Consider the following 57,671-nt stretch of genomic DNA (forward strand, 5'->3'; position numbering starts at 1 on the left):
TTGCATAGCCATTTCTTTATTTGATGGATCATACCCTTCAACATCAGAAAGCTTCACAAGGTTTTCTTTAAACCAGTCATAAGTGTTTACTTTATTATAAGTAACACATGGACTAAATACGTTGATTAAAGAGAAACCTTTATGGTTAATACCTTGCTCGATTAATGAAGTTAATTCTTTTAAGTCACTTGAGAAACTTTGTGCTACGAAAGTTCCACCAGCAGTTAACGCCATTTCCATTACAGAAAGAGCTGATTCAACTGAACCTTGTGGTGTACTCTTCGTTTTGAAGCCTACATCACTACGAGGTGACGTTTGACCTTTAGTTAATCCGTAAATTTGGTTATCCATTACGATATAAGTAATGTCGATGTTACGACGAATTGCATGGATAGTATGTCCTAAACCGATAGCGAATCCATCTCCGTCACCACCAGAAGCGATAACAGTAAGATCACGGTTAGCCATTTTTACACCTTGTGCAATTGGAAGAGAACGACCATGGATACCATGTAAACCATAAGAGTTAATATATCCTGAAATACGACCAGAACATCCGATACCAGATACAACTGCAAGGTTATCCGGTTCTAAACCAACATTTGCTGCTGCACGTTGAATTGAAGCTTGTACTGAGAAATCTCCACATCCAGGGCACCAGTTTGGTTTAACGTTATTACGAAATTCTTTAAATGTTGCCATTTAGAACAACTCCTTCCTTACAAGTGTTGTAAATTTCTTTTGGTAGGAAAGGATTTCCATCATATTTTAATAAGCTTGAAATCTTTTCTGCATGACCACAGTTCATTTTAATGATGCTTGTTAATTGACCTGTAGCATTGTTCTCAACAACGATCACACGTTTAGCTTTTTTCAGTTCTGGTAAAAGCTCCGCTGTTGGGAATGGGTGAATTAAACGAACATGAGCATGGTTAACTTTAATACCATCTTGCTCTAAACGTACCATAGCTTCTTCTATAGCACCACGAGTTGAGTTGAAGCCTACTAATAATACATCAGCATCTTCATGTTTTGCATTTACTAATACAGGGTTAGGGAAACGTAGGTTATTTAACTTACGCATACGCTTATCCATTTGTTGATTACGATTAATTGGTGATTCAGAAGGCTTACCTGTTTCATCATGTTCAACACCAGTTACGTGGTGAATTCCACCTTTCATACCTGGTACTACACGTGGAGAAACGCCATCTTCTGTCACTTCATAACGCTTGAAGTATTCTTTATTCTCAGATACAGGAAGCTCCATGTTGTAATCAAACTTACCGCGACGAATTTGAACTTTGTCAAATTGAAGTGGTTCTACTGTTTGTTTACCTAAAGATAACTGTAGGTCTGTAATTAAGATTACTGGAACTTGATATTCTTCAGCTACGTTAAACGCTTCCACCATATCGTAGAATGCTTCTTCAACTGTACTTGGAGCGATTACTACTTTAGGAATCTCACCGTGAGTACCGTAGATCATAGCCATTAAATCTGATTGTTCTTGTTTTGTAGGAAGACCAGTACTTGGACCACCACGTTGTGTATCAACGATTACTAATGGAACTTCAGTAATACCTGAAAGGCCGATTGCTTCCATCATTAATGATAGACCAGGACCAGCAGATGCAGTAAGTGTACGTACACCAGCGTAGTTAGCACCAATCGCCATTGTACATGCAGCAATCTCATCTTCAGTTTGAATTACAGCTCCACCGAATTTAGGTAATTTTTTAATTAAGTATTCCATAATCTCAGATGCAGGTGTAATTGGATACGCTGCCATAAAACGTGAACCACCAGCAAGTGCACCCATTGCGATCGCATCATTTCCGATTAAGAACATACGTTTTTTACCGTCTGCGCTAGATAATTGCATTTTATTTACATTAACGCCAAGCATTTCTCTCATTTCTTCTGCTCCGCGTGCGATTGCTTCAATGTTTTTCTCTACAATTTGTTGACCTTTTTTACCGAAAATTTCATCAACTACTTCTCTAAATACATCAATTGATAAACCTAAAATTGCACTTGATGCTCCAACTGCAACCATGTTTTTCATTAATGAAGTACCTAGTTCAGTTGCTAAGTCTGTAAATGGAATTGAATAAAGTGTTACATCCGTTGAATCTGGAATTGTTGGATTAAATTTAGCATCAGCGATTACGATACCGCCTTTGCGTAATTCATAAAAGTTCACATCGATCGTTTCTTGGTCAAAGGCTACTAAAATATCTAAGTCATCTGAAATTGCACGAACTTCAGTTGTACTTACACGAATTTTATTATTTGTGTGACCACCTTTAATACGTGAAGAGAAATGGCGGTAGCCGTATAAATAATAACCTAAACGGTTTAACGCAATTGCAAATATTTCTCCTGTACTTTCGATACCTTCACCCTGTTGTCCTCCAACTTTCCATGAAAGTTGTTCTATCATTTCCTACACCCCTTTGAATGCCCTCATTCGTAGTAAATTAAAAATTAAAATATTGCATATTTGCATATCATTCATTTTTTTATAAAAAGAATGAAAGCGATTTAAAACATATCTTTTGATATGAGTTAATTCGCTTTCAATTCTAGACCTTATATTCAAAAAAATCAATGATTTTAGCACAAATTATTCCTATAATTTTTATATTTTTATTATTCTGAACAAATAACACGTTATTTAAAATGAATATAGGATGAATAATTGTTGTACATAAAGCCTTTTACTTGTTCTTCAGTATAAAATTTAAGGAGTTCATTTGTTAGATTTTGATATTGTCCAACATGATTTAAATTCGTTGGATGAATTTCGATTCCATCAAAATCCGAGCCCATCGCGATACATTTTTCACCGCCAAGAGCACACATATGATCAATATGTTTAATCAAATCAGATATTGATGCAGTACCCTCATCTACTACAAATGGCGGATAAAAATTAATGCCTACTATTGCATTACGACTAAACATGGCTTTTAATTGCTCGTTACTTAAGTTTCTTGGGTTTTTACAAATTGATTTTGCATTTGAATGTGTAGCAGTTGGATATTTCGCTTGATGAAATGCGTCCCAAAAAGCTGCTTCACTACAATGAGAAAGATCACACCACATATTATGCTCATTTAAGTAATGAACTACACTTCTTCCAAAATTCGTTAGTCCACCATTTCGTTCTTCAAGAATACCATCAGCTGCCTCATTGGCAAAATTCCATACTAAACCGACACTACGTACGCCTAGACGGTGAAGTATTTTTAAACGATTAATATCACCTAATAATGCGTCACAGCCCTCTAACGTTAAAATTGCACCCATTTCATGTGATTGTAATGTCGCCTCATCTTCTTTTGTCCGAATTACTTTAATATTATTCTCAGAAATTGCAATTTTTTCATAAAAAAGAGTGACACATTGCAATGCCGCATCAAATTTTACTAATTTATGTATACTTTCAGGAATATAAATTGCATAGCATTGTACTTTGCTATTTCCTTGTTTCAATTTTTCAACTGAAACTTGTAACGTCTCACCATTATGAAAATTGATTGAAGGCTTTTCCAATAGTTTCATCAACACGTCACAATGTGCATCAAATATTTTCATATCGTAACTTCCTTTCGATTTATTAGACTTTTTACACTATTCTATCATATTCATGATAACATGGATGAAATTTAAAAAAATGCAAAATAAAACAACCTGCTCGCATGTTGCTAACAGGTTGTTATTATTAACGAGGTTCAACGATTAATTTGATCGCTGTACGCTCTTCCCCATCGATTTGAATATCTGTAAAAGCAGGGATACAAATTAAATCCACTCCGCTTGGTGCTACAAATCCTCTTGCAATTGCAACTGCTTTCACAGCTTGGTTTAATGCACCAGCGCCGATTGCTTGAATCTCTGCCGAGCCACGCTCTCTTAATACACCTGCAAGTGCTCCTGCTACAGAATTAGGGTTTGATTTTGCTGAAACTTTTAATATTTCCATTCCTAGATCCTCCTTGTTACTAAAAAAGCTATTATTGTGTACAATAAAAACTATTCTTGATAACAAGAAGATATTCCTGCTAAATTTTTAAAGTTTTTTAAAAATTTTTACTATTCTTTTAATTAAGATAATAAAGCTTGATGATCATCATTAATTTGGATACGTTTTATTGATTTTGCTCTTCCGGAATTCTTATCTAACTCAATGATTACACCACTAAGCTGACCTCTTCCTTCATCTACTTCAAAGCGTACTGGAAGATTTGTTAAGAATTTTTTTAATACCGCATCCTTTGTAACCCCAAGCACTCCATCATATGGCCCAGTCATTCCAACATCAGTTATAAATGCAGTTCCCTCAGGTAAGACTCTTTCATCGGCTGTTTGAACATGTGTATGCGTACCTACAACTGCTGTTACTCGGCCATCTAAATACCATCCCATAGCTATTTTCTCACTTGTAGCTTCTGCGTGGAAATCGACAAAAATGATATTCGTTCTTTTCTTTGCTAGTTTGATTAATTCATCGGCCTTTTTAAACGGGCAATCAATTGCTGGTAGGAATGTTCTTCCTTGTAGATTAATCACTGCAATTTCAACATCATTAAAGTTTAAAAATACTAGACCATTTCCAGGTGTACCTTCTGGGTAATTTGCTGGTCTTACTAGATACTTTGCGTGATCAATAAATTCAAATATTTCTTTTTTATCCCATGCATGGTTACCGAGTGTAACTGCTTGCGCACCTAATTCTAAAAATTCACGATAGATTTTCTCTGTAATCCCTTTACCATGTGCTGCATTTTCACCATTTATGATCGTTACTGAAGGACTAAAATTCCTTTTTAAAGACTGTAAATGTGTTTTTACCATATCTCTACCATTTGAACCTACTACATCACCAATAAACAAAATTCTCATCTTTTTACATCCTTCCAAATTTGCATGTCCTGTTCATTGAACATACAAATATCTTACCTATATATTACCCAAAAATATGAAAAGCTCCTTTACTAGCACAATCAAAATCTTTCATCCATGATAAAGATCAGATTGCATAGTTGGAGCTCCAATTATTTCACATAAAAGAAAATAAAGTGGCAATTGCCACTTTATTTTGCATACTCAACAGCGCGAGTTTCACGAATAACCGTAACTTTGATATGTCCTGGATAATCCAGTTCATCTTCTATACGTTTTCTTATATCTCTTGCTAATCTATGAGCTTGTAAATCATCAATCGTATCTGGTTTCACCATGATTCGTACTTCACGTCCAGCTTGAATAGCGAATGACTTTTCAACACCTTCATACGATTCAGAAATCTCTTCTAGCTTTTCTAAACGACGAATATAGTTTTCTAATGTTTCACTTCTTGCACCTGGTCTAGCTGCAGATAATGCATCGGCAGCTGCTACTAATACAGCAATAATTGATGTAGGAGCAGTATCACCGTGGTGAGATGCGATACTATTAATAACTACTGGATGTTCTTTATACTTAGTCGCTAGTTCAACACCGATTTCAACGTGGCTACCTTCTACTTCATGGTCAATTGCTTTACCAATATCGTGAAGTAATCCTGCGCGTTTAGCTAGCTTTGCATCTTCGCCAAGCTCAGCTGCCATTAGACCCGCTAGATTTGCAACTTCCATTGAGTGCTTTAACACATTTTGACCATAACTAGTTCTAAATTTCAGACGACCTAATATTTTAATTAAGTCTGGGTGAATTCCATGAACGCCAACTTCAAAAGTAGTTTGTTCACCGACTTCACGTATGTACTCATCTACTTCACGTCTTGATTTTTCAACCATTTCTTCAATTCTAGCTGGATGGATTCGACCATCTTGTACTAATTTATCTAATGCAATTCTCGCAGTTTCACGACGAATTGGATCAAAACCTGATAAAATAACAGCTTCAGGCGTATCATCAATAATTAAATCAATACCTGTTAATGTTTCTAAAGTACGTATGTTTCGACCTTCTCGACCGATAATACGACCTTTCATTTCATCATTTGGAAGATTTACAACAGATACTGTTGTCTCAGCAACATGATCTGCAGCACAACGCTGGATTGCTAATGATAAGATATCCTTTGCTTTCTTATCAGCTTCTTCTTTTGCACGAGCTTCTGTTTCTTTAACTAAAATTGCTGTTTCATGGGATAGCTCATTTTCGACTTTAGAAAGAATTAACTGTCTTGCTTCTTCACGATTTAAGCTAGAAATACGTTCTAACTCTTCTTGCTGAGCAGCAATTAATGCCTCTATCTTGCTTTCCAGTTCTTCTATCTGCTGTTGTTTTAAAACAAGAGATTCCTCTTTTCTTTCAAGTACAGACTCACGTTTAGAAAGTCCATCATCTTTACGGTCAAGATTCTCTTCTTTTTGCATCAAACGATTTTCTTGCTTTTGTATTTCACTACGACGATCTCGAATTTCGTTTTCTGCATCTGTACGAATTTTGAAGATTTCGTCCTTTGCTTCTAATAAAGCTTCTTTCTTAATTGATTCTGAATCACGTTTAGCATCTTCAATAATTTGATTTGCATGATTAGTTGCGCCATTAATTTTAGCTTCTGCAATGGACTTACGAACAAAAAATCCAACAACGTAACCGACTCCGAAAGTGGCAAGCAATACGAAGATGATCCAAATTATATCTTGTGCACCCATGATTTCACCTCCTCTTGCTATTTAATTAGTTTCATTTTTGTCGGCTTGTATATTGTATTAATAAATTGCATCAACATACAGCACATTAAAATTCAATTTTTCATTTCAAAGTAATATTTTTTTAGAATATACACTTAAATATTAAATCTCTTACCAAATGATGTCAAGCCTTGTAACCTGCTTACTTGCTTGATTTATCAATATTTATTACATTTTTACTAGATTTCATACATGAAATTTAAAATTTTATACTACAAAAGAAAAATATATAGGAAAAAATTCGTCTTTATTTATTCAATACTATTTATAAATCTATCCCATTATTTATTAAATTGGTTTCATTGCTACAATCCTATAATGAGAAAAACTTACTAAAATACACCTTCTTTTAATGTCAGAAAAAAAGCGAGTGCTCATCGGAAGCACCCGCTTTTTACTAAATTAAACAACTAACTATTTAGATAAATAATACTAAGTAGTTAATTCATCATTTCAAAAGCTTACTCATCTAATAAAGAAAATTGATCTTCATCTTCATCAGGTACAGTTACAGGTTTATCTAAACCATAGTGCTCACGAATAGATGCTTTAACAGTATCACGAATATCTCTATTTTCTTTTAAGAATTGCTTAGCATTTTCACGCCCTTGTCCAAGACGCTCTTCATTATATGAATACCAAGCTCCACTCTTAAGAACGATATCTAAATCAGAACCTATATCCAGGATTTCTCCTTCTTTAGAGATCCCTTCTCCGTACATAATATCCACTTCTGCTTGTCTGAACGGAGGCGCTACTTTATTTTTAACAACTTTAATTTTCGTTTTGTTACCAACAATATCATTACCTTGTTTTAACTGTTCAGCACGACGCACTTCTAAACGTACAGATGAATAGAATTTTAACGCACGGCCACCTGGTGTTGTTTCAGGGTTACCGAACATTACCCCTACTTTTTCACGAATTTGGTTAATAAAGATTGTAATTGTTTTTGATTTATTGATTGCACCAGAAAGCTTACGTAATGCTTGTGACATTAATCGAGCTTGTAAACCTACGTGTGCATCTCCCATTTCTCCTTCAATTTCAGCTTTTGGAACTAAAGCTGCAACTGAATCGACAACAATAATATCGATTGCACCACTTCGAACTAATGCTTCTGCAATTTCAAGTGCTTGTTCCCCTGTATCTGGTTGAGATAATAATAATTCATCGATATTGACGCCTAACTTTTGAGCATAAATAGGATCTAATGCATGCTCAGCATCAATAAATGCCGCTTGTCCACCTTGAGCTTGAACTTCTGCAATCGCATGAAGCGCTACAGTTGTTTTACCTGAACTCTCAGGACCGTAAATTTCAATAATTCGACCTCTTGGATAACCACCTACACCTAATGCTACATCTAGTGCTAGCGATCCACTAGAAATAGTTGAAATTTGGCGATCAGTTTGCTCTCCAAGCTTCATAATTGAACCTTTACCAAATTGTTTTTCTATTTGTTTTAAAGCCATTTCTAAAGCAGCTTGACGATCACTCATTTGTTTTCCTCCTCAAATTACAATCCATTTATATATCTTATATTTATATCATAACTGTTTTTTGTTCGTTTGCCAACAAAAAAATAGAACATTTATTCGATATTTTTTATATTTAAAGTAGAATTTCTCAGAATAGAAACGCTTGTTTCGTATTTTAACGACTATAAAACTAAAAATCTATTAAATTAAGTACGTAAAAATTAAAAAACTCGGCAATTTAACCGAGCTTTTTTATTATAAAATATACAGTTATGATTTATAAGTCTTGACTTTCATTAATTAATTTCACGAGTAAACTTGCTCCGTTTTTCACGCTAGAAAGCCTAATTTGTTCTCTACTTCCGCTAAATTGGAATTCTTTTACAATGGTAGGAGCATTAGCTATTTTAATACCAATATAAACCTTTCCTACTGGTACTTCTTCTGCAGCATTTGGTCCCGCTTCCCCAGTAAAGCTGATAGAAACATCACTTCGAGAGATACTTTGAATGTTTTCAACTAATGACTTAGCACATTCAATACTCACTGCACCTTCTTTATCTAGTAATTCCTTTGGCACATTTAATAGATTTTGTTTCATTTCATTTGAATAACATACAATACTTCCTTTAAAGATTGACGAATTACCAGGAATATCTGTCATTCTTTTACTAAACAATCCACCTGTTAAGCTTTCAGCTGCTGAAATTGATAGATTGTGTTCTTTTAATTTTTTTGAAAGTACGATGAACAAATTATCGCCATTTGAGCCATAAATAAATTGTCCAACACGTTCTCTAATTTGATGTTCAGCTTGCTCTATTAATTTATTAGCAGCTCCTTCATCCTCTGCACTTGCAGTAACTCTAAGCATAACCTCACCTTCACTCGCTAAAGGAGCGATCGTTGGGTTCGACTGATTTTCAAGTAAATCAATAATCTTTGTCTCTAAAATAGACTCACCAATACCAAAAAACTTAAGTTCCTTTGATACAATTGTGTTAGTTTCTTTTCCTTTTAAGAAATAAGGAATTAACTCATTTTCTACCATTGGAATCATTTCTTTTGGGGGACCTGGCAAAAGAACGAATTGTTTGTTTTCAGCTTCATAAACCATCCCAGGAGCCATTCCATTATGATTCATTAAAACATGTGCGTTGTTAATAACCAAAGCTTGTTTTTTATTATTCTCTGTCATCGGACGATTTACTTTTATGAAATATTGTTCGATAAATTGCAATGAAGGTTCATGAATGACTAATGTTTCATTTAGATATTCAGCGACAACTTCCTTTGTTAAATCATCTTTAGTTGGCCCTAGCCCACCAGTTAATATGATGAGATCACTACGGGATGTAGCAACATCTAATACATGCTTTAGTCGTTCTGCATTATCTCCTACGACAGTTTGGAAATGATGGTGATAACCTAAAGTAGACAAGTGTTTAGCTAAAAATTGAGCATTGGTATTCGCAATTTGGCCTAAAAGAAGCTCGGTTCCAACCGCAATAATTTCAGCCTTTTTCATATCATTTCCTCCAATTCATACAGCTTACATTGATTTAATAAGAATTTCTCTATTTTTATAGAAGTAATCCCAACCAGAGTACACCGTATAGAAAAGTGCAACCCATAGAGATACGTCAGCAATTGAAAATGGTAAGAAGTTTAATGGGAAATCATGTAAGAAGTAAGCTGAAATTGCGACAATCTGAGCCCATGTCTTAATTTTCCCAAGCATTGCTGCCGCATGTACTTCACCAGAACCAGCCAAAATCATTCTTAGCCCAGTTACGGCAAATTCTCTGCTAATAATCACAATTGTAATCCATGCTGGTACATAATGAAAATCAGTTAATATAATTAATGCTGAAGAAACTAGTAACTTGTCTGCAAGGGGGTCTAAAAACTTCCCAAAGTTTGTTACTAGGTTATATTTACGTGCAAAATGACCATCTATAAAATCAGTAACGGATGCTAGAATAAAGATAGCCGCGCCTACGAGATGATTAACTGGTATGGAATCACCAAGTAACGTAACATTCCCCCATCCAAAGTCAATTAACACAACAATCATAAATAGTGGTATTAAACATACCCTTGATACTGTAATCTTATTTGGTAAATTCATGGTAAAAAACCTCCAAAACTTTCTAAAAAATGAAGCTAATTTATGAGAAATGAATAAAAGCCATCTTGAAGATGACTATTGATTCATTTTTAAATTTTTAATCGTAATATATTGGTGAACTGATTCCGATGGACTAACAGGGAATTCAAATACTTCATCGTTGATTCTTAATTCAACAGCCTGTGTTGCACCAATATTTAAAGTTACTTCTTCTTCATCAGTAAAATCAAAAGTTTGATTTTTAGATTTATTAATCATACCTGCAAACAGTGATGATCCAGCTTTATTTTTAATACCTAGGTACACATCACCTGTAGCGCCAATTACTTCTAGTTTAAATACTTCAGTTCCAGTTAATGAAACAGTTGTATATTTACCTTCAGCAGAATCTACAGTAATTTTTTGAGTCGCTTCTTCTGGTGGATTTTCTTCGTCCATAGTAGCATCATCTTTAGTATCTTCATTTGTTTCTTGGTCATCTTTATTTGTTTCATCTAAAACATTATTTTCAGGTTTTTCAATTTCTGAATTTGAATTAGATTGATTTGTATTTGCAGAATTGTTATCGTTATCTTTTGTTGGGAACATCACATAAATTAGAATACAAATGCCAATAATCAGTATGGCAATTAATATCTTTGGTAAATAATCCATTACACGTGATGACTTCACATTCACACCTAATGGTTCTTTAAGTTTTGAAGAACGTGTTGGTATTTCCTCATGTTTAACTTCTTCTACATGATTCGACCCTTCATCCGAGTCTTCTACAGTTGTTTTTTCAACTAAGAAATTAGAAACATCAACATTTACTGTTTCTGCATACTGACGTATAAAAGCACGTACGTAAAACTGTCCAGGTAATATTTCATAGTTACCTTCTTCAATCGCTTCTAAATAGCGTTTTTGTATCTTTGTTAATTCTTGCACATCATCGATCGATAAACCTTTAGCTTCTCTAGCTTCTCGTAATATTTTTCCTAATTCTGTCACAATTTACACCCCAACTAACTTTAAAAATCAAACATTGAGAACGAGTTGTGTCCATCTTTATTTTGGTCTACTAGTTCATATTTAATTTCTTCGTTTTCATCATTTCTTAGTTCTATTATGTAATCAAAATCTTCTAATGAGTATTCAGTCTGTTGCACAAATACGTCAGGATGCTCTACTACTTTTACAGAAGGCATTGCCATGATTTCACGAACTAATTGCCAATGTTGCTCATTTGCTCTTCTATGAGATAGTATTCCATCTATAATAAATACATTTTCAGCATTATACTCATCTTCTATTAATTGACTTCTTAAAGTTTGCTTTATTAACGTTGATGATACGAATAACCAACGTTTATTTGCACAAACGCTTGCCGCTACAATTGATTCAGTTTTACCAACACGAGGCATACCTCTAATTCCAATTAGCTTATGTCCTGGCATCTTAAATAACTCAGCCATAAAATCTACTAGCATCCCTAAGTCATCACGAACGAATCTGAATGTTTTTTTATCATCTTCATCGCGTTGAATATATGTACCATGCCTAACTGCTAAACGATCTCTAAGTGTCGGTTTTCTTAATTTAATTATAGTTATATTGTCCATTGTATTTAAAATTGATTCAAATCTAGTAATTTGATCATCATTTTCACAACCAAGTAGCATGCCACGCTTCATCGTATCAACACCATTAATTGTTAAAATATTAATCCCTAACATACCAATAAGTGAAGCAATATCTCCAAGTAGTCCAGGGCGATTCTTATGTATTTCATACTCAAAGTACCATTCAACTAACTGCATACTTATACCCCCTCATTATAACTACTTTTACTCTACCTTTTATAATAAACGATTTTACCCTAATAGAAAAGGTAAAATATGTGAATTAACAAACTTTCAAGACTTACATTCACTAGGCAGTGTGCCATCCGCCATTTACTCCTAGAATTTGGCCGGTTATATACGAAGATTGTTCGGAAATAAGAAATAGAGTAGTATTTGCTATTTCATTTGGAATGGCTAATCTATTTAATGGAATTTCGTCTGCTATACTTTGTAATTCTTCTTCACTAAATGAATTTAACATATTCGTTTTTACAGCACCGGGTGCTACAGCATTTACACGAATTCCACTTGGTCCTAACTCTTTAGCTAATGCCATTACATAAGCATTTTGAGCACCTTTCGTAGTAGAATATAAAACTTCACAAGATGCACCAATTTGGCCCCAAATAGAAGAAATAACAACAATACTACCTGTTTTTTTTGATACCATTTTCGGTATAAAATGATTAACTAGTTTAATCAAACTTTTAATATGTAATTGAGTCATTTTATCAATTTCATCATCGCTAGCATCCGTTATTAACCCAAAAACAGATTGTCCGGATGCATAAATAATTGAATCTATTTCAGAGTGATTATTTATTTTTGAGAGTAAATCAAAAACACCTAGTTCATTCGATAAATCCGCTTGGACAATTTGACAATCTACTTCATTCTCTTTTGCCAGATCTACCAATTGATTTACACTTTGATGATTACGATTGTAATGTGCGATCAAATCATACTTTTCTTCAATACATTTTTGAGATATCGCTAACCCTATATCTCCACTTGCCCCAACAACCAAAACTCTTTTTCTCATTTTATTTTCTCCAATAGTAAGACTTCTATATTCTGCCTTATAAGTTCATAAGCTAAAGCTCCTAAAAAATCATAAAAGCATCATCATTGTGTTATGCTTATGCTTGTAGGGGCTTATAGCAAATCCCTTCCGCTTTTCAAATAAAAGGCATCCTATAAAGGATGCCTTCTCTTTTAATGAGGAAGTACAAAGAATTCACTCATATAGTCTTCATTTATTAAATGACTAACACTTGATTTTAAATCCTCTACTGTAATAGATTGTAACACACTAACGATGTCAAATAAATTCATATCTAAGAATGCATATCTTGTAAATTGATTTGCGATATATTCAGGTGAATTAAGTGAACGTAAAAATCCGCCGATTTTCTTTTTCACTACACGATCTACGATTTCTTTTTCCCATTGGAGTGAATTTGCGTCTAATAGGACTTCTTTAATTTTTGCTGATAATTTTTCTGGGGAGGTTGAGTCCCCGCCAATGATTGCAAAAGCAAATCCATTCTCAGCAGAGTAATCATATGAAAACGTATCATCTATTAGCCCTTCTTCGTACATTTCTTGATACGTGTTTGATCCTTTGCCAAATAAATAATCGAGTAATAAAGAAACAGTCAACTCATGCTTCAATAATTCTGAACCTTTTTTTGGTGCTTGAAAATCCTTTACACCAACTAAAACTTTTGAAGATTGTACATTCATATGTAACACTTTCTTCTTTTCTGCAGAACTTGCTGTTTCTTCTGGGAAAAATCTTTTGATTTCATTTGCATCTTTAAATGTTTTTTTGTTTTGATTTTCTTTAATGAGTGTCATTGTTTTCTCAGGGTCAACTGGTCCTACTACGAAAAATAACATATTGCTTGGATGGTAGAACGTTTCATAGCAAGTATATAATAATTCTTTCGTAATGTTAGAAATAGATTCAACTGTTCCAGCTATGTCTGTTCTAACTGGATGCTTTCCATATAAAGACGCAATCATTCCAAAATATTGTCTCCAGTCCGGATTATCTTCGTACATTTTAATTTCTTGGCCTATGATGCCTTTTTCTTTTTCTACACTTTGATCAGAGAAATATGGATCCTGCACAAAATCTAATAAGGTAATTAAATTTTGGTCAACATTGTTTGTTGCTGAAAATAAATATGCTGTTCTTGTAAAGCTTGTAAATGCATTAGAAGATGCACCTTGCTTACTAAAAACTTGGAATACGTCACCATCTTTTTTCTCAAAAAGTTTATGCTCTAAAAAGTGTGCAATTCCATCTGGAACGACCAACTTCTCTTCTTTTCCAAGTGGAATAAATTCAGAATCAATTGAACCATACTTAGTCGTAAAGGTAGCATAGGTTTTATTGTAGCCTTGTTTTGGGAGTATATAAACTTTTAATCCATTGTCCATCTCCTCAAAATAAAGAGTTTCATTAAGTTGTTCAAAGTATTGCTTTTCCATTATGCTCCCTCCTGACCTTTTAAGAAGTATGTTGTGTGAAGTTTGATTTTATTTGCAACTTGAATAATTTCTTCTTTTGTAACTTTTTCGATGGCTGGAATCCATTCTTCAATAGCACGTTCGTTACCACCTGCGTGATCATTAAATAATGTTTCAATAATTCCGTAGGCAGTATCCATACCTTCTAAAAGACTATTTTTAATAACTAATTTTGTTTGCGCAATTTCATCCTCTGTGAAATTACCTTTTCGCATTTCCTCAAGCTGCTCGGCAATAATCGTCGTTGCTTTTTCATAATTTTCATTCGCAATACCTGACATTACCATTAGAATCGACTTATGGCTTTCAAAACGTGATGCAGCATAATATGCTAAGCTATTTTTTTCTCGAACATTGATAAATAGCTTTGAATGCGAATAACCTCCAAATAATCCGTTGAATACTTGCAGAGCAAAATATTCAGGGTCTTGTATTGATACACCTGTTGTATATCCAATATGTAATTTTGCTTGATTTAATTTCTGCTCTTCAATAATTTCTTGGGGAGATTCAATTGCACCAGCTTTAACTGTATCGAAACCTTTTTGTTCAACACTCGTATTTTTAAAATTTTCCTCTACAAGCGCTTGGCATTGTTCGAATGATACATCCCCAACGATATATAAATCAATTAAATCTTGTTGTAATGAAGTTTGATAATATTGATAAAGCTCTTCTGTCGTAATTGATTTAACCGCATCTGTTTTACCATTGGCTAGTAAAGCATACGGATCATTTTTAAACATTTCTTCTACTAAACGTTGATTTGCATATTTCAGCTTATCATCATTAATTGATTGAATGCGTTGTATTTGACTACGTTTTTGAGTTTCAAGATGCTTTGTGGAAAAGCTTCCATTTTCTAAATACGGATTTTGCCAGATTGATGATATTAGCGCAATCGCTTCATTTAATAATGTACTTTGATTAGAAAGGTATTTTTCATTAGCAATATCAATGGAAAATGACATGACATGAGAGTCACCTTTTTTTGAAACATCTACAAAAAAAGTTGCTCCGTATAATTCTTCAAGCTTTCTTCTTATTTCACCATTAGTAGGAAGTTCCTGTGTTCCACTTTGCAATACATAAGGTAATATACCTCTGTAAGAAATCGTTTCTTCTTCAAGCTTTCCTCGAACTTTTAATGTGATTGAGTTTGTTTTAAATTTTTCCGTAGTGATGACATGTAGCTTAATTCCATTTATTTCACTGTTTTTATACTGTAGCAAATTCACCTAAAAACCCTCCTCAGTCAAAAAGTGTTTATTTATACTTATTTCCAATATCTTCATTGTATCTCTAATTTTACCAAAAATAAAACCTACAGCTTAGTTTACCCAAATTTCTAAAAATAAAGTATGGAGTTACTTAGGTTTGAATCAACAAATGTGTGTTACCATAAATTTCTATCTAAAAAAAGAAGCTCCCTACAAAAAGGAAGCTCCTGAAAATATATTTTTATTAACGTTTCCCTTTTTCATATGCAACACCAACTGATTTTGGTGCTTGAGATGATTTAGAGAAAATAACTAACGCAATAAGTGTTACTACGTATGGGAATAGCTTTAATGCTAATGGTGGAATTTGCGCCAGGCTTGGAATAACTTGCGAAACGTTTGCAACTGTTGTTGCAACACCAAAGAATAATGTAGCTGCAAGAATACCTAGAGGCTTCCATTGACCAAAAATTAAAGCTGCGATTGCAAGGAAACCTAATCCAGCAACACTTCCAGTAAACTCACCAGAATACGTTACTAAAATGATAGCTCCACCTAAACCTGAAAATGCACCAGAAATGATAACGCCTAAGTAACGAATGCGATAAACATTAATACCAGCTGCATCTGCTGCTTGAGGATATTCACCACAAGCACGTAATCGTAAACCAAATCTTGTTTTATAAATAACGAAAGTACTAACAATTAAAATAAGTAATACTAACCATGTTGTTGCGTAAGCATTTTTAAAGAATAGGTCACCGATAATTGGAATATCACTTAAGAATCGAACATCTCCACGATCCATCCCGTTCACACGAATATTACCTGATCCAGTTAAATTTCTTGCTAAGAAGATTGTTAATGCACCTGCAATCATGTTGATTGCGATCCCACTAATAACTTGGTCTGCATTTAAATTAATACTTGCAAAAGCATGTAATAATGAGAATAAGGCACCTGCAAGAACTGCAACTAACAGACCTACCCAGATTACCCAAGCTTCACCTGGGTTTGTCTCTTGTAATTTTGAAATTGTTAATGCACTTGCAAAGCCACCAACAACCATAAGACCTTCTAATCCGATATTTACAACACCGCTTCGTTCAGAAAATAGTCCACCTAACGCTACGATTAATAAAGGAATCGTATAGGCAATCGCATATGGGAAAATTTGTATGATAGTATCCATTGCCTTATTTCACCTTCTCTCCAACATTGCTTTCAACTGCTTCTTTTTTATACTTACGTTTCTTACCAAAGTAATCCGTTACTTTTTTAATTAAGACACTAGTAGCAGCGAAATAAATAATGATTGCAATAATAACATCAGCAATTTCTGGTGGAATTGCAGTCATTGCACTCATAAAACCTTTACCAGAGTATAAAAGACCAAAGAAAATCGCTGAGAAGAAAACACCAATTGGCGTATTCATACCTAATAAGGCTACAGCAATACCATCAAAACCTACAGATGGTAAAATACCAATTTGAATTGTAGAAGCATTACCTGTATATTGAACAACTCCAGCAAGACCTGCTAATCCTCCTGAAATCATCATTGATAATATTACGTTACGATTTACAGAGATACCTGCATATTCTGCAGCACTGCGATTATATCCTACGGCTTTTAATTCATAACCTAAAACAGTACGATTAATGATAAATGCAATTACAATTACCATGATAGCTGCAATAAATAAACCAAGGTTTATATAAGATCCACCAAATAAATCAGATAACCAGTGCAGTTTTAATGTAGCACTATCAGGAAGATTTTTTGATTCAGTTTCAGTATTACCTTTAAAATACTGAGGAACTAAATAATAAATTGTCCAATAAGCAATCCAGTTCATCATGATTGTAGAAACAACTTCATGAACATTAAATTTAGCTTTTAAAAGACCTGGGATAAATGCCCATAAAGCTCCCGCTAAAAAACCAACAATAATCATTAAAGGAACGATCACGATTGATGGTAAATCAACAAATGTCAATCCAACTGCAGTTGCACAAAATCCACCAAATAACATTTGTCCAGCAGCACCGATATTAAATAGTCCTGTTCTAAATGCGAATGCAACAGAAAGTCCAGCTAATATTAGAGGTGTAGCTGTAGCTAATGTATTACCAATACGTTCAGAGTTTTGTAATCCACCCTGGAATAAATACGTAAATCCTTCAATTGGATCATTACCAGTTGCTGCAATTAATATTGCACCAGCGATTAATCCTAATAAAATGGCAATTAAAGAAATGATTCCGTCCTTTTTCATGCCCCTTCACCTCTCTTTATACCTGCCATCATAAGTCCTAATTCATCTTCATTCGTTTGTTTTGCATCAACAATGTCAATGATTTCCCCACCATTTACAATTGCAATACGATCTGAAAGATTTAAAACTTCATCAAGCTCTAAAGAAATCAGTAGAACAGCTTTTCCACTATCTCTTTGTTCAATTAATCTTTTGTGAATATACTCAATCGAACCAACGTCTAGTCCACGAGTAGGTTGACATGCAATTAATAATTCTGGTTGAAGCTCGATTTCACGTCCAATGATTGCTTTTTGCTGATTACCACCAGACATTGATTCTACAACAGTTTTAGCTCCTTCACCTGAACGAACGTCAAACTCTTCAATAATTTTCTTAGCATGCTTTGCAATCGCAGCTTTATCTAAAATACCAAATTTAGAATATGGCTCTTGATTATAGATTTCTAAAACAACATTCTCTTCAATCGTATATTCCAAAACAAGACCTCTTTTTTGTCTATCTTCTGGGATATGTGCAATTCCATTATGAATTCGTTCACGAATACTATTTTTTGTAATATCTTGTCCTTTTAGAAGAATCGTTCCTTCTTCAATCGGTCTTAATCCAGTAATCGCTTCTACTAGTTCAGATTGACCATTACCTTCTACACCAGCAATACCAACAATTTCACCAGCACGAACTTGAAGTGAAGCATTTTTAAGTCCAAGTACTTTTTTATTATTTTTAACACTTAAATTGTTTACATCAAGTACAACTTCACCAGGAGTTGCTGCTTGTTTATCAACTTTAAAAGATACCTGACGTCCGACCATCATAGATGCCATTTCTGACTCAGAAGTTTGTTTAACATCTACAGTACCGATATATTTACCGTGACGAATAACAGTACATTGATCTGCTACAGCTTTAATTTCTTTTAATTTATGTGTAATGATAATGATTGATTTGCCTTCGTTAATTAGATTCTTAATGATGTTCATTAATTCTTGAATTTCTTGAGGCGTAAGTACTGCTGTCGGCTCATCTAAGATTAATACTTCTGCATTACGATACAAAGTCTTCAGAATTTCTACCCTTTGCTGCATTCCAACAGAGATGTCCTCAATTTTTGCATACGGATCTACATTTAAGCCATAAGTTTTAGACAATTCTTCAATACGTTTAGCAGCTGTTTTAATATCAACAACTAAACCTTTTTTTGGCTCTAAGCCTAAAATAATATTTTCAGTAACTGTAAAGTTTGCAACTAGTTTAAAATGCTGATGAACCATTCCGATTCCAAGTTCATTTGCAACATTTGGATTAGCAATTTTAACTTCTTTCCCTCTTACCTTGATCGTACCTTTTTCAGGAGTATACATACCAAAAAGGACGGACATTAAAGTTGATTTCCCGGCTCCATTTTCTCCAAGAAGAGCGTGGACTTCACCTTTTTTTAATCGTAGTGTAATATTGTCATTCGCTATAATTCCAGGAAATTCTTTTGTTATATTTAACATTTCCACTACATATTCCATAATTTTCCTCCTTTTTATATTACGAAATCATTTATTCACTAATACGTTTATTTGAATTCGAAATATTTACCTATTTTATATTTTTTAGGGAGGGTCTCTCACTCACCCGCTACTCATGCCCTAATCAAAAGCAAGCTCTTCCATATTAAGTGCTTACATTTGATTAAGGCATGAATTACCTTGAAAGTTATAGAAGAAGCATACAAAAAGGTAGAATTCCTTTCCTTATGCTTCTTCTTTTAACTATTCAATGAAATGTATTAAAATTACTTGATTAAATCGCCTTTTTCACTTGCTACAACGATTTCACCAGACTTAATTTTGCCAAATACTTCTTCAACTTTTGTTAAAGTTTCTTTACTTAAGTTTGGATTTTCTTTTGGTAAGCCAATACCATCGTTTTTAGCATCGAAAATTAAAGTTTGTCCACCAGGGAATTTTCCATCTTTTTCAGCCTTCATCATATCAGAAGCTGCTTTAGAAATATCCTTCATAGCAGAAGTTAAGATTGTTGATTTGTCGCCATCGTAAATACCTTCAGAATATTGGTCAACGTCTACACCGATAACCCAAGCTTCTTTACCAGCTTTAGCACGAGCTTTAGACTCTGTGATTGCACCGATACCTACACCACCAGCAGCAGTGAAGATCGCTTTAACACCACGGTCATACATTTGAGCAGCAATTTGTTGTCCAGCAGCTACGTTATCAAAGCTACCTTGATAAATTACGTTTTGAGCTTTTAAAGAGATACTAGTTCCAAGGTTTTCGTTTGCATATTTAACACCTTGTTGGAATCCCCAGTTAAATTTTTGAACTGCAGGAATTTCCATACCACCAATAAATCCTACATCACCAGTTTTTAATTGAACTGCAGTTGCAATACCAGCTAAGTAACCAGCTTCATGCTCAGCGAAGAAAATTGAAACTGTGTTATCTTTTACTACAGGTTTGAAGTCACCAGCGTGTGGAGTTCCATCGATGATAACAAATTTGTCATCTTTATATTTATCTTGCGCTTTAAAAATTGCTGTTTCGAATTTGAAACCAGGTGTTACGATGAATTTGAAACCAGCATCGTGTAAGTTTCCAATTTCTTTTAAGTAGTCAGCTTCAGTGCTTCCAGCTGGCTTTAAGTATTTTGTATCTTTTTTCTCATTGAAGCCTAAATCTTCAGCTCCAGCTTTAATACCTTCCCAAGTACCTTGGTTAAATGACTTATCGTCAATTGTACCTGAGTCTGTTACCATACCTACTTTAAATGCGCCTTCTACATCTTTTCCTCCATCTTTACCACAAGCGCCTAAAATAGTACCTGCAGCTAAAGCCATTGAAAGAATAAGACCAGCTTTTTTCATCTTCATGAATTTGCCCCCTTAAATTTATTTACATTTGTACTAGCTTGGTATATAATCGTTAACTTAACGATCCACCTCCCTAATAATTTTTTTATGAAATTTTCAGTTTTTTTTAGAAATACCAGCCTGTATTATTTTCTCTTAAATTACTTTTGTATATGCAGTTAATTTCTTTTTCGTAGAACGTTAAAACTAAACTGATCCGCTCTAAAATAATTGTAAGAATGAAGTACAGCTCTATTTAAATCATCAAAATGTAGCTGTTCAATTAATAAAAGTGATACTTCTGGTTCACACTGTAGTAAAGGTGATACTTTATCGTGATAACCAATTGGTTCAATTCTTGCACTTGAGTACTCAATGTTTCGACCTGTCACTTTATTGATATATGAAAAAAATGAGTGGTCCTCAAAAGAAGGTACTTGTTTAAAATAATTTGTAGGTAGTTTATCTATACAGTAGACAACCGGTTCCTCATTTGCAGTACGGATACGTTCAACGACATGTATACGATCATCTTCAGTAATATTGAAATTATTTAAATCTTCTTTAGTAGGAACTAGTAGTTTAGAAGATAGAAAGATTGTACCCGGCTCCTTACCTGCATCAACGATCATTTCAGATACACTATTTAGCTGTTCGATGCCTGTCCTAAAAGTTGGTTTCGGTTTTACAAAAGTACCTACGCCATGTCTTCGTACTAAAATATTTTCTTCTTCTAATACCCTTAATGCTTCTCGCAAAGTTGCTCTACTTACTCCAAATATTTTAGATAACTCATACTCTGAAGGTAACTTATGATGTGGCAAATAAATTCCATTTTCTATATCTTGTTTTATTCGATCCATCACTTGGAGATAGAGTAATCTGGAGTCTGTTTTAATTTTCATGTTCCATCCCCCAAACTTTGGATTTCAGACATCAGTTGTTAGACCTCTGTCGTATAATCCTTCTTTACTATACTGTTATTTTTAAATCTTTTCAATACTTTCTGTATATTTTTTGTAAACGCTTTTATACTTTTGTCGAAATGTAAGGTTTCGACTTTATTACACATAAAAAAGACTCTTATAATCCCCCAGTTTCACACAGTGAAAAAGCTAGATTATAAGAGTCAATGATTCTAGTATACGATATCACGTTCTCCATAATAATGCTTTTTCCCCATAGTATTGCAAATACCGGTTGCAATGTAGAAACTTTCGACCCATAATGTCGAATTTATATGAGGACTTACATCTATCTGAAGAAAATAATAGCATTTCTTGTCTAAAAATGTCAACACGGTTCAAGCAAATTTTCAAAAGATTAAGATGATGCTTGTTCATCTTCTACAGGCTTGCTGACTAAAACCTCTCTAGGTTTACTACCTTCGTAAGGACCAACGATTCCGTTATCTTCCATAGCATCAATTAATCTTGCCGCTCTTGTGTAACCAATACGAAATCTTCTCTGAAGTAATGAAACTGACGCAGATTGCATATTTGTTACTAATTCAACTGCTTCATTATATAGTTCATCGTCAACTTCAGTCTTTCCGTCTTTCTCTTCTTTTACCATCATTTCCTCTTGGTATTGCGCTTTTTGTTGAGAAATTGTAAATTCTACAACACGCTCTACCTCATCATCTGATAAAAAAGCACCTTGAACACGAATTGGTTTAGAAGCTCCTATCGGTTGGTAAAGCATATCACCTCTACCTAAAAGCTTCTCTGCACCTCCTGAATCTAAGATGGTTCTTGAATCTGTTTGCGAGGAAACACTAAACGCTATTCGAGAAGGTATATTCGCTTTAATAACTCCAGTAATGACATCAACTGATGGTCTTTGCGTCGCGATAATTAAATGAATCCCAGCCGCTCGGGCCATTTGTGCTAAACGAGTAATTGAATCTTCTACATCACTAGAAGCAACCATCATTAAGTCAGCAAGCTCATCGACAATAACAACGATAAATGGTAATAGTGGTTGTTTCGCATCCATCATATTGTTATTTTGACGAATTAACTCATTATAAGCCTCAATATTTCTAGTACCTGTATGAGAAAATAACTCATAACGTCTTTCCATTTCACTTACAACTTTTCGAAGGGCTTGAGATGCTTTTTTCGGATTTGTAACAACTGGTGTTAATAAATGTGGAATTCCATTATATACATTTAGTTCAACCATCTTAGGATCGATTAACATCAATTTTACTTCTGAAGGTTTAGCATTCATCAGAATACTAACAATAATCCCGTTTATACATACACTTTTCCCACTTCCGGTTGCACCAGCAACTAGTAAATGGGGCATTTTATTGAGTTCTGCAAATACAGCTTCACCAGCTATATCTTTTCCAAGTGAAACCGCGAGAGGATTTTGAAGTTTAGGATTTTTCGTTTCAAGCACTTCTCTAAGCAACACTGTTGTAATGTTTGTATTTGGAACTTCAATCCCGACAGCTGACTTCCCAGGAATCGGCGCTTCTATTCGAATATCTTTCGCCGCTAGGGCAAGCGCTAAATCATCACTTAAATTAACAATTCTACTTACCTTTACACCAGCCTCTGGGTATACTTCATATTTTGTAACTGCTGGACCATGATGAACTTTCGTTACATTTGCTTTCACACCAAAGCTCTGGAATGTTCGTTCTAGCTTGTCTGCATTTTCTTTTAGCTTCGATTCATTTTCTCTCTTTTTAACACCTTTAGGAAATGCCAGTAAATCCATTGATGGTAATACATAGTCTACTTTCTCATCCATCCCTACTTCAGCAACTGGAATATCGATAGAATTATCATCATCTTCGGTGTTATCTGTATTGAAACTTGCAATGACTTGTTCATTTACACTTACATTTGGTTGATATGTAGGGGAATATTCAATTTGAATTTCCTTTGGTTCTTCAATTACTTCCTCCTCATACATTCCGGCAATTTCTATATTTCTATTGACCAATTCTTCTTCTTTTTCTTCTTTTTCAGCTTTTCTTTTTTGTTTCGCAGCCGCTCTTCTACCTGTCGTTTTTGGTTCACGCTCACGCTTCCAAAAATTACGAAAATCTCTGAATACATCCGATATTACATTTCTAAGTTTTGGCATCATGTATTGATATAGGTACCCACCAAGCGGTTTCCCAGTAATAAATAAAATACCAGCTACAATTGCAATGACACCAAATAAAATAGCGCCAGTACGATCAAATAGAAAATATAAAATAGCAAATAATATTGCTCCAATCATCCCGCCACCAAGATCGACTGTACTAATTTGGCCTTTTGCTTCAATCATAAATAAATCAAATGTACTTTTCAGAACAGATTGATCTTTAAATTGGTTACCTTTTGCTAGTAAATCAAATAGAGTAACATGACTAAACATCAATATACTAAAGAAGATTAATAAACCACCCATCGTTATACTCGATATAAAGGGTGGCCTTTTTCGGTAGATGATACTATAAGCAGATAAGCCGATAATAAATAGAAAACTTAGCATATACCATTCGCCAAAGAAAAATCGTAAAAATAGCACAAATGATTTTCCTACTATGCCTAGTTTTAAAATTGTAATGATTGATAGTGCTATAAATAGTAAACCACTAATTTCATACCATATTGATCCCGAGCCACTTAAAGATTTTCGAGCTTTTGATTTTTGTTGTTTCTGTTTTGCCATGTATTTCACCCCCATCTAAGAAAGCAGATTCGCCAAAGAAAGCAGCCTTTTGGCTGCTTTCTTAAATTGAATTTATTATAACATATCAGAACATATGTTTACCATGTATTGTTAACATTTACCTTAAGTTGGTAGGATGAATATTCGTTGACCTGGCTCATATTGCATATAATGCTCGGGATCTGTACTAACAATTCTTCTAATTTCGAAAGAACTGCCACCAACACTATCTACTAGCATTGGTACTCCATTGTATTCCATATATTGCTGCTGAGTATATTCTTGTTGATCAATAGGATAAATAGATTCAAGTGGCATAATTGTATAAAGAATCAAAATGCATTCTCCTCTTTATTCGATTTTTCTTTTCTCTCATCTATTAATTCATGAAGTTTTTGTATAGCTTGACCAATTCCACCAACATCGTCAATTAGACCATATTTTACAGCGTCTATACCTACTACATTAGAACCTATATCTCGTGTAAGATTTCCTTTTGTAAACATTAATTCTTTGAAACGCTCTTCAGTAATCTTTGAGTGCTTTGTAACAAATCCAGTAACTCTTTCTTGCATTTTATCAAGATACTCAAATGTTTGAGGCACTCCGATCACAAGTCCAGTTAATCGTATAGGATGGATCGTCATCGTAGCTGTTTCAGCGATAAATGAATAGTCCGTACTAACAGCAATCGGAACCCCGATACTATGGCCTCCACCTAGAACAATTGAAACTGAAGGTTTCGTTAAAGAAGCTACCATTTCTGAAATAGCAAGTCCAGCTTCAACATCACCTCCAACTGTATTTAAAACAATTAATAACCCTTCAATTTTTGGATTTTGCTCAATTGCAACCAATTGTGGGATTAAATGCTCATATTTAGTTGTTTTATTTTGTGGTGGAAGTGCAACATGACCTTCAATTTGACCAATAATTGTTAAACAATGTATTTTTGAATCATTTGAAGTTGGTACATTTGTTTGACCAAGCTGTTGAATTTTCTCAACAATGCTCATTTCTTTTTGATCATTTGGTTTTGAGGGTGATTCTTCGTTTGGGATTGGTGTTTCATTATTTGAATTTGACACAGGCGGTTCCCCCTATCATTTTTCATACATGTTAGTATGTGAAAATAATATGGAAAACATACCTTAATTTGCAAAGAAGAGAAGCTTTTCTTAGCTTCTCCTTGTCATTTAAACTTCCATTAAAATTGGAAGTATCATAGGTCTACGCTTAGTTTCTTCATATAAATAAGCACTTAGTCCATCTCTTATTGAATTTTTTAACAATGTCCATTCTATTTGATCATTTTGTAACATTCTTTCGGTAATGTCCTTGACCATTTCAGTTGATCTAGTAATAAGCTTTTCTGATTCTCTCACATAAACAAAGCCTCGTGTAATAATTTCTGGTCCTGAAAGAATTAAACGTTTCTGCTTATTAAAAGTGACAACAACTACTAGAATTCCATCTTGTGAAAGAAGTTTACGGTCTCTTAAAACGATATTTCCAACATCACCAACACCGATTCCATCGATTAGTACATTGCCAACTTCAACTCTTTCAGTACGATTAGCCTGTCCGTTTTTAAATGAAACAACATCGCCTTTTTCAACTATAAAAATATTTTCTTTCGGAATTCCAACTTCTTCAGCAATGTGCCCATGTGCTTTTTGCATACGGTATTCACCATGAACTGGTAGGAAATATTGTGGTTTCATTAATTCTAGCATTAGTTTTAATTCTTCCTCATAACCATGACCTGACACATGAACTTTTTTATATCCGTATATTACATTCGCTCCAGCTCTAAACAGTAGATTAACTGATGATGATACAAGCATTTCATTACCTGGGATTGGTGTTGCTGCCATTAATACAGTATCACCTTTTCGAATAGAAACTTGTTTATGAGTTCCTTTTGCAATTCGAGAAAGAGCTGACATCGGTTCACCTTGTGTACCTGTCGTTAAAATAACAATATCACTTTGTTTATAGTTATCTGTATCAACGACAGAAATAAATAAATCCTCAGGAATTGTTAAGTAGTCTAATTCCTTAGCTAATTCTATTGATTTAACCATACTACTACCTACAACAGCCAATTTACGCTCTGCAGCTATACAAGCATCAATTACTTGTTGAATACGATAAATATTTGAAGAAAAACAAGTGATGATGACTCGACCTTTTGCATTCATAACTTCTTTTTTAATCTCTTCAGAAACTTTTTTCTCAGAACCAGAGAATCCTAGTCTTTCTGCATTTGTACTATCAGAAAGTAAACATAATACCCCATTGTTTCCGATTAATGCAAGCTTACCAATATCTGCGCCTTGGTACGGACTTTTCGATTGATCAAATTTAAAATCTCCAGTATATACAACAGATCCTTGTGGTGTATCAATACAAATACCAAAAGAATCTGGAATACTATGAGTTGTACGGAAAAAGCGAATTGAACTTTGATCGAATACAAATGAACTTTGCTCATCATAAAGTTCAAATTGCTCCATATTTTTTATACCTTTTTCGCTTAACTTTTCTCTTATATATAAGTACGCCAGTTTATTTGTATAAAATTTTACATTTGGAAGCTTCTTCATAATATATGGAATTGCCCCAATATGATCTTCATGTCCGTGTGTGATAAAAACACCCACTAGTCTTTGAGCGTTTTTCTCTAAATAACTTACATCTGGTATGACATGATCAATACCGTACATTTCTTGTTCAGGAAATTTAAGACCAGCATCAAGTACATAAATTGCTTCCCCTACTTCAACAACATACATATTTTTTCCGATTTCACCAACCCCACCTAGGGCAAATACTTTTACTTGTTCATTTATATCTTTAGCCACTACCTGTTCCTCCTAGTACATTTTAAATTTACAGACCGTTCAAAATCTTACAAACATTATATCCTAGTAGGAACAATGAAAACAAGATACATTCTTCCTTAAAAAGGAAAATTGACATGTGAAATCAATGGCCTAGATGACTAGATATTAAAAGGTTTATCTTAATTTTTTTCTCTTTTTTCACAATAAAAAAACCATTTTCAAACAGTAATTCCTGCTCAAAAATGGTTTGTTATTTTTATTAATTTTGTAACGCTTCTTCCAATTGATTCATTAATGAAGTTAATGTTGTACGTTCCGCTTCTGTTAATGGTACAAGTGGTAATCTTACTCCACCAACATCTAAGCCTTTCATTTGTAATGCTGTTTTAATTGGACTTGGGCTTGGAGCCATAAAGAATCCATCAAATAATGGAGATAATTTACGATGTAAAAATTGTGCTTGCTCCATATTCCCAGTAAAGAAGCTTTCAGCTAATAGTTGCATTTCATTTCCTAACACATGAGAAGCTACTGAAACAGTTCCTTTTGAACCAATTGCAAATGCTGGTAGTGTTAAACCATCGTCTCCACAATAAAGTTCAAAATCCTCAGGTGTACGATCAATTATTTCAGTCATTACACCTAAATTACCTGTAGCGTCTTTAATTGCAACAATATTTGGTACTTCTGCAAGTCTTACAACTGTATCAATAGCTAAATTTGCAACAGTTCTACCAGGTACGTTGTATAACATCACAGGAAGCTCAGTACTTTCTGCTGCTGCTTTAAAATGCTGATATAGACCTTCTTGGTTTGGTTTATTGTAATATGGTACGACAACCATAATCGCATCTACACCAAGCTCAGTTACTTTCTTTGTTAATGAAACAGTTGCTCTTGTATCATTACTACCTGTTCCAGCTATTACTGGAATTCGGCCATCAACAACCGTAACAACGTGTCTAATTAATGCTAATTTTTCTTCTGATGTTAAAGTTGGAGATTCTCCAGTTGTACCACATACTACAATTGAATCTGTGCCATTTTCTATTAAGTAATTCACTAGTTTTGTTGTTTTTGCGAAATCAATATTACCTTTTGAATCAAAAGGCGTTACCATCGCAGTTGAAATTTTACCAAATCTGCTCATTTTCCCACTCCGATCAAATAATTAATCCATTTTTACCGAGCTAAGCTCAAAAGCCTCATGTAAGGCTGTAACCGCTTCTATCATATCTTCATTTTTTACAAGTACCCAGATTGTTGTGTGACTGTCAGCAGATTGAAGTATTTGAATACCTTTTTCGGCAAGAGCAGTAACAATTTTTGATGTTACACCCGGTACACCTGCTATTGCTGCACCAACGATTGATACTTTTGCACAACCAGTTGTAAAAGAAGGCTCATAGCCAATTCCGTTTAGTACATCAATTGCTTTTGTAGCAACGTCATCGCTAACAGTGTATACAACACCATTTGGAGAAATATTAATAAAATCAACGCTAATACCTTTATTAGCCATTGCTTTAAATACTTGAGAATGCAAATCAAAAGTATGTTCTTTTGATGTCACACGAATTTGAGTAACATTTGGTACATGAGCAATTCCTGTAATTAATCGATCTTGTATATCTCCGCCGATTAATTTTTGAGAAGGATTTGATGTTACAAGCGTACCTAGACTATTTGAGTATGTTGAACGAATTCTAATTGGTACTTTCCCTTGCATTGCAATTTCAACTGCTCTTGGATGAATTACCTTCGCACCTTGATATGCCATATTGCAGATTTCTGCATATGTTACAACAGATAAAGGACGTGCTTCTTTTACGATTCTTGGGTCAGCTGTCATTACACCTTCAACGTCTGTGAAAATTTCAATTGTTTCTGCCCCAACTGCAACCCCAAGTGCTGAAGCAGAAGTATCACTTCCACCTCTACCTAAAGTCGTTATATCACCTTTTGTAGTGGCACCTTGGAAACCAGCAACAACTACAACATCGTAGTTTTCAAGCTCTTTCACAAGGCGTCCGCATTTCATATCTAATATTTTTGCATTTCCAAATTCATCATTCGTACGGAATCCTGCTGAAGCACCTGTCATTGCCGTAGCATGAATGCCATTTTCATTTAATAAATTAGAAAAGACAATAGAAGATATTGTTTCTCCACATGACATTAATAAATCAAGTTCTCTTTGAGATACTTTACTTTTTTTTGCACCGACTAAATTTAATAATGTATCTGTAGCGTATGGTTCACCTTTACGACCCATAGCAGATACAACTACTACTAACTTATATCCATTTTCTAAAGCTTCTTTTATATGTTTAAGTGCGTGTGATCTACCATTCTCATCACGTACTGAAGTCCCACCAAATTTTTGGACTAAAATTTTCATCCTTGCACCTCTCTAGCTGTTTCTCACTAAATGATGCTTAACTCAATCAATTTTTCAGCGATTTGAACTGAATTCCAAGCAGCACCTTTTAATAAATTATCTGATACGATCCATAAATGGAATCCTAATGGATTGTCTAAATCTTTACGAATACGACCAACAAAAACATCATTACTTCCTATGCTATAAAATGGCATTGGATATAATTGTTGATCTGGATCATCTTGAAGTACGATTCCAGGAGCATCGCTTAAAATTGTTTTAAGTTCTTCAACTGTAACCTCTTTATCTACTTCGATATATACTGACTCTGAGTGCCCAGAAATAACAGGCAATCTTACACATGTTGCACTTATTTTCAATTCAGGTAAGTGCATGATTTTCTTTGTTTCATTAATCATTTTCATCTCTTCATAAGTATATCCATTCTCTGTAAAAACATCGATTTGTGGAATTGCATTAAATGCGATTTGATAATGCTTTTCACCACTTTTTACTGGTAAAACAGAAGGAGTTGCTTCTTCACCATTTAAAAATGCTTGTGCTTGCTCTTTTAATGCTTCAATTGCTGTTACACCAGCACCTGAAACTGCTTGGTAAGTTGAAACAACAACTTTATTTAAACCGATTGTTTGACGAATAGGTTCAAGTGCAACTACCATTTGGATTGTAGAGCAGTTCGGATTTGCGATAATACCTTTATGGTTAAATAGATCTTTATCATTCACTTCAGGTACAACTAGAGGAACATCTTCAGCCATTCTAAATGCACTTGTGTTATCTACTACAACTGCACCTCTTTTAACAGCTTCAGGAGCAAGTTCTTTTGATACAGATCCACCTGCACTAAATAACGCGATATCAACACCTTCAAAAGCTTCTGGTGTTGCTTCTTGTACAATAACTTCTTGACCTTTGTAAAATAAAGTCGTACCAGCTGAACGTTTTGAAGATAAATATTTTATTTCTTTTATCGGAAAGTCTCTTTTTTCCAAAGTAGCAATCATTTGTTGACCTACTGCACCAGTAGCTCCGACTACAGCTACAACATAATTTTGTTTATTTCCCACAATTTGCACCTTCCCTATTTCTAACTTTTATTAAATAGTTTACGCGATTTTAAGTGATATTTCAAAGCTTTTAGTTTGGACATTTCTATTCATAGGAACGAGTATGTATCACTAGACACATACTCAATTTTCTTCATTCTAACATAGAAAAAATAAATCGGAGTTATTTTTTCCAAATTTATTATTGCAAATCGCGATATTTTTCTACTAAAACAGGCTGAAGCTGCTTTCCTTCGATCGATGCCTTGACTGTTTCAAGTAAAGATTCCATTCTAGCCACTAAAGAATTCGGTTTTTTAACCGGATCATCTTGACCAAAAGGAATAAAATATATATTTTTTGTACTCATTAAACGCATTAAATTAGTGCCATTTAAACCTAATGCATCATTTGTAGAAATACCTAATACAACAGGTTTACCATTTCTTAATGTTGCTTTAGCTGCCATTAGTACTGGTGAATCAGTTTGAGCGTTTGCGAATTTACTCATTGAATTTCCAGTTAAAGGTGCAATGACCATACAGTCTAATTGAACTTTAGGTCCAAATGGTTCCGCACCAACAATTGAATCCACTGTTTTGCGACCAGTAATTTCTTCAATTTTTTCAATCCAGTCTTCTCCAACACCAAATCTTGTTGTTGTACTTTTCACAGTAAATGTAACAACTGGATATACGTCAGCTCCATCATCAACTAGTTTTTGTATTTGTGGAACGACCTCTTCATACGTACAATGTGAACCTGTAATTCCGAAACCAACCTTTTTACCTTTAAGCGTCATTACGGTTGCTCCTTTCTTTTTTCTAAATCGTCTTTTAAAAGCTGTGTTAAAACATTTCCAATAATTTGACCAGCTGTTTTAGGAGCAACGATTCCTGGTAAGCCTGGTGCTAATAATGCTTTTATTCCTCTTTTTTCTGCATATCGAAAATCGGTACCTCCAGGCTTTGATGCTAAGTCAATAATGAGAGCATGCGGTTGTAATTTTGAAATCACACTAGCTGTTACGATTAAGGAAGGGACTGTATTTATCACAACATCAACATCTTTGAGTGCTTCTTCGATATGTTTAAATTCAAATGCTTCTAATCCCATTTCTACAATTCTTGCAATATGTTCTGATCTACGAGCTCCAACTTTTACTTTTGCACCTAAACTATGAAACGTACGACCAACACTCATTCCAGTACGACCTAATCCTAGTACAGCAACTTTTGAATTATGAATCGTGTATTCAGTGTGTTGAATGACCATCATAATAGTTCCTTCAACAGTCGGAATACTGTTATAAATGGCAACATCATCTCTTTCAAACAACTTCACAAGTTTTCGATTTGATGCTGCAATAATACTGTCTAAATAACTATTGCTAATACCAGAGTAAATCGTACAATGTTCTGGAGTACTATCAAGAAGCTCTTTCGTCAAAACAACTTTCTCATTTGAAAAAATTGTATCCACTACACCTTCAATGTTTGTGCCAGGTACAGGTAATAAAATTGCATCTAAATCCTCAAAACTTGCATCCGCGATTAACTCTTTTGATGCACTTGTAAAACCACTATCTAATTGTTCAAAACCAATTAATGTTACTTTTGCGTCTAACTCTGTTAACTTCCGAATAACTTCCAGCTGTCTGGCATCCCCGCCTAAAACAGCTATATGCAAGCCAGTTAACATGCAGCATTCACCTTCTTTACTTCACTATGGTAAATGGAAATGACTATATTTAAGGCAGGACTACCGCCTAACATCTTTCTCCTAAATATCTTATGATTTTCCTTTCTCATTGGTGAAAGGAAATATAAAAAGAGGACCCTCATTATTTGAAGGTCCTCTTTGATCGATTTCTTATTTAATACTAGATGGCATGATACCGTCAGGGCTTACTAATGAAACTGCATAGTCATCTGTAAAGACAAATCGCGCGATATCATTAACATTCGAAATCGTAACACCGTCTATTAATTGAATAATTTCATCTAAAGAGCGATGTTCGCCTAGCATTAATTCATTTTTACCATTTCGGCTCATTCTGCTATTTGTACTTTCTAAGCCCAACATTAAATTCCCTTTTAATTGTTCCTTACAATTTACTAGTTCTTTTTCTGAAATACCATCAACTGTTAAAATCTTTAATGTTTCTTGAATTGTTTCGAATAACTGGTTTAATTGGCTTTTACCAGTACCTGCATAAATAGCTACCATACCACTATCTTGATATGCAGAGTGGTAAGAGAAGACCGAATACGCAAGTCCTCTTTGTTCACGAACATCCTGGAATAAGCGACTACTCATACTTCCACCAAGAATATTGTTTAATGTGATTAAAGGATATAAATCGTCATGACCAATCTCTAATCCTCTGTAACCAACACAAAGATGTGCTTGCTCTGTTTCTTTTTTACGCGAAATCTTTCCATAGTGTAAAGTCGGTACGCCAAAAGTGATTTCTTTCTTTTTACCTTCGTATTGCCCAAATAATTGCTCAACACGACTTACAAAGGAATCATCTATATTTCCAGCAATAGACACGACAACTTGATCTGGCGTATAAAAATCCTTCATATATTGGCGTAACGTATCACCATTAAAAGATTTTAACGTTTCTTCAGTTCCAAGGATTGGTGACCCTAATGGATGCTTCTCATACATAACTTTACTTAATAAATCATGCACTAAATCATCTGGCGTATCATCATACATTTTTATTTCTTCTAACACTACATTTTTTTCCTTTTCTAATTCACCTTCATCAAAAGTTGAATTGAAAAACATATCTCCTAACACATTTAATGCATAATCAGCATGTGTATCTAAAACTTTAGCATAATAGCAAGTATATTCTTTAGACGTAAAGGCATTTACTTGTCCACCAATCGAATCAAAGCTTTCTGCTATTTCTTTTGCGCTTCTTGTAGATGTTCCTTTAAAAAACATATGTTCAAGAAAATGTGATACACCATTTAATTCAGGAACTTCATTTGTTGAACCCGTTTTAATCCATATACCAATTGCAACTGAACGAACAGTTGGAATATTTTCTAAAACTACTCTTACACCATTTTTACAAGTATGTCGTACTATCATGTATTGCCTCCTATGTATGCACCGTCATTTACAATTGTAATAAATTGAAAAAATTTACTATATTTTACAATCATCTTAACAAAGCTGACATAAAAAGTCATTTTTTTTCAACATTTTTAACTGTATCGTATCTTTTTTCGTCTAATAATGTTGAAATATTGACAACTTTCCTACCTGATGCTTCTATTTTTGTTATTAACTCATCAAGTGATTCCGCAGTTGGAGCAGTTGGGTGCATTAACACGATTGTTCCGTTATCTACTTTTTTCATAACTCGATTAATTAGTACATCTTTTGGTGGTTTCTGCCAATCAATTGTATCAGCTGTCCACATAATTGTACCTAGACCTAGTTTTGAAGCTACATTTACTACCTCTTCTCGAAAACTACCACTAGGTGGAGCAAACCATTCAACTTTTTGATCTGTTGTTGCTAAAATGACCGAATTGGTTTTTTGGATTTCATTTGTGATCGCATTTGTACCCAGTCTTGCCATATCAGGGTGAGTATAGGAATGATTCCCTACTTCTTGTTTTGCAGCAGTAATTAATTGTGCCACAGTTGGATTTTCCTTAACCCATCGTCCTTCTAAGAAAAATGTTGCTTCTGCATTATGCTTTTTTAAAACCTCAAGCATCCGAGGAATATATTCATTCCCCCATGCTACGTTTATAGCAAATGCAACCAAAGGTTTTTCAGGGTTTCCTCTATAAACGGGGGATGGTGGTAAATCTCGCAAATGAACTTTCGGGGATATCTCCTTAAAAACTAATTGCTTCTCGTTAAACTCCCCTTTCTTCTTCATCTTCTGATAAGAACTTTCTACATCAACAGTTAAGCCATTGTAGCCTGGAATAGCCTTCCATACTCGATCGATATATGCATCTTTAGGTGCGATTTCATATGTAGGTGCCTTCGTTTTGATTTCTTCATATAAAGCATCAGAATGACCTGCTACAAATGAAGAATGATTGGTTAGTACTGAAACATAATGATTAGTATATTGATTATTAACCACAAAAAAGGCAATAATCATAGCGATTGACAATGCAAATACTTTCAACTTACTTTTACTCATTTCCGGACACCCTCCTACTAGAAGGAATATGATTTTTTAAAAGAAAATAGAACAAGCTTTCTATAAAATTATGTAACACGGACATTCAACTTAAGACTTATAAATACTAGTTAAATGTAAATGTTTCACTTTACACATTAGTGTAACCAAAAAAAAGCCAGGCACTCATAGGAATTTTCCTATTTATACCTGACTTTGTTTTTTTATGGTATTAGTTTGATTCAGCTTTTTCTTTTTGTTCTTTTAATACTGCTTTGCGAGATAAGTTTACTCGTCCTTGCTTATCGATTTCAGTAACCTTTACAAGGAATTCATCGCCAATTGCAATAACATCTTCAACTTTTCCTACACGTTCCTCTGCAAGCTCAGAAATGTGTACTAGACCATCTTTACCAGCAAAGATTTCAACGAATGCTCCGAACTTTTCAATTCGTTTTACTTTACCCATGTATAGTTGTCCAACTTCAACTTCACGTACAAGGTCTTCAATAATTTGTTTTGCACGTTCGTTCATTGGTTGATCAACAGATGAGATAAAGACTGTGCCATCTTGTTCGATGTCAATTTTCACACCAGTTTCTTCAATAATTTTATTAATTTGCTTACCACCAGGTCCAATTACATCTTTAATTTTATCTGGTTTAATTGTCATCATTAAAATTTTAGGTGCGAATTCTGATAAATCTTTTCTTGGTTCACTGATCGTTGCGATCATTGAATCTAGAATTTGCATACGACCAATTTTTGCTTGATCTAATGCTTCTTTTAGAATTTGTCTAGATAAACCTTCAATTTTAATATCCATTTGAAGAGCAGTTACACCTTTAGAAGTACCGGCTACTTTAAAGTCCATATCTCCTAAATGATCTTCCATTCCTTGAATGTCAGTTAAAACTGAATAATGTTCACCAGATTTAATTAGTCCCATGGCAATACCAGCTACAGGTGCTTTAATTGGTACACCAGCATCCATCATTGCTAAAGTACTAGCACAAATACTTGCTTGTGAAGTAGAACCATTTGATTCAAGTACTTCAGATACAAGTCTAATTGTATATGGGAAATCTTTTTGATCAGGAAGACTTGGCTCAAGTGCTTTTTCACCTAATGCACCATGCCCAATTTCACGGCGACCTGGACCACGGATTGGACCTGTTTCACCGACACTAAATAGTGGGAAGTTATAATGATGCATAAAGCGTTTAGATTCTTCAATTCCTAATCCATCAAGAATTTGAACATCACCAAGTGCACCTAAAGTACAGATACTTAAGGCTTGAGTTTGCCCACGAGTAAATAATCCTGAACCATGTGTACGAGGTAGAAGTCCTACTTGAGAAGATAATGGACGAATTTCATCTAACTTTCTTCCATCTGGACGTACTTTTTCAACTGTTATTAAACGACGAACTTCTTCTTTAACAAGCATAGAAAGAATTTCTTTAACTTGTCCAATTGTTTGTTCATCAGCTTCTTTTTCTTCATACTCTGCAATTACTCGATTTTTCACTTCTGTAATCGCTTCTTCACGTGCATGTTTTTCATGAACTTGAATAGCAGAATTTAATTCTACTTCACAAAGGTCACGAACTTGTTTTTCTATATCCGAATCTAATTGATGAAGTTTTACTTCAGATTTTTCTTTACCTACTTGAGCTACAATATCTTCTTGGAACGCAATTAATTTCTTAATTTCTTCGTGTCCAAACATAATAGCTTCTAGCATTACATCTTCTGGCACTTCATTCGCGCTAGCCTCAACCATGTTAATTGCATCTTTTGTTCCTGCTACAGTTAGGTTAATATCGCTTTCTTCAGCTTGTTCAACAGATGGGTTAATTACAAATTCACCATTAATACGACCAACGACTGCACCTGCAATTGGGCCATTAAAAGGAATATCTGAAACTGATAAAGCTAATGAACTACCAAACATCGCTGCCATTTCTGAAGAACAGTTTTGGTCAACACTCATTACCATGCTGATCACTTGAACCTCGTTACGGAATCCTTCTGCAAATAATGGTCGAATTGGACGGTCAATTAATCGACTTGCTAAGATTGCTTTTTCACTCGGTCTACCTTCACGTTTAATAAATCCACCTGGAATTTTACCAACCGCATATAAACGCTCTTCATAGTTTACAGTTAATGGGAAAAAGCTAAGATTTTTTGGTTCTTTTGATGCAGTGACAGTTGAAAGAACGACTGTATCACCGTATCTTACTAATACTGCTCCATTCGCTTGTTTTGCTAGTTGGCCAACTTCTACTGTAAGTGGTTTACCAGCAAGCTCTGTGGAAAAAACGTGCTTTTGTTGTTCCATATGGTATAAATACCCCTCTCTAAATGACAATTCATTGTACTTACCTTGAATTATGTAAAAATCTTCATATTACCTATTATCTCCTATGTTTAGTAAAGAAATCAACTAACGTGAAAGAGATTAAAATATTTATTAATGAAATTAACGATATGTATAAGAAAAAGCGGGAAGAATCCCGCTTTTCTTAGAAGTATCTGATTAGTACTCGAAATTAACGACGTAAACCTAATTTAGTAATTAATTCACGGTAACGAGTAATATCTTTGTTACGTAAGTAGTTAAGTAAGTTACGACGCTTACCAACCATTTTTAATAAACCACGACGAGAGTGGTGATCTTTTTTGTGAGTACGTAAGTGCCCATTTAAAGAGTTGATGTTTTCTGTTAAAACTGCAATTTGAACTTCTGGAGAACCAGTATCGTTTGCATGAGTTTTGTAAGTGCTGATAATTTCGTTTTTACGTTCTTGAGTTAATGCCATGTTTTTTCACCTCATAAAATTATTGTTGAACACCTATCACCTAGCAGTCGTCGGTGAAAATCGATTAGCCAAGCGACGGTTTTTCAAATACGTTGTTAAGTGTACTATGTTTTCATGCTAAAAGCAAGTATTCTAGTTAATCTCTTTAAAATAACTGATGACTGTTTCACGATCTTTATGGAGTTGTTCAATCAGTTCATTTATTCCATTAAACTTCTTCTCATCACGAATTCTTGAATACCAAAAAATCTCAACTTCTTTTCCATAAATATCTTCATTAAAATTAAAAATATTTACTTCAATCGTTTGTTTTTGGAATTCATGATAAAATGTCGGTTTGTAACCAATATTACACATACCCTCATATAATTCACCGTTAACAATACATTTTACTGCATAAACACCAACAGATGGCAATGCATACGGTACGGAAACGGAAATATTTGCTGTTGGGAATCCAATTGTTCTTCCCCTCTTATCTCCATCAACGACAGTTCCAATAATTTGATACTGTCTACCAAGTAACCGAGCAGCTTCATCCATTTCTCCGTCTTTAATCGCTTGACGAATTCTTGATGAACTTACTTTCTCATCATCTATATTAAATTTTGAAACTGTTGTTTGTGTAAATTCATTTCGAGAATGAAATGGTAGTGATTCCATTGTACCTTTACCATATTTGCCGAATGAAAAATCAAATCCAGCTACAACATGTTTCGCATTTAAAGCAATAATATATTGATCAACAAATTCCTGGGGTAAGAGATTTGCAAATTCTTCGGTAAATTGAACAATAAATAATTGGTCAACGCCAAGTTTTTCCATCCACTTCACTTTTAGTTCCAAAGGCGTCAAATATGAAATCGACTCATCTCGATTTCCAAGAATCGCTGATGGATGTGGATCAAATGTCATAACTGATAATAATAATCCTTTTTCATCCGCAATTTCTTTGGCAGTTTTAATGACTTGTTGATGCCCTTTATGTACACCATCAAAAAAGCCAAGTGCTAAGACCGTTTCTTTGCAATCTACTTTTGTTATCGAATGAGGATGGGTGATTTTTATTAATTTTGTCATTTTTATCACCTTCTATATTCAAGTCTCTTTCCCCATTATAGAACAATGGCCAAAATTTATATAGTTTTTTCTATTGATTATGAAATACTCTTGTTGGTTTAATCATTTTAGGATTTTTTGGATTCGGACTATACATCGCGATTACATGTTCATTTTCATTGTAAACAGCGATATATTCTTCTTCTTTTACATTCATTTCATTTCTAAATTGACTGCCATTGAATACTTTTGCTTCATCTTCTTTGTTTACGTTCAAACGTGGATAATCACTTAAAGCTTGTTCCATCGAAAGCATGACCTCGTCTAGTGTACCATCAGCTGCTTTTTCTTCAAGCTCTTCAAACGTCACACAATCATTAATAGAGAAGGCGCCAGCCTTTGTTCTAGTTAGGTATGACATATGCGCTGGATATCCTAAAATTTCTCCCATTTGCACTGCTAAAGTTCGAATATATGTGCCTTTACTACAAAATACTTCAAATTTAAAAGAAATTGTTTCACCTTCAAATAACTCTCGATCATCAAGTAAGGTTAATTCATAAATTGTAATTGTTCGAGTTGGACGCTCTACTTCAATACCCGCTCTAGCATATTCATAAAGCTTTTTGCCATTCACTTTAACAGCTGAGTACATTGGTGGTGTTTGTTGAATATCACCTGTTAGTTTTTTTAAAACATCTAATATTTCTTTGCGAGTAATGACACGATCCACTTTCTTTTCTTCAATTACTTCACCATGTGCATCTTCTGTTGCTGTAGAAAATCCTAATGTAATTTCACCTATATATTTTTTACGATCATCTGTTAGGTACGGAATTAACTTTGTTGCTTCACCGACACAAATAGGTAATACGCCAGTAACTTCTGGATCGAGCGTACCTGTATGTCCAACTTTTTTCGTCTTTAATATTTTTCTTATTTTAAAAACACAATCATGAGACGTTAGTCCAGTAGGTTTGTTAAGTGCAATGACACCATTCATGTTTATCACCTTATTAATCATTTTATGTATTGCAGAAAAATGGATAGACGAAGTATCGCCTATCCATTTCATCTAGTACTATTATTGATTTTCCTTGTTAATCTGAGTTAACAATGTTTCAATTCGATTACCATAATCGACTGATTCATCAAATTCAAAAATTAGTTCAGGCGTCTTACGTAAACGAATACGCTGACCAATTTCTGAACGAATAAATCCTTTTGCTTTTGCTAATCCAATTAATGTATTTTGACGTTGTTCATCGTCACCTAATACTGAAATATAGACTTTAGCTTGTTGAAGATCTCCTGTTACTTGAACATCAGTAACTGTTACGAAACCGATTCTTGGATCTTTTATCTTTCTACCGATAATTTCACCAAGTTCTTTCTTCATTTGTTCCCCAACACGATGTGCTCTAACTTTCATACTTTCACCTCTATCTTACAAAGCAAAACGTTTCGGACTTACATACATTAGTTTAACTAAATGTATTTAATATTATTTATTGGACTTAACCTATCCATCTTTTTACAGGAGGATTCGGTTTTTGTCTTATATTTGCGGAAGCTAGAACGAGCTTGCTCCACTTTTCGTTTTTATCGTTTAATTTCTTCCATTACATAAGCTTCGATGATGTCGCCTTCTTTAATGTCATTGTATTTTTCGATTGTGATACCACATTCGTAGTTCGTTGCAACTTCTTTAACGTCATCTTTGAAACGTTTAAGCGTGTCTAACTGACCTTCGAATACAACAATACCGTTACGGATTAGACGTACTCCACTATCGCGTGTAATTTTACCATCGATAACGTAACAACCAGCAATTGTTCCAACTTTAGATACTTTGAATACTTGTCGAACTTCAGCTTGACCAATTACTTTCTCTTCAAACTCAGGGTCCAACATACCTTTCATAGCAGCTTCGATTTCTTCAATTGCTTTATAGATGATGCGGTGTAGACGAATATCTACATTTTCTAAGTCCGCAGTACGTTTTGCATTTACATCTGGACGTACGTTAAATCCAATAATAATAGCATTTGATGCAGATGCTAAAATTACATCAGATTCAGTGATTGCACCAGCACCAGTGTGAATGATTTTTACTTTAACGCCTTCAACTTCAATTTTTTGAAGAGATGCTGCCATTGCTTCTACAGAACCTTGTACGTCAGCTTTAACGATTAAGTTAATTTCTTTCACATTACCTTCTTGAATTTGTGCAAATAAATCTTCAAGTGATAATTTTGAGCTTTCGCTTCTTTGCTCAAGAACTGCTTTAGATGCACGAGCTTCCCCAACTTGACGAGCGCGTTTTTCATCAGCAAATACCATAAAGCGGTCACCTGCTTGAGGTACTTCATTTAACCCTGTAATTTCAACAGGAGTAGATGGACCAGCTTCTTTAATACGACGACCTAAATCATTTACCATGGCACGTACACGACCAAATGATGTACCTACTACGATTGGGTCACCTACTTTTAATGTTCCATTTTGAACTAGAAGTGTAGCAACAGAACCTTTACCTTTATCTAATTCAGCCTCTATTACAGTACCAACTGCTTTACGAGTATCATTTGCTTTATATTCTTCTACTTCACTTACTAGAAGAATCATTTCTAATAATTGATCTACACCTTCACCGTTTAATGCTGAGATTGGAACGAAAATTGTGTCTCCGCCCCACGCTTCAGAAACTAAACCATATTCAGTTAGTTCTTGCATTACGCGGTCTGGGTTTGCAGCTTCTTTATCCATTTTATTAACTGCAATAATAATTGGTACTTCTGCAGCTTTTGCGTGATTGATTGCTTCTACTGTTTGTGGCATTACACCGTCATCAGCAGCAACAACAATAATTGTAATATCAGTTACTTGAGCTCCACGAGCACGCATTGTTGTAAATGCGGCGTGACCAGGTGTATCTAAGAATGTAATTTTCTTACCTTCAATTTCAACTTGGTATGCACCAATATGCTGAGTAATACCACCTGCTTCTCCAGCAGTAACTTTAGATTTACGAATATAGTCTAGTAAAGTCGTTTTACCATGGTCAACGTGACCCATAATTGTTACGACAGGAGGACGTTCTGATAATAGAGCCTCGTCATCTTCCTCATCAATAAAGCTTTCGAAATCAGAATCATCAACAATTACTTCTTCCTCAACTTCTACACCATAATCACTAGCTAGTAGTTCAATCGTGTCTTTATCAAGGTCTTGGTTAATTGTTGCCATAATTCCAAGTAAAAATAATTTTTTAATTAATTCAGATGGTTCTTTACCTAATTTTTTTGCAAGCTCAGATACTTTTAAAGAACCTGAGAAAACGATTTTATTTGAATTGTTCTCAGTTGAGTTGTTTTTATGATTCATATTTTGGTTGCCTTTCTTATTCCCATTCGTTTGTCGATCTTCATTTTGACTGCTTTGCTTTTGGCTATCAGTCTTTTTCTTTTTATTACTGTTCTTCTTTGATTTCACTTTTGTGTCTTCTAGTTGGTAGTCTACTTCAATATCAAGTTCATCACTTGTTTCAAAATTCAACGCAGGAATTACCTTAATAGAAGGTTTTGATGCTGTTTTTTGGGGTTGTTTTACCTCTACAGACTTTGGTTGAAAACTATGATTTAATTTTTCAACAATATCCTCAGCAATTGTGGCCATATGATTTTTTACTTCTATTTTTAAATCCTTGAGTCTTTCAATAATTTCTTTACTTGAAACATTTTGCTTTTTAGCATACTCATAAATTCTAATTTTCGTCATACGTTCACCCCCAGATTAGTCCATTAATTTAATAATGTCTGAAGTTTTGTCGCAAATCCTGGATCAGTAATTGCAACGACCACGCGAGCGTCTTTCCCAATAGCGTGCCCTAATTCATAACGATTTTCAACAAACACAAGTGGTGTCTTATAAAAAGTAGTCTTATCTCTGATCTTTTTTGCTGTTAACTCAGATGCATCTTTAGATAAGATAACAAGTTTGGCTCTTTTATGTTGAACTTCTTTAACAACTAATTCCTCACCTGAAACCACTTTACGAGCTCTAGCTGCAAGTCCTAATAAGGATAATCCTTTATTACTCATACTTTGTCCTTTTCAACAAAAGCCAAAAGTTCTTCATATAAACTTGAATCAATTTTTGCATTTAATTGTTGTTCTAGTGTATTTTTTTGCTGGGCAAGCTTTACAACTTCTGCTGACTTTGTAAGATAAGCACCACGCCCAGATTTTTTACCTGAAGGGTCAATTGAAACTTCCCCTTCTTTAGAACGAACAACTCGAATTAATTCTTTTTTAGGTTTCATTTCCTGTGTAACTACACACTTACGTAATGGAATTTTTCGATTCATGAGTTGACTCACTCCTCATTAAAGTCTTCAGCGTAAGCATCATACTCATCTTTTGAAGCAGTTACTGGAATTGATGATTGATAATCTATTCCAAGTTTATCTGCATCAGATTGTGATTTAATATCAATTTTCCAACCTGTTAAACGAGCAGCTAAACGTGCATTTTGACCTCTTTTTCCAATTGCAAGAGAAAGTTGATGATCAGGTACTACTACAGTTGTTGCTTTTTCCTCTTCATTAACAAGTACTTGGATTACTTGAGATGGACTTAATGCATTTGCAACGAATTCAACTGGGTCACTTGACCAACGAACGATGTCGATTTTCTCGCCTTTTAGTTCGTTAACAATAGACTGTACACGTTGTCCTTTTTGTCCAACACAAGCACCTACAGGATCTAAATCTGAATTACTTGTAAATACAGAGATTTTAGAACGGTCTCCTGCTTCACGAGCAACAGATCGTATTTCTACAATACCATCATAAATTTCTGGTACCTCTGTTTCAAATAAGCGTTTTAGTAAACCAGGATGAGTACGGGAAACAAAAATTTGAGGACCCTTAGAAGTTTTCTCAACTTTTGTAACAAATACTTTAATTCTATCATGGATTTTATATTTTTCTGTAGGTATTTGCTCAGTTACAGGAAGTACTGCTTCAATTTTACCTAAATTTACATATATTGCACGAGAATCGATACGTTGAACTGTACCAGTCATCATATCTTCTTGACGATCAATATATTCTGAGTAAATAACACCACGTTCTGCCTCACGTACTCTTTGTGTTACGACTTGTTTAGCAGTAGTAGCAGCAACTCGACCAAAATCTTTAGGTGTTACTTCTAATTCGATAATGTCTCCAACGATAAAGTTTGGATTATGTTGACGAGCTTCTTCAACAGTAATTTCTAAACGTGTATCAAACACATTACTAACTACTTCTTTTCTTGCAAAAACTCGAATTGATCCGTTATGTAAATTAAAGTCAACTCGAACATTTTGTGCTTGATTAAAATTACGTTTGTAAGCAGAAATTAAAGCAGCTTCGATTGCTTCAATTACTACGTCCTTACTTATTCCTTTTTCTTTTTCAATAATTTCCAGTGCTGTTATTAACTCCGAACTCATTAAAAGTACCCCCTACTTAGAAAAACGTCACAGCAAGCCTTGCACTTGCAATTTTTTGCGTTGGAATTGTAATCATTTTTTTTCTTGTTTTAATCGTTAATTCAAGTTGAACTTCCTCAGCATTATAAGAAATCAATTTACCTTCAAATTTTTTCTCATCTTGTATCGGTTCATATGTCTTGATATTAACTTGCTTTCCAATTGCCTTTAAAAAATCCTGTTCTTTCTTTAATGGACGTTCAGCACCTGGCGAAGATACATCTAAAAAGTATAGATTTTCAATTGGATCCTTTTCATCTAAAATTTCACTAAGTCTTTCACTCACCGCAGCGCATTGCTCCAAATCAATTCCAGACTCATTATCTATAAATACTCGAAGGAACCAGTCTTTTCCTTCTTTTACGTATTCGACATCAACTAATTCTAATCCTAGTTGTTCTATAATTGGTTGTGCTAGTTCAGTTACAACCTCTGTGACCTTCTTACTCAAGAAGAATCCTCCTTCCAAACATTACAAGATGAAAATTCCCTGCTATTTAGCAGGGAAATTATCTTTAGTATTTCCAATTTACGTAAAAATCGTTAGTAAAAACTTTTACAATTCATACGAAAAAGATGAATCGGGTCTTTAGGGTAATAAGAAAGAGCAGGTTGCCCCTGCTCTTAAAGAAATTCCCGCGCTAAAATTACATCTGTACTAACTATACCATAATTCCCAAGTTTTGCAAACTGTTAAAAGCCATCAAATAAGGATAGCTGATTTTGGTCAGGTAAATCCTGTAAACAGCCTTGTTTATCTAAATATTCAAGTACTGTTTTTGAAATCTTACTTCGTTGTTGTAAGTCTTCCTTCGATAAGAATTCGCCATTTTCTCTAGCTAAAACAATATTTTTTGCTGCATTTGTTCCTAAACCAGGAATTGCATTAAATGGCGGGATTAATTTATTTCCATTGACTAAGAATTCATCTGCACTTGATTTATATAAATCCATTCGTTCAAAAGAATAACCTCGCTCACACATTTCTAATGCTAATTCAAGTACGGTCATTAAACTTCTTTCTTTTACAGAAGCATCTAAACCTTTAATGGCGATTTCTTCTATTTTCGCTTTAATCGTACTAGGTCCAGCTACCATTGCTTCGATGTCAAAATCTTCTGCTCGGACTGTAAAATAAGCTGCATAATAAAGGATTGGATGGTGAACTTTGAAATAAGCAATACGAACAGCCATTAACACATAGGCTGCTGCGTGGGCTTTAGGGAACATGTATTTGATTTTTTTACATGAATCAATATACCATGCAGGCACTTTGTTATTTCGCATTTCTTCTTCCCACTCTGGTGGTACACCCTTACCCTTACGAACAGATTCCATTATTTTAAATGCTAGTGATGGTTCGAGACCTTGATAAATTAAATAAACCATTATATCATCACGACAACCAATTACTTCTGATAGCGTACAAGTGCCGCTGTTAATTAATTCAGATGCATTTCCAAGCCAAACATCTGTACCATGTGATAGTCCAGATATTTGAACTAGCTCAGAAAATGTTGATGGTTTTGTTTCTTCTAACATTTGTCTTACGAATTTTGTACCAAACTCTGGTATTCCGTACGTACCTGTTTTACATCCAATTTGAGCCTCAGATACACCAAGTGGTTCTGGACCTGCAAAGATTTTCATCACTTCTGGATCATCTGTTGGAATTGTTTTCGGATCAATCCCACTTAAGTCTTGTAGCATACGGATAACCGTAGGATCATCGTGTCCGAGAATATCAAGCTTTAATAAGTTATCGTGAATTGAATGGAAATCAAAATGTGTTGTTTTCCATTCAGATTTCACATCATCTGCTGGAAATTGGATTGGAGAAAAATCATAAATATCCATATAATCTGGAACAACGATAATACCTCCTGGATGTTGTCCTGATGTTCTTTTTACGCCAGTACATCCCATTGCTAAACGATCAAACTCAGCACCTCTTAACATTAAGTTGTGATCATTTGCATAGCCCCTTACATATCCATAGGCAGTTTTATCTGCAACAGTACCTATCGTACCCGCTCTATATACATAGTCCTCACCGAAAAGTACTTTTGTATAGTTATGAGCAGTTGGTTGATATTCTCCACTAAAGTTCAAATCAATATCGGGTACTTTATCCCCTTTAAATCCAAGGAATGTTTCGAACGGTATATCATGACCATCCTTCTTATAAGCAGTGCCACATTCAGGACAATCTTGGTTTGGTAAATCGAATCCTGAACCAACGGAACCATCATTGAAAAACTCCGAGTGTTTACAATTCGGGCATACGTAATGAGGTGGTAAAGGATTTACTTCAGTTATCTCTGTCATTGTTGCGACAAGTGATGATCCTACAGAACCACGTGATCCTACTAGATAACCATCATCTAGTGATTTTTTTACTAGCTTATGTGAAATTAAATAAATAACCGCAAAACCATGTCCTATGATGCTTTTTAATTCTTTTTCTAGTCGAGCTTCTACAATTTCAGGTAAATCTTCACCATAGATTGAACGAGCCATACTATAACTCATATTACGGACTTCATCTTCTGCTCCTTCAATTTTAGGAGTATAAAGATCATCTTTAATTGGTTTTATTTCTTCTATTAAACTAGATATCTTCTGAGTATTTGTTACGACAATTTCTTTTGCTTTTTCTTCCCCTAAGAAAGCAAATGCCTTTAACATTTCATCCGTTGTTCTAAAATGAACATCTGGTAAACGATGTCGGTTTAAAGGATTCGCTCCGCCTTGAGATCCAATTAGGATTTTACGGTAAATTGCATCTTCTTTTTGAAGGTAATGAACATTCCCAGTACCTACCACAATCTTTTCTGTTTTTTCGGCCATTTTAACTAATTTCGTAATGACTTCTCTTAAGTGTTGTTCATTTCGAACGATCTCTAGCTCTATTAAGTGTGACAAAACCTCTGGAGGCATTACTTCGATATAATCATAGAATTCCATTAATTTTTCTGCTTCTTCAGGTGACTTTTGCACGCTTGCTTCAAATACTTCACCTTTATCACAAGCCGAACCTACTAATAAGCCTTCACGGTGTTTAACTAATAAGGATTTTGGAACCCTGGCAACACGATGATGGTAATTAATATGAGAATAAGAAACAATTTTAAATAGATTTTTAAGTCCTACTTCATTTGTTGCTAACAATGTTGCATGTGAAGGTCTAGCACGTTTATATGCATCACCTTTTCCCATATTGTTATTTAATTCATCATGGTAATTCATACCTTGTTCCGCTGCATCTTTTAACATTTTAATCATTAAAAAGCCTGTAGCTTCTGCATCATAAATTGCACGGTGATGCTGCGTTAAATTAATATCGAATTTTTTACAAAGTGTATTTAAACGGAAATTTTTGAAATCAGGATATAAATTTCGTGCAAGCTCTAATGTATCAATTACGCCATTTTCTGTAATCCCAATTTCGTATTTTTTGAACCCCATTTGAATAAAGCCCATATCAAATGAAGCATTATGTGCAACCAAAATACAATCTTCCATCCATTCTTTGAATTCGCGTAATACAACGTCAACATTAGGTGCGTCCTTCACCATATCATCTGTAATACCAGTTAATTCAATCGTTGTTGCAGAAAGTGGATGATGCGGATTTGCAAATCGTTCAAATCGATCTATTATTTCACCATTATGAATTTTTACTGCTGCTAATTCAATAATCGTGTCATAGACAGCTGATAGCCCTGTAGTTTCAACGTCAAATACAACATAAGTTGCATCATCTAAAGATACATGAGATGGATTATAAGCTGTTGGGACACCATCATTCACTAAATTTATTTCTACGCCATATAAAATTTTGACCCCGTGCTTTTTACCTGCTCCAAATGCTTCAGGGAAAGATTGGACAACAGCGTGATCAGTAATCGCTATTGCCTCGTGGCCAAATTTACTTGCTTGTTTAACTAAATCACCCGCAGATACAACAGCATCCATTTGACTCATATGGGTATGAGCGTGTAATTCAATTCTTCGTTCTCCCTCTGGAGCTTCGTCTTTACGTTCATCAGGTGTTATTTCATTGATATCATTCGCAATCATGACTAAATCACGTACGAATGTATCATTTTGAACAGAACCTCTAACTTTTAGCCACATACCTTTTTTAATTTTATTAAGCATCGGTATGTCTTCTTTATCTCGTGAGAACATTTTAACAAGTATTGAACTTGTATAATCAGTTATTTTGAATGTGATTAATACACGTCCGCTTTTTAACTCACGTACATCAGAATCAAAAACATAACCCTGTATGATCACTCGTTTTTCTTCTTCAATTATTGAAGAAATTGTATTAATTTCGTTTTCTTTAATATAGTAACCGACAACTAATGGTCCTTGAGGCTCTTCCCCATCAGCTTCCTCAGCTTCACGTTTATCTAATTCAACGAGTACTTCCATCGCTCGTTTTCGATCTTCCTCTGCTTTTTTCTCTAGGAATTCATTTTTTTCTTCGATATTATCATTTATCTTATTTTCAAAAAATAACTTTGGAAAACCGACATTTTGATAAAGTTCCTGAAGCTGAGGTGCGTATCTATTTATAAATGCATTTTCTTCAATTACACTATTTAAATGAATACAAACTTTATTTTTTTCAACCGAAGGCATTGCACCTTCAATATGATGGAGGATAGGTGATTTTGAGTCCACCGATTGAATCATATAAGACCAATAATCAATTACTTTTTGTTCCTCTACAATTGTATTATCAGTTTTAATAACGACAGAGATATCTGCTATATGTTTGAATGTTCTTAATAAATTCGTTACGAATATTTGGAACGTAGCAAAAGGTAAAACATTTTCAATTTTAAATGTAAATTGCCATTTTCTTTCGCTTTTATTCACTTCAAGATTAACGATTTCACCGTTGTTAAAGTATGTTTCACGCAACTCTTGTGGAAATTGAAGCTGATCTAATAAAAGCTGAAAACGTTCCTGTCGAGTTTGTCCCATTTTTTCACCAACCTTCGAAAATTGCAATTGTGTTATACATAAGAGAAAGTACCTCTAAAAAAAGAGGTACTTTATTTGTTTCGTTATACGTCTTAAAAACGTATGAACTTAGCTATTCTATTTTAACATATTTATTTCATTCATAAGGTTAGAAATTTCTACTTCTTTACTAACTTGCCCGTCTCTTGTTTTTAATTCAACAATACCTTCAGGCGCTCGTTTTCCTACTACTATTCGTAAAGGAATACCAAATAAATCTGCGTCTGCGAATTTAACGCCTACACGTTCATTTCGATCATCCACTAAAACATCTTGACCATTTTCTTTTAACATTTTGTAAATATCTTCTGCTAATTGTACTTGTTCATCATTTTTGGTATTAACAGTGATAACATGCACGTCAAATGGAGCAAGATTTTTTGGCCACACAATTCCTTTTTCATCATTAAACTGTTCCACGATTGCAGCTAATGTACGTGAAACACCGATACCGTAGCATCCCATAATGATTGGATTTGACTTACCGTTTTCATCTAAGAAAGTCGCATTCATCGATTCTGAATATTTCGTACCAAGTTTGAAAACATGGCCAACCTCAATACCTTTTGCAAATTGAATGACACCATTGCCGTCTGGTGATGGATCACCTTCTTGAATGAAGCGTAAATCAACAAACTCTTTTACTGTATAATCGCGATTTACTGTAACATTAATATAGTGATATCCTTCTTCATTTGCACCACAGCAACCATTAACAATCCCTTGAACTGCATTATCAGCTAAAATCATTAAATCTGGTTTTACACCAATTGGTCCTAATGAGCCGACTTCACAATTCATTAATTCTTTTACTTCTTCCTTAGTAGCTAATTCAACAGAATGTGCTCCTAAGTAATTTTTTAATTTAATATCATTTATTTCATGATCACCTCTAGCAAGAACAAGAACGAATTCTTCGTCAGCTTTAAAGATGATTGATTTAATGCTTTTTTCAATTGGCAAGTTTAGGTAATCGATCACTTCATCAATTGTTTTTTGATTTGGAGTTGATACTTTTTGTACCTCGTCCATTTTTTCATCAGTTTGTTCATAAACTGTTACAACTGGTGCCATTTCAATATTCGCAGCGTAATCTGATTCAGTAGAGAACGCAATTGTATCCTCACCAATTTCAGATAATACCATAAACTCATGTGTATCTTTTCCACCCATTGCACCAGAATCGGCAACAACTGCTCTGAAGTTTAATCCACATCGTCTAAATACATTGCTGTATGCAGTAAACAAACGATCATAAACTTCATCCAAACTTTCTTGTGATGCATGGAATGAATATGCATCCTTCATCAGAAATTCACGTCCACGTAATAAACCAAAACGAGGGCGCTTTTCATCACGGAATTTAGATTGAATTTGATATAGTGTAATCGGTAACTTTTTATATGATTTTAACTCATCACGTACGACAGAAGTAACAACTTCCTCATGTGTTGCTCCTAATGCAAATCCACGACCATGACGATCACGTAAACGCATTAGTTCAGGCCCGAAATTATCCCATCTACCCGATTCTTCCCATAATTCTTGAGCTTGTAATGCAGGCATTAACATTTCCATCGCACCTGCATTATTCATTTCTTCACGTACAATATTTGCTACTTTTTGAAGAACTTTATTCCCTAAAGGAAGAAAGCTATAAATACCAGATGCGTTTTGTCTAATAAATCCCGCTCTTAGTAAAAGTTGATGACTCTTAATATCTGCATCTGATGGTACTTCTCTAAGAGTTGGGCTAAACACTATACTTTGTTTCAAAAAAATTCACCTCAAGTTTCTTTCTACATAAATAATCTTTTTATATCATTCCATGTAACGATAATCATCAATAACATTAATAACGCAAATCCAATAAAATGAACAACGCCTTCTTTTTGACGATCAATTGGTCTACCTCGTAATGCTTCAATCGCGAAAAATGTTAATCTTCCACCGTCAAGAGCTGGTAAAGGTAGTAAATTCATAATCCCCAAGTTAATGCTTAAGAATGCAGCCCATTTCATCAAGTAGAAAATGCCAGATTGTGCCGCTTGATCTGTAACTTGATAAATACCAACTGGACCAGAAAGGCTATCAATCGAGAATTTGCCAGTCACTAATTGACCGACTGCAAATACGATTTCCTTCGTCCATCCGATCGTTTCTGTTACTCCATATTTAACGGATGATAAAACATTCTTTTCAACAGGTGCATATACACCGATTAAACCATTTACTTTATTATCTATTTTCTCTGCTTTTGGCGTAACTGGAATTGAAATGACTTCATCGTTTCGTTTCACTTCAAATAATAATTCTTTATCAGGACTTTCCCTTACAATCTTAACCACTTCTGCCCATTTACTTACTTCTTTATTATCAATTGATAATACTGTATCTCCTGATTTTAAGCCAGCTGTTGAAGCCGCACCTTTCGGTAATAATTCACCAATTTTCGCATCATCAATTGGTGTACCTTGAAGTAATCCTAAAAGGATAAAAATAAATAATGCTAAAATAAAGTTCATCATCGGTCCAGCAAAAATTGCAATTGCTCTTTTCCCGACTGATTTACTATTAAATTGGCGATTATAAGGTGCAATTTGATGACCTTGTCCTTCGCTATAAATAAAAGCTTTTTCATTTACGCGTAATGTTGATAACTCTTCGTTTCCTTCTTCAATACCGATAACTTCTAATTTGTGCTCTAAATCAATTGAATCTACTTCAATAAAACGAAGATCAGAAAAACGATCAAATTGATCTACAACAATTTTAGAAACCTCACCACGATCATTAAATTGCAAACCGATATGAGACCCAGGTTTAACTTGTACCATTTCAGGGTCCTCTCCTGCATATCTAACATAACCGCCTAGTGGAAGTAGTCTGATCGTATAAGTTGTTTCATTGCGATAAAATGAAAAGACCTTTGGACCAAATCCAATTGCAAATTCTCTACATAATATCCCTGCTCGTTTTGCAAAATATAAATGACCTAATTCGTGAAAGAATACTAGTACCCCAAAGATCACAATAAACGCAATTACTGTATTCATGATATGACCACCCTTACTTTATTTGTGATGAAACGAATTGTCTTGTTTGCTCATCAATCATACGAATTTCTTCTAACGAAGGTTTGCTAATACACTCGTGTTTTTCCAGAGCATGTTCAATTAAATTTTCAATCTGTAAGAATGATATTTTTTTCTGTAGGAAGGCACTTACTGCTTCTTCATTCGCAGCATTAAGTACTGTCGGAAGACTTCCCCCTATTTTTCCAGCGTGATATGAGTATGCTAAACATTTAAATCTGTTAAAATCCATTTCTTGAAAATGAAGCTTTCCAAACTGAATCAAATCAAGTGGTTTGTGATTATGAATTGGTTTTCTAGCTGGATAATTTAGTGCATATGCAATTGGTACCCTCATATCAGGAGTTCCTAATTGAGCCATAACACTACCATCATCAAACTCTACCATTGAGTGAATGACACTTTCTCGATGTTGGATTACTTCTATTTTTTCATATGACATATTAAATAACCAATGTGCCTCTATTACTTCTAAACCTTTGTTCATCATAGTGGCAGAATCAATCGTAATTTTTGCCCCCATAGACCAATTAGGATGGTTTAATGCATCTTCAATCGTTACATCCTTTAATTGCTCTCTTGTTTTATCTCTAAAACTACCGCCTGAAGCAGTGATGATTAACTTATGTATTTCTTTTTGATTTTCACCATTTAAACATTGAAAAATTGCCGAGTGCTCACTATCAACAGGTAATATTGAGACACCGTACTTTTCTGCTTCTGCCATAACAATATGTCCTGCAGTAACTAATGTTTCTTTATTTGCTAGTGCAATTGTTTTTCTGTTTTGGATTGCCTTCATAGTTGGAACTAATCCTACACTTCCAACTACAGCGTTCACCAAAATCGTACTTTCGTGGTGCACAGCAACCTCAATTAATCCTTCTTCACCATAAAGAACTTTGGTATGCGCAGGAATGTTTAAATTCATCAACTTGTCAGCTTCTTCTTTACCTGCAACTGAAACTAGTTTTGGTTCGAATTCTAAAATAATTTTGTATAATTCTTCGATATTTTTCCCAGCAGAACATGCTACTAACTCAAAATCATTTGATTGGTTTCGAATAATATCAAGAGTTTGTATGCCGATCGAACCAGTCGCTCCAAGTAAGCTGATTTTCTTCATATGGTACGTCTCCTTATACACAAAAAACTAATGCTAAATTACAAATAGTAAATAGACAATAGGTAAAGTAAAGATAATACTGTCAAATCTATCTAAAATTCCACCATGGCCAGGAAGTAGATTCCCTGAATCTTTTACGCCGTAATATCTTTTATATGCAGATTGAACAAGGTCACCTAATTGTCCAAAAATTGATACTAAAATTGATACTAAAATTAAATATAGCATTGAATAATCTAAAGTTAACACATTCGACAAAATTATCGCAACTACAACGGCACATAATATTCCGCCAATAGATCCTTCAATTGTTTTGTTTGGACTAATATCTGGCCAAAGCTTTGATTTCCCCATTGATTTACCAATAAAATATGCGCCTGAGTCCGTTGCCCAGATTACAAATAATGGGAAGAAGAAGTCTTCCATACCCATGTTTCTTAATTCATACATAAAGTGAAATCCAAAACCTACATATAAACTACTAAGTACAATGAAAGAAGCATCTTCAAAAGTAAATGTATTCTTTGTAATCACCGTATATGATAAAAGTAATAGGATTAGTACAATTGCCACTTCGGTTTTTCCTATTTGAACTGGTAAAATTGAATCTGTTACTTGTTTTGGCGTAATTGCTAGCCACGTTAAAAGTAAACCAAGTACAGATTGTGCACTAAATAAATTTAACTTTTTCATTCTAATCAGTTCAAAATATCCAATAGTACCTAGTGCAAAGACTAGTAAACCAAAAGGCCAATCACCAAATATTACTAATCCTAAAAAAAGTGCTCCAGCTATGACTCCTGTCAGTATTCGCTGCTTCAATTTCGTTCACCGCTTTCTTAAATACCACCATATCTTCGTGCTCTATTTTGATATTCCTTTATCGCATCAATAAAGCTTTCTTCTGTAAAATCTGGCCATAATACATTCGTAAAGTATAATTCGGAATAGGCAATTTGCCATAACATAAAGTTACTGATTCTTAATTCACCACTAGTACGAATTAATAAATCTGGATCTTTTAAATCATTTGTCATTAAATATTTTCCGAATAACTCATCATTAATTTCTTCTTTATTTATTTTATTATCCAAAACATCTGAAGAAATCTTTTTAACTGCTGTAATGATTTCATCTCTTGAACCATAATTCAATGCAAAATTTAATATCATTCCAGTATTATTCTTTGTATCATCTACTGCTTTTAAAACAGCATCTAAAGTGTAACTAGGAAGCTGTTCTCTATTCCCTGTTAATCTAACTTGAACATTCTCTTCAATTAGTTCAGGTAAAAATGTACCTAAAAACTCTTGTGGTAATTTCATTAGAAATTCAACTTCTGTTTTTGGTCTTTTCCAGTTTTCGGTTGAAAATGCATAAAGAGTTAGCGTTTTGACACCAAGCTTACTAGCAGTTCTTGCAATTGTTCGAACGACTTTCATTCCTTCATAATGGCCTTTAATTCTAGGTAAATTCCTTTTTTGTGCCCATCTTCCATTACCATCCATGATGATGGCAACATGCTCCGGTATGACTCCATCTTCCCCAATTAATTGCGAATTTGGAGGGACATTTATCTCTTGCTTATTTCTTTTCAAGAAAGAAAATAATTTAAACATTTTTAATCCTCCGTTTAAGTACATCAAATTACATTATTGAGTAAAAAAACCCCCTTAAACAGAGGGTCTTTTTACTCAAAAGCGCTTAGTTAATTAATTATATGATATAAACGAAAATTTTAAATACTAATATTCGAAAATTTTTGTAACAATTCTAAGCGCTAAAGTATGATATACCTTCAATACAGAAGTATTAAACTTCCATAATCTCTTTTTCTTTATCTTTCGTAATTGCATCAATTTTTTCAATATGAGAATCAGTTTGCTTTTGAATGTCTTCTACAAGGCCACGTAATTCATCCTCAGTAATTTCGCCATTCTTTTCAGCTTTTTTAAGATCATCATTTGCATCACGTCGTACGTTACGAACTGCAACCTTTGCATCTTCAGCTGATTTTTTTACTACCTTTACTAAGTCACGACGACGTTCCTCAGTTAATGGTGGGAAAGTGATACGAATAACAGTACCATCATTAGATGGATTTAATCCTAAATCAGCTTTTTGGATTGCTTTATCCATATCATTGATCACTGTTTTATCGTAAGGTGTAATTAATAATAATCTAGCTTCAGGAACTGAAATGTTAGCCATTTGGTTAAGTGGTGTCGGTGCACCATAATATTCAACTGTTACTCGATCTAGAATCGCTGGATTTGCACGTCCTGCGCGTACTGTAGCTAATTCTCTTGAAAACGCAGAAACTGCTTTTGTCATTTTTTCTTTTGCTAAAGAAATGATTTGATTTGACATGAGTTATTTCCCCTTTACAATTGTTCCAATATTTTCGCCTAATACGGCACGTTTAATATTACCCTCTTCCATAATTGAGAAAACAATTAATGGAATATCATTGTCCATACATAATGAAGACGCTGTTGAATCCATTACACCTAAACCTTCTTTTAATACATCTAAGTATGTAAGTGTTTCATATTTAACTGCATTTTTATCAATTGAAGGATCGGCAGTATACACACCATCTACATTATTTTTAGCCATTAAAATAACGTCCGCTTCTATTTCAGCAGCACGTAATGCAGCTGTTGTATCAGTAGAGAAGTAAGGATTTCCTGTACCAGCAGCAAAAATCACAACACGTTTCTTTTCTAAATGACGAATTGCTTTACGACGGATGTATGGTTCTGCAACTTGACGCATTTCAATTGATGATTGTACACGAGACTGTACACCTAATGTTTCAAGGCTATCTTGAAGTGCTAATGAGTTCATTACAGTACCTAACATACCCATATAATCTGCTGTCGCTCTGTCCATTCCCATCTCACTACCTGTTTTACCACGCCAAATATTCCCTGCACCAACTACAACTGCAACTTCTACATCAAGTTCAGCAATTTCTTTTACTTGTTCTGCAATCGATTTAATTACTGCAGGATTTATACCAAATCCTTGTCCACCAGCTAATGCTTCACCACTAAGTTTTAATACAACGCGATTATACTTTGCTCTACTCATAATTCCCTCCATTTACGTACATACCTATGTATTCTCTTGCTTTAAAAAATAGGGAACACTAAGTGTCCCCTATTTTCATTCAAAGTAACTTATTAGTTACCTTTTACTTGATTCATTACTTCTTCAGCAAAGTTATCTTCACGTTTTTCTAAGCCTTCTCCAACTTCGTAGCGAACGAATGATTTAACAGTTCCGCCAGCAGCTTTAACGAATTGACCTACTTTTACGTCTGGGTTTTTAACGAAAGATTGATCTAATAAGCAGATTTCTTCAAAATATTTACCAATACGGCCTTCAACCATTTTAGCAACAATATTTTCAGGTTTTCCTTCGTTTAATGCTTGTTGAGTTAAGATATTGCGCTCATGCTCAACTTCTTCTTGAGATACAGCATCACGAGAGATGTATTTAGGGTTGATTGCAGCAACGTGCATTGAAACGTCTTTCGCTACTTCTTCGTTAGTAGTACCTTCTACTAATGTAAGAACACCAATACGTCCGCCACTGTGTAAGTAAGCACCAAATGCATCTGCATCTGATTTAGAAACTAATTCAAAACGACGTAAAGAGATTTTTTCTCCGATTTTTGCGATTGAGTGGTTGATAAAAGTTTCAACTGTTTCACCATCAGCCATTGTTTGAGCTAAAGCTTCTTCAACAGTTGCAGGTTTGTTTGTTACGATGTGTTTTGCTAATGCAGCACCTAATTCTTTGAAACCTTCGTTTTTAGCAACGAAATCTGTTTCAGAGTTTACTTCTAAAAGAACTGCGTCATTTCCTGCTACTTCTACGAAAGTTAAACCTTCAGCAGCGATACGATCGTTTTTCTTAGCAGCTTTTGCGATACCTTTTTCACGAAGGTAGTCAATCGCTTGATCCATATTTCCGTCTGTTTCAGTTAACGCTTTT

At 34.4% G+C, this 57,671-nt stretch carries 49 protein-coding genes and 1 riboswitch (2 of these 50 running past the window's edge); all 49 genes read right to left on the reverse strand.

Annotated features, from left to right (window positions below; genetic code table 11):
- Positions 1-702, reverse strand: partial view of a 2-oxoacid:ferredoxin oxidoreductase subunit beta gene (locus ACX6U0_RS03840; protein ID WP_464958674.1) — the 5' portion only. It extends 165 nt beyond the left edge of the window; the window shows 702 of its 867 coding nt (coding positions 1-702); its start codon is at positions 700-702; the stop codon falls past the left edge of the window.
- Positions 689-2,446, reverse strand: a complete 1,758-nt coding sequence (locus tag ACX6U0_RS03845) for a 2-oxoacid:acceptor oxidoreductase subunit alpha (RefSeq protein WP_087998476.1) — start codon at positions 2,444-2,446, stop codon at positions 689-691. Before ACX6U0_RS03845 ends, ACX6U0_RS03840 begins: the two co-directional genes overlap by 14 nt.
- A gap of 230 nt (positions 2,447-2,676) precedes the next feature.
- Positions 2,677-3,603: a dipeptidase gene (locus ACX6U0_RS03850; protein ID WP_464958675.1), complete on the reverse strand. Its 927-nt coding sequence runs from the start codon at positions 3,601-3,603 to the stop codon at positions 2,677-2,679.
- 127 nt (positions 3,604-3,730) lie between these two features.
- Positions 3,731-3,991 carry a stage V sporulation protein SpoVS gene (gene spoVS, locus ACX6U0_RS03855; protein WP_044893696.1) on the reverse strand — a complete coding sequence of 87 codons (261 nt, stop codon included), beginning with the start codon at positions 3,989-3,991 and terminating at the stop codon, positions 3,731-3,733.
- Between the two features lie 122 nt (positions 3,992-4,113).
- Positions 4,114-4,911: a TIGR00282 family metallophosphoesterase gene (locus ACX6U0_RS03860; protein WP_464958676.1), complete on the reverse strand. Its 798-nt coding sequence runs from the start codon at positions 4,909-4,911 to the stop codon at positions 4,114-4,116.
- A 191-nt stretch (positions 4,912-5,102) separates the two neighbouring features.
- Positions 5,103-6,674, reverse strand: coding sequence for a ribonuclease Y (rny, locus tag ACX6U0_RS03865; RefSeq protein WP_464958677.1), 1,572 nt, complete (start codon positions 6,672-6,674; stop codon positions 5,103-5,105).
- A 500-nt stretch (positions 6,675-7,174) separates the two neighbouring features.
- The gene (recA, locus tag ACX6U0_RS03870) at positions 7,175-8,215 is read right to left on the reverse strand and encodes a recombinase RecA (protein ID WP_464958678.1); all 1,041 of its coding nucleotides are present in this window, start codon (positions 8,213-8,215) and stop codon (positions 7,175-7,177) included.
- Positions 8,216-8,471: 256 nt separating this feature from the next.
- Positions 8,472-9,722 (reverse strand): competence/damage-inducible protein A, encoded by a 1,251-nt coding sequence (locus tag ACX6U0_RS03875; RefSeq protein ID WP_464958679.1) that lies wholly within the window; start codon positions 9,720-9,722, stop codon positions 8,472-8,474.
- 24 nt (positions 9,723-9,746) lie between these two features.
- A complete protein-coding gene (pgsA, locus tag ACX6U0_RS03880; protein WP_464958680.1) occupies positions 9,747-10,325 on the reverse strand; it encodes a CDP-diacylglycerol--glycerol-3-phosphate 3-phosphatidyltransferase in 579 nt (192 codons plus the stop codon).
- Between the two features lie 75 nt (positions 10,326-10,400).
- Positions 10,401-11,318, reverse strand: coding sequence for a helix-turn-helix domain-containing protein (locus ACX6U0_RS03885; RefSeq protein ID WP_464958681.1), 918 nt, complete (start codon positions 11,316-11,318; stop codon positions 10,401-10,403).
- A 20-nt stretch (positions 11,319-11,338) separates the two neighbouring features.
- Positions 11,339-12,127, reverse strand: a complete 789-nt coding sequence (locus ACX6U0_RS03890) for a DUF3388 domain-containing protein (protein WP_464958682.1) — start codon at positions 12,125-12,127, stop codon at positions 11,339-11,341.
- Between the two features lie 112 nt (positions 12,128-12,239).
- Positions 12,240-12,974 (reverse strand): elongation factor P 5-aminopentanone reductase, encoded by a 735-nt coding sequence (gene ymfI, locus ACX6U0_RS03895; RefSeq protein WP_464958683.1) that lies wholly within the window; start codon positions 12,972-12,974, stop codon positions 12,240-12,242.
- 173 nt (positions 12,975-13,147) lie between these two features.
- On the reverse strand, positions 13,148-14,431 hold the full coding sequence (gene yfmH / locus ACX6U0_RS03900) for an EF-P 5-aminopentanol modification-associated protein YfmH (protein WP_464958684.1): 1,284 nt from the start codon (positions 14,429-14,431) through the stop codon (positions 13,148-13,150).
- Positions 14,431-15,708: an EF-P 5-aminopentanol modification-associated protein YfmF gene (gene yfmF / locus ACX6U0_RS03905; RefSeq protein ID WP_464958685.1), complete on the reverse strand. Its 1,278-nt coding sequence runs from the start codon at positions 15,706-15,708 to the stop codon at positions 14,431-14,433. Before yfmF ends, yfmH begins: the two co-directional genes overlap by 1 nt.
- Positions 15,709-15,934: 226 nt before the next feature.
- Positions 15,935-16,882, reverse strand: coding sequence for an ABC transporter permease (locus ACX6U0_RS03910; RefSeq protein ID WP_464958686.1), 948 nt, complete (start codon positions 16,880-16,882; stop codon positions 15,935-15,937).
- 4 nt (positions 16,883-16,886) lie between these two features.
- Complete coding sequence (locus ACX6U0_RS03915) at positions 16,887-17,969, reverse strand: ABC transporter permease (protein WP_464958687.1); 1,083 nt, start codon at positions 17,967-17,969, stop codon at positions 16,887-16,889.
- Entirely contained in the window at positions 17,966-19,489 is a 1,524-nt protein-coding gene (locus tag ACX6U0_RS03920) for an ABC transporter ATP-binding protein (RefSeq protein WP_464958688.1), read from the reverse strand. The genes ACX6U0_RS03915 and ACX6U0_RS03920 overlap by 4 nt, the downstream gene beginning before the upstream one ends.
- A 266-nt stretch (positions 19,490-19,755) precedes the next feature.
- Positions 19,756-20,847, reverse strand: coding sequence for a BMP family lipoprotein (locus ACX6U0_RS03925; protein WP_464958874.1), 1,092 nt, complete (start codon positions 20,845-20,847; stop codon positions 19,756-19,758).
- A gap of 164 nt (positions 20,848-21,011) precedes the next feature.
- On the reverse strand, positions 21,012-21,737 hold the full coding sequence (locus tag ACX6U0_RS03930; protein ID WP_464958689.1) for a GntR family transcriptional regulator: 726 nt from the start codon (positions 21,735-21,737) through the stop codon (positions 21,012-21,014).
- A gap of 257 nt (positions 21,738-21,994) precedes the next feature.
- Positions 21,995-22,096: riboswitch (purine riboswitch) on the reverse strand.
- Between the two features lie 59 nt (positions 22,097-22,155).
- A complete protein-coding gene (locus ACX6U0_RS03935; RefSeq protein ID WP_464958690.1) occupies positions 22,156-24,513 on the reverse strand; it encodes a DNA translocase FtsK in 2,358 nt (785 codons plus the stop codon).
- A gap of 123 nt (positions 24,514-24,636) precedes the next feature.
- Entirely contained in the window at positions 24,637-24,849 is a 213-nt protein-coding gene (locus ACX6U0_RS03940) for a YlzJ-like family protein (RefSeq protein ID WP_464958691.1), read from the reverse strand.
- Positions 24,846-25,529, reverse strand: coding sequence for a ClpP family protease (locus ACX6U0_RS03945; protein ID WP_464958875.1), 684 nt, complete (start codon positions 25,527-25,529; stop codon positions 24,846-24,848). The genes ACX6U0_RS03940 and ACX6U0_RS03945 overlap by 4 nt, the downstream gene beginning before the upstream one ends.
- A gap of 180 nt (positions 25,530-25,709) precedes the next feature.
- Positions 25,710-27,380, reverse strand: coding sequence for a ribonuclease J (locus tag ACX6U0_RS03950; protein ID WP_464958692.1), 1,671 nt, complete (start codon positions 27,378-27,380; stop codon positions 25,710-25,712).
- A gap of 241 nt (positions 27,381-27,621) precedes the next feature.
- Complete coding sequence (gene dapA, locus ACX6U0_RS03955) at positions 27,622-28,512, reverse strand: 4-hydroxy-tetrahydrodipicolinate synthase (protein ID WP_464958693.1); 891 nt, start codon at positions 28,510-28,512, stop codon at positions 27,622-27,624.
- Positions 28,513-28,533: 21 nt separating this feature from the next.
- Positions 28,534-29,763 (reverse strand): aspartate kinase, encoded by a 1,230-nt coding sequence (gene dapG, locus ACX6U0_RS03960; protein WP_464958694.1) that lies wholly within the window; start codon positions 29,761-29,763, stop codon positions 28,534-28,536.
- Between the two features lie 26 nt (positions 29,764-29,789).
- Positions 29,790-30,833 (reverse strand): aspartate-semialdehyde dehydrogenase, encoded by a 1,044-nt coding sequence (gene asd, locus ACX6U0_RS03965; protein WP_464958695.1) that lies wholly within the window; start codon positions 30,831-30,833, stop codon positions 29,790-29,792.
- A gap of 181 nt (positions 30,834-31,014) precedes the next feature.
- On the reverse strand, positions 31,015-31,614 hold the full coding sequence (gene dpaB / locus ACX6U0_RS03970; protein ID WP_464958696.1) for a dipicolinate synthase subunit B: 600 nt from the start codon (positions 31,612-31,614) through the stop codon (positions 31,015-31,017).
- A complete protein-coding gene (gene dpaA / locus ACX6U0_RS03975) occupies positions 31,614-32,513 on the reverse strand; it encodes a dipicolinic acid synthetase subunit A (protein WP_464958697.1) in 900 nt (299 codons plus the stop codon). Before dpaA ends, dpaB begins: the two co-directional genes overlap by 1 nt.
- A 171-nt stretch (positions 32,514-32,684) precedes the next feature.
- Positions 32,685-33,923, reverse strand: coding sequence for a M16 family metallopeptidase (locus tag ACX6U0_RS03980; protein ID WP_464958698.1), 1,239 nt, complete (start codon positions 33,921-33,923; stop codon positions 32,685-32,687).
- A 97-nt stretch (positions 33,924-34,020) separates the two neighbouring features.
- Complete coding sequence (locus ACX6U0_RS03985) at positions 34,021-34,959, reverse strand: polysaccharide deacetylase family protein (protein ID WP_464958876.1); 939 nt, start codon at positions 34,957-34,959, stop codon at positions 34,021-34,023.
- Between the two features lie 253 nt (positions 34,960-35,212).
- Positions 35,213-37,327 (reverse strand): polyribonucleotide nucleotidyltransferase, encoded by a 2,115-nt coding sequence (gene pnp, locus ACX6U0_RS03990; RefSeq protein ID WP_464958699.1) that lies wholly within the window; start codon positions 37,325-37,327, stop codon positions 35,213-35,215.
- A 211-nt stretch (positions 37,328-37,538) separates the two neighbouring features.
- The gene (rpsO, locus tag ACX6U0_RS03995; protein WP_087998503.1) at positions 37,539-37,808 is read right to left on the reverse strand and encodes a 30S ribosomal protein S15; all 270 of its coding nucleotides are present in this window, start codon (positions 37,806-37,808) and stop codon (positions 37,539-37,541) included.
- A gap of 132 nt (positions 37,809-37,940) precedes the next feature.
- The gene (gene ribF, locus ACX6U0_RS04000) at positions 37,941-38,888 is read right to left on the reverse strand and encodes a bifunctional riboflavin kinase/FAD synthetase (protein ID WP_464958700.1); all 948 of its coding nucleotides are present in this window, start codon (positions 38,886-38,888) and stop codon (positions 37,941-37,943) included.
- A gap of 70 nt (positions 38,889-38,958) precedes the next feature.
- Positions 38,959-39,870: a tRNA pseudouridine(55) synthase TruB gene (gene truB, locus ACX6U0_RS04005; protein ID WP_464958701.1), complete on the reverse strand. Its 912-nt coding sequence runs from the start codon at positions 39,868-39,870 to the stop codon at positions 38,959-38,961.
- Between the two features lie 81 nt (positions 39,871-39,951).
- Positions 39,952-40,299 carry a 30S ribosome-binding factor RbfA gene (rbfA, locus tag ACX6U0_RS04010; protein ID WP_107900249.1) on the reverse strand — a complete coding sequence of 116 codons (348 nt, stop codon included), beginning with the start codon at positions 40,297-40,299 and terminating at the stop codon, positions 39,952-39,954.
- A 170-nt stretch (positions 40,300-40,469) separates the two neighbouring features.
- Positions 40,470-42,647 carry a translation initiation factor IF-2 gene (infB, locus tag ACX6U0_RS04015; RefSeq protein ID WP_464958702.1) on the reverse strand — a complete coding sequence of 726 codons (2,178 nt, stop codon included), beginning with the start codon at positions 42,645-42,647 and terminating at the stop codon, positions 40,470-40,472.
- 23 nt (positions 42,648-42,670) lie between these two features.
- On the reverse strand, positions 42,671-42,970 hold the full coding sequence (locus ACX6U0_RS04020) for a YlxQ family RNA-binding protein (protein WP_464958703.1): 300 nt from the start codon (positions 42,968-42,970) through the stop codon (positions 42,671-42,673).
- Positions 42,967-43,236, reverse strand: a complete 270-nt coding sequence (gene rnpM, locus ACX6U0_RS04025; protein ID WP_464958704.1) for an RNase P modulator RnpM — start codon at positions 43,234-43,236, stop codon at positions 42,967-42,969. Before rnpM ends, ACX6U0_RS04020 begins: the two co-directional genes overlap by 4 nt.
- An 8-nt stretch (positions 43,237-43,244) precedes the next feature.
- On the reverse strand, positions 43,245-44,366 hold the full coding sequence (nusA, locus tag ACX6U0_RS04030; RefSeq protein WP_464958705.1) for a transcription termination factor NusA: 1,122 nt from the start codon (positions 44,364-44,366) through the stop codon (positions 43,245-43,247).
- A 16-nt stretch (positions 44,367-44,382) separates the two neighbouring features.
- Positions 44,383-44,856: a ribosome maturation factor RimP gene (rimP, locus tag ACX6U0_RS04035; protein WP_464958706.1), complete on the reverse strand. Its 474-nt coding sequence runs from the start codon at positions 44,854-44,856 to the stop codon at positions 44,383-44,385.
- A gap of 242 nt (positions 44,857-45,098) precedes the next feature.
- Positions 45,099-49,406: a PolC-type DNA polymerase III gene (locus ACX6U0_RS04040; protein WP_464958707.1), complete on the reverse strand. Its 4,308-nt coding sequence runs from the start codon at positions 49,404-49,406 to the stop codon at positions 45,099-45,101.
- Between the two features lie 117 nt (positions 49,407-49,523).
- On the reverse strand, positions 49,524-51,221 hold the full coding sequence (locus tag ACX6U0_RS04045; RefSeq protein ID WP_464958708.1) for a proline--tRNA ligase: 1,698 nt from the start codon (positions 51,219-51,221) through the stop codon (positions 49,524-49,526).
- Between the two features lie 23 nt (positions 51,222-51,244).
- A complete protein-coding gene (rseP, locus tag ACX6U0_RS04050) occupies positions 51,245-52,501 on the reverse strand; it encodes an RIP metalloprotease RseP (protein ID WP_464958709.1) in 1,257 nt (418 codons plus the stop codon).
- A gap of 13 nt (positions 52,502-52,514) precedes the next feature.
- Positions 52,515-53,666 (reverse strand): 1-deoxy-D-xylulose-5-phosphate reductoisomerase, encoded by a 1,152-nt coding sequence (gene dxr, locus ACX6U0_RS04055; RefSeq protein ID WP_464958710.1) that lies wholly within the window; start codon positions 53,664-53,666, stop codon positions 52,515-52,517.
- Between the two features lie 33 nt (positions 53,667-53,699).
- Positions 53,700-54,488: a phosphatidate cytidylyltransferase gene (locus ACX6U0_RS04060; RefSeq protein WP_464958711.1), complete on the reverse strand. Its 789-nt coding sequence runs from the start codon at positions 54,486-54,488 to the stop codon at positions 53,700-53,702.
- Positions 54,489-54,505: 17 nt separating this feature from the next.
- Entirely contained in the window at positions 54,506-55,285 is a 780-nt protein-coding gene (locus ACX6U0_RS04065) for an isoprenyl transferase (protein WP_087998617.1), read from the reverse strand.
- Positions 55,286-55,478: 193 nt separating this feature from the next.
- Positions 55,479-56,036 carry a ribosome recycling factor gene (gene frr, locus ACX6U0_RS04070; protein WP_464958712.1) on the reverse strand — a complete coding sequence of 186 codons (558 nt, stop codon included), beginning with the start codon at positions 56,034-56,036 and terminating at the stop codon, positions 55,479-55,481.
- 3 nt (positions 56,037-56,039) lie between these two features.
- Positions 56,040-56,762 carry a UMP kinase gene (gene pyrH, locus ACX6U0_RS04075; RefSeq protein ID WP_464958713.1) on the reverse strand — a complete coding sequence of 241 codons (723 nt, stop codon included), beginning with the start codon at positions 56,760-56,762 and terminating at the stop codon, positions 56,040-56,042.
- A 92-nt stretch (positions 56,763-56,854) separates the two neighbouring features.
- Positions 56,855-57,671: the 3' portion of a translation elongation factor Ts gene (tsf, locus tag ACX6U0_RS04080; protein ID WP_464958714.1), read on the reverse strand. It continues 68 nt past the right edge of the window; only the last 817 of its 885 coding nucleotides appear in the window; its start codon lies beyond the right edge, outside the window; its stop codon occupies positions 56,855-56,857.

The organism is Gottfriedia sp. ABJ_BB2_2 (assembly GCF_055484705.1).

Excerpts from the sequence above, each read along its gene's own strand:
- ACX6U0_RS03845 (WP_087998476.1), bottom strand. The coding sequence starts at position 2,446 with ATGATAGAACAACTTTCATGGAAAGTTGGAGGACAACAGGGTGAAGGT.
- ACX6U0_RS03850 (WP_464958675.1), bottom strand. The coding sequence starts at position 3,603 with ATGAAAATATTTGATGCACATTGTGACGTGTTGATGAAACTATTGGAA.
- spoVS (WP_044893696.1), bottom strand. The coding sequence starts at position 3,991 with ATGGAAATATTAAAAGTTTCAGCAAAATCAAACCCTAATTCTGTAGCA.
- ACX6U0_RS03860 (WP_464958676.1), bottom strand. The coding sequence starts at position 4,911 with ATGAGAATTTTGTTTATTGGTGATGTAGTAGGTTCAAATGGTAGAGAT.
- rny (WP_464958677.1), bottom strand. The coding sequence starts at position 6,674 with ATGGGTGCACAAGATATAATTTGGATCATCTTCGTATTGCTTGCCACT.
- recA (WP_464958678.1), bottom strand. The coding sequence starts at position 8,215 with ATGAGTGATCGTCAAGCTGCTTTAGAAATGGCTTTAAAACAAATAGAA.
- ACX6U0_RS03875 (WP_464958679.1), bottom strand. The coding sequence starts at position 9,722 with ATGAAAAAGGCTGAAATTATTGCGGTTGGAACCGAGCTTCTTTTAGGC.
- pgsA (WP_464958680.1), bottom strand. The coding sequence starts at position 10,325 with ATGAATTTACCAAATAAGATTACAGTATCAAGGGTATGTTTAATACCA.
- ACX6U0_RS03890 (WP_464958682.1), bottom strand. The coding sequence starts at position 12,127 with ATGCAGTTAGTTGAATGGTACTTTGAGTATGAAATACATAAGAATCGC.
- ymfI (WP_464958683.1), bottom strand. The coding sequence starts at position 12,974 with ATGAGAAAAAGAGTTTTGGTTGTTGGGGCAAGTGGAGATATAGGGTTA.
- yfmH (WP_464958684.1), bottom strand. The coding sequence starts at position 14,431 with ATGGAAAAGCAATACTTTGAACAACTTAATGAAACTCTTTATTTTGAG.
- ACX6U0_RS03910 (WP_464958686.1), bottom strand. The coding sequence starts at position 16,882 with ATGGATACTATCATACAAATTTTCCCATATGCGATTGCCTATACGATT.
- ACX6U0_RS03915 (WP_464958687.1), bottom strand. The coding sequence starts at position 17,969 with ATGAAAAAGGACGGAATCATTTCTTTAATTGCCATTTTATTAGGATTA.
- ACX6U0_RS03920 (WP_464958688.1), bottom strand. The coding sequence starts at position 19,489 with ATGGAATATGTAGTGGAAATGTTAAATATAACAAAAGAATTTCCTGGA.
- ACX6U0_RS03925 (WP_464958874.1), bottom strand. The coding sequence starts at position 20,847 with ATGAAAAAAGCTGGTCTTATTCTTTCAATGGCTTTAGCTGCAGGTACT.
- ACX6U0_RS03930 (WP_464958689.1), bottom strand. The coding sequence starts at position 21,737 with ATGAAAATTAAAACAGACTCCAGATTACTCTATCTCCAAGTGATGGAT.
- ACX6U0_RS03935 (WP_464958690.1), bottom strand. The coding sequence starts at position 24,513 with ATGGCAAAACAGAAACAACAAAAATCAAAAGCTCGAAAATCTTTAAGT.
- ACX6U0_RS03945 (WP_464958875.1), bottom strand. The coding sequence starts at position 25,529 with ATGAGCATTGTTGAGAAAATTCAACAGCTTGGTCAAACAAATGTACCA.
- dapA (WP_464958693.1), bottom strand. The coding sequence starts at position 28,512 with ATGAGCAGATTTGGTAAAATTTCAACTGCGATGGTAACGCCTTTTGAT.
- dapG (WP_464958694.1), bottom strand. The coding sequence starts at position 29,763 with ATGAAAATTTTAGTCCAAAAATTTGGTGGGACTTCAGTACGTGATGAG.
- dpaB (WP_464958696.1), bottom strand. The coding sequence starts at position 31,614 with ATGACGCTTAAAGGTAAAAAGGTTGGTTTCGGAATTACAGGTTCACAT.
- dpaA (WP_464958697.1), bottom strand. The coding sequence starts at position 32,513 with ATGTTAACTGGCTTGCATATAGCTGTTTTAGGCGGGGATGCCAGACAG.
- ACX6U0_RS03980 (WP_464958698.1), bottom strand. The coding sequence starts at position 33,923 with ATGATAGTACGACATACTTGTAAAAATGGTGTAAGAGTAGTTTTAGAA.
- ACX6U0_RS03985 (WP_464958876.1), bottom strand. The coding sequence starts at position 34,959 with ATGATTATTGCCTTTTTTGTGGTTAATAATCAATATACTAATCATTAT.
- pnp (WP_464958699.1), bottom strand. The coding sequence starts at position 37,327 with ATGGAACAACAAAAGCACGTTTTTTCCACAGAGCTTGCTGGTAAACCA.
- rpsO (WP_087998503.1), bottom strand. The coding sequence starts at position 37,808 with ATGGCATTAACTCAAGAACGTAAAAACGAAATTATCAGCACTTACAAA.
- ribF (WP_464958700.1), bottom strand. The coding sequence starts at position 38,888 with ATGACAAAATTAATAAAAATCACCCATCCTCATTCGATAACAAAAGTA.
- truB (WP_464958701.1), bottom strand. The coding sequence starts at position 39,870 with ATGAATGGTGTCATTGCACTTAACAAACCTACTGGACTAACGTCTCAT.
- rbfA (WP_107900249.1), bottom strand. The coding sequence starts at position 40,299 with ATGAAAGTTAGAGCACATCGTGTTGGGGAACAAATGAAGAAAGAACTT.
- infB (WP_464958702.1), bottom strand. The coding sequence starts at position 42,647 with ATGACGAAAATTAGAATTTATGAGTATGCTAAAAAGCAAAATGTTTCA.
- ACX6U0_RS04020 (WP_464958703.1), bottom strand. The coding sequence starts at position 42,970 with ATGAGTAATAAAGGATTATCCTTATTAGGACTTGCAGCTAGAGCTCGT.
- rnpM (WP_464958704.1), bottom strand. The coding sequence starts at position 43,236 with ATGAATCGAAAAATTCCATTACGTAAGTGTGTAGTTACACAGGAAATG.
- nusA (WP_464958705.1), bottom strand. The coding sequence starts at position 44,366 with ATGAGTTCGGAGTTAATAACAGCACTGGAAATTATTGAAAAAGAAAAA.
- ACX6U0_RS04040 (WP_464958707.1), bottom strand. The coding sequence starts at position 49,406 with ATGGGACAAACTCGACAGGAACGTTTTCAGCTTTTATTAGATCAGCTT.
- rseP (WP_464958709.1), bottom strand. The coding sequence starts at position 52,501 with ATGAATACAGTAATTGCGTTTATTGTGATCTTTGGGGTACTAGTATTC.
- dxr (WP_464958710.1), bottom strand. The coding sequence starts at position 53,666 with ATGAAGAAAATCAGCTTACTTGGAGCGACTGGTTCGATCGGCATACAA.
- ACX6U0_RS04065 (WP_087998617.1), bottom strand. The coding sequence starts at position 55,285 with ATGTTTAAATTATTTTCTTTCTTGAAAAGAAATAAGCAAGAGATAAAT.
- frr (WP_464958712.1), bottom strand. The coding sequence starts at position 56,036 with ATGTCAAATCAAATCATTTCTTTAGCAAAAGAAAAAATGACAAAAGCA.
- pyrH (WP_464958713.1), bottom strand. The coding sequence starts at position 56,762 with ATGAGTAGAGCAAAGTATAATCGCGTTGTATTAAAACTTAGTGGTGAA.